Source organism: Aurantimonas sp. A3-2-R12, from assembly GCF_036016755.1.
GTDB classification, from domain to species: Bacteria; Pseudomonadota; Alphaproteobacteria; order Rhizobiales; family Rhizobiaceae; genus Aurantimonas; species Aurantimonas coralicida_A.
In genome coordinates, this window is record NZ_JAYXIH010000020.1 from 1 (window position 1) to 55,347 (window position 55,347).

Sequence of the window (55,347 nt, forward strand, 5' to 3'; positions counted from 1 at the left end):
CCCAAAGCTCCAGCGTCGTCTCGATCGATGCGCCCATCATCCATGACCTCCGAATCATGGTCGCCCATGGATTCAGAACTCGTCGAAAGACGCAACTGTAATGCTAGGCCGCCGAACGTCCGGATCCCAGCTGCGCCGGATGGGTTTCGGGACGAATGGTTAATGCGGTGCTATCTGCACGCTCCAAAGCTTCAAGGCGACGGCAATCTTCCTTGTGCAGGATCACAGGGTGCAGATTAAGGCGACCGGGGCACAGGCCATCCACGGCTTCCCCGTCGCGCCATGTCCTGCGGGCGCGCGGCGGGGACCATGGATCACGAAGCCGCAGGCCGCGTCAGCCGCAATTTTCAGCTTAACTGCTACGATACCCGCTTTGGAACGCATCCCGGCGGATCGCGACAAGGATGAGGGTCATGAAGGAAAAGATCGACAGGATCATCCACTCGTTCAGGAGGACACCGTGGAACGATCCGAAGGTGACGACCAGAAAGACGAAGGCATAGGAGGTCTCCGGCACGAGATGGCCGGGCGAACATCGCGTGACGCGGACGAGAAAGACCGCGAAGATCGACATGAGCAGCGCCAGCCCGACCAGACCGTTCGAGGTCGCCTCATCGACGAACAGATTATGCAGATGCGTGAAGCCGGCGACATAGGATGCGTTCATCGGCGAAACCGCTGCGGCGACCGCGTCCATTCGTTCCATCCCGCCGACGCCGGCGATCGGGTGCTTGGAAACAAGGTCAAAGGCTCCCGCCCACATGACGAGGCGGACGTCCATCGATCCCGTGGCGACGCCGGTCTCGTTCAGTCTCTGCAACTCCGCCACGCCCGCGTCGATACGCTGCATGACGATCGAACTCACCGGCACGGCGGCCGCTATCAAAACAGCCGCGATCGGCAGCAGCATCCATCGCAAGCGAACCGGCGTCTGCCGCCTCTGCCGGATGAGATGGACCGCGTCGAACAGCGCAACCAGCAGATAGACGAGCCACGCCGCCCGGGTGCCCGATAGCAGGACCGGTACGAAGGAGAGATAGAACCAGAGTCGGCTGTTGGGAAGAAGAGAGGCTGGGCGTCGGGCGTCCAGCCGGGCGGCAAGACCGGCCGTCGCAGCCAGAAAGGCGACGATCGCGGCGTTGCCGCCAAGATCGATCCGGCCCCCGATGACCATCGGGTCGAAGGGAATCAAAGCCAGGACGGCGAGAATGGCCGCGCGCGAGCCGAGGATCAGCGCATCCATCGGTTCTCGCACCAGGCTGATCGATAGCGGCAGAAAGACAAAGCCGAGCATGATGAGGCTGTAGGAGAACATCCGGTTGCCGTCTACGGGTTCGTTCCGGAATACCATGAGCCCGATCGACCAACTCGCATAGGCGATGATCGCAGCGCAAAAGGCCGTGTCGGCATAGCGCCAGGTCCGATGCCGGGCAAAGCCCAAATTGACGCCGATCAGGCCGAAGAAGAGAAAGGCTCCCTTGGCGATGGGATTGCCGATGGCCAGCAGGGCGATCGCCAAGGCAATGAGCGGCGCATCGAAGGAGCGCCGCGCCAGGAGCCAGCGTTTGATCATCGTTCGGTGCGCGCGCTGAGGCCGAAGCGGGCCCGCCGCACCACTTCCGCCGTCCGGAAGAGCAAGGTCGTCAGACGCCGCCACGGCGCCAGCCGCATCGCCGCGTACTTCTTGCGTCCGCCGATCAGGCTCTGCTGGGTGAGCGGATTGCCGGAAACCAGGTCCGGTTCGACGTGGCGCACCCTGACGCCGAGCGCCCAGCCGCGTTCCAGCGCCACATCGTAGGGAAGCTGCATCGGAACGAGCCGCTGCCGCAGGGTTTTCGCGCCCTGCCGATTGACCAGGTAGGCGGCCGAGCTACCGGTCGGACCGAACAGCGACGTCCCCAGCCGGTGACCACCGCCGATCGAACGGTGCGCGCGGAACGCCGGCAGGCGATGGTGCATCAGTTTCACGACGTCCCAATCGTCCACGGCAACGATCCGATCGAGTACCGGCAGGAGCGCGGGCGTCAGTCGCACATCGTCCTCGAAGATCACCGCGATGTCGGCATCGCTGGCCAGGAAGGCATCGAACACGTCGATATGGCTTTGATAACAGCCATATTCCCCGTCCATCGGGATCTTGCCGTGCAGGCGGCGAAACCCGCTCTCGTCCAGGATATCACGCGCCTGAGGCGGCACGGTCTTCCCATCGACCGCCTGCACTCGTATCAGGTCGATGCCGATCGCGGCAGCGTCTGCGCTGATCGCCGCAAGGCGCTCCGGAGACCGATCCAGATTGATGACGTAGTAATTGATCTTCAAGACAACACTTTCACAGACGGGCCGGTCCCCGTTTCGAGTGTCGATTGCGCGAACATCAGGCAATGTCAAGGCAAGCTCAGTCGCCCCGGAAAGCACCACAGTTGCGCATGCCAGCGTGCTGTCCGGTGTGCGAGGGCTGCGGTGGCTTGATGGCTTCTTCGCCATCGCCGCCACGCCCATACGAAGCTGTCGGGTGGCGGTCTCGTTATAACGAGGCGGGCGAGAAGCCGGCGGATCTCGGGCGGGGTCAGCAGACCGGCCAGCGCGATGGACATACGACTTGGTCCGCGTGTGCGGGCGGGCTCGTTTTGTTCGCCGGGGGGCGGCTGAAGTTCCAAGCACGCCCCCGAGATGATAGGGGCTACAGCACGCTTCTATCGCTGCGATGCAGGAAGGCAGCTTAACGACAAACTTCACAACACCGTCGCGACGAAGCCGCCGCCGCAAGACGGTAGCACCGGTCTCGTCGAGCCCGACGGGGTTGCATACGTTCTTGCCAAGATCACTTCCACGCATCAATATCGACATCGGTCCGCGGATTGCACCCCTGTAAGTGGCTGCTGCTTACGGGGGAAAGCAGCGGGAGATGCGGATGCATGACGGGAAAATGAAAGACTGGTTGCGCTTCCTGCCGGGAGGGAGAAGCCGTGTCGAACGGCTGTTCACCGATGCCGAACGCGGTATTTTTCGCGCCTGTTTTGCGGGATAAAGATAGGAACAATGCAGATCCTCATGACCGGCGCCGGCGGCTTCGTCGGACGACATGTCGCGGCGAGACTGAACGAACAGGGACATCGCGTGCTGGCGCTGTCGCGCGGCATTGCGCCCGAGGACCGGACGGACGCGGTGATGGGTCCGGCTGTTCTCGCCGAGATCGAGGCATGGAAAGAATGGCCAGAAGGCACCGACGCCGTCATCCATCTGGGGGCACTCAACCCGTCACGAAGCGAACCGCAAAGCGGCGACCTTGCCGCCCTCCGTCGCGCCAATGTCGAGGCGACCGCTGCTCTGGCGCGGCGGGCCGCGCGCGAGCGCGTCCGCCGCATGATCTTCATCAGCAGCGCCAACGTCCATGGGCCCACGGCAGACAAGAGCGTCTCGGCATCGGATCCACTCGCTCCGGGCAGTCCCTACGCCATCTCCAAGGCGGAGGCGGAGGCCGCCTTCTGGAGCAGCTTGTCCGGCACCGAAACGGAAGGATGCGTGCTCCGACCAGCCCCCGTCTACGGGGCTGGCGGGAGGGGCAACGTTGCGGTTCTGGTCAAGCTCGCAAGAATGGCCGGTGCCTCTGCCGCTAGAGGGGCTGGGTGGGCCGCGCAGCTTGGTGGCCGTCGATCATCTGGCACAGGTGATCGCCGCATCTCTTGATGTCCCCGCCGCAGCCGGAACGACGCTCCTGGTCGCCGACGAGGAACCTATCACGCCAGCAGGAATCGTGCGCGCGCTCCGCACCGGCTGGGGCTGCGCGCCGCTTCTTCTTCCGGCGCCGGTGGGCGTTCTGCAACGATGGATAGGCGCGATGGGAAAGGACACGGTCTGGCGTGCCGCAACGGCGCCGTTTGTGCTGGAAACGCAACCGCTGAAAGACATCCTTGGCTGGAGTTCGCCGCTGACGACGCAGGAGAAGCTGCGTCGGCTCGCCGCCGACGGGGTTCTCTGATCCATCCCCCCACAAACGAATGGAATCGCGGCGGCCCTCTCGGGCGCGACCCTCGCGCCGGGCCTCATGACTTGGCACGACGTCCGGCGTCGCCCTCGAGCGGGGTCGCCCTCTCTTGACCGTGCGCGGCGAGTGGAGGAGATTGACGGGGGTAAGCCTAGCATTACAGTTGCGCTTTTGATTTGAGGTGTGATTGTCGAGCGGCGGCCTGATGGGCTCGTCGCCAGAGCGACCATGCGATGACATGGGCGGGCTGGATTTTTCGTCGAGCAAGGCGGGTGGCGATGCGTCGGATTTCCTGGATCGACCACCGGATCAGCGGCGGGGCGCGCGCTTTATCCGGCGTATTGTTTTTTGGGGCGCGGCGTTGGCGTGATGGCGGATCGCGGCCATCATGGCGAAGGCGAGCATGACGAGCGAGACGTGGCGATGCCAGCCATGCCAGGAACGGGTCTCGTTGTGGTCGAGGCCGAGCTCGTTCTTGGCCGTCTCGAAGCCGTCCTCGATGGCCCAGCGATGGCCTTCGACCTTGACCAGCGTTTCGATGGAGGCGCCGGCGGGGCACCATGTGGAGAAGAAGGCGAGATCCTCGTCGGCGATGTTGCGGCGGACCAAAAGACCGCGTGTCCAGATGCCGGGGAACGCGGCATCGAAATCGCCGGCGTCGAGATCGGCCAGTTCGAGATAGGCCCAGTCATGCAGCCTCTCGCCCTTGGTCCCATTGCCCGCCGACAGACGCCGCCATGCATCGTCTGGCAGGCTTTCGGCGATGTCTTTTGCCGGTCCGGCGATCGCCTGCGGCTTTGCCCACGAGCGGAAGGGGTGGTTGGCGTTGACGCCCAGCACATAGCCCTTGCCGGCGCGCCGCAGCGCCGTTTCGATGTCGCCGACGCCGTAGACGCTGTCGGCAGCCACCCAACTGAACGGCACGTTCGCGGCAGTGGCCCGCTCGATCATGGCGAGCGCGAGCGCCGGCTTGGTGGCAAAACCGATATCGTCCGGAACATGCGCCCTGGCCATGCGCGCCGGATCGTCCGTCCACGCCTTCGGCAGATAGAGCGCCCGGTCGATGAAGGCATGGCCGTGTCGGGAGACATAAGCCGCGAACACGCCGATCTGGCAATTGGCGATCTTGCCGGCCGAACCCGTATATTGCCGCGCAACGCCGCATGAGGCCTTGCCCTGCTTCAGGAAGCCGGTCTCATCCAGAACAAGCACCGCATCCGAGTCGGCCAAGGTCTCCAGCGCATAGTCGCGCACGATGGCGCGCAGCGCATCGGCGTCCCATCGGCCCCGACCCAGGATCGCCTGTTGACGCCACGGACCGGGATCGCCGGCGGCCTCCGCCCGCATCCAGCCTGTCTTGCGACGCTCCTCCCCAAGCAGCCCGTCCAGGAACAAGCCAGCTGAAGCCGCCAGTTCCCGGCGAAACAGCGGCTGCATCCGCGCCTTCACGTCCCGCAACGATGACGCCCAAAGTTCCAGCGTCGCCTCGACCGATATCCCAGACATCCATGACCTCCGAATCAGGGAAACCCATGGATTCAGACGTTCTCGAAATGCGCAACTGTAATGCTAGGCTCAAGCCGAGCGAGATCATCCCAGGTCACCTCGACAACGTAGGTGTCACAACCTGCTGATATCGCTCAGCTACTTTTCGCCCACCCTCTCAGAGGCGCCACCGATGGGGATCCCCAGATGCGGATCTGCGGCGTTTGGGCCGCCGCCAAGCAGCCGACTGCTCAAACATGGAAATCGTCGCTCTCCGGCTGGCCGAAAAGTTGGCGACGGCCGGCTCAAGTCAGTGAGCACCACTGTCGACCGTTTGCAACCGCGCCACCACGGGAACCGCGGGGTCAACGCGTTCGGCGCATTCAATCCTCTCAGGGGAAACAAAGGAACGTCTGCGACGTTTCCTCTCATCGAAGCAATCAGAGAAGCAATCCGGCGCCCCGCCGGACCAAGGGAGATCGACATGGCGACCAACACCGGCGAAGGCTATCGCAAGGGCTCCGTTACGGGCCGTACGCAGATGGAGCGCGACGACGGCACCCATCAAAAACGGGACGAGCGAACCGGCGAGTTCATGGAGGTCAAGCAGTCGGAGGGCAAGTTCAAGGGCGTCGCCAAGGAGCCGGACGGCCGCGACACCGAGAATTCCTGACGCTGCCACCCTCAGATCGCAATGACATTGGATCGCTTCGATCCGATGTCATTGACCATGGTCGTTTCCAGCAAGTGAGCGCGAAATGCAGGTGGATAACCGGTTCCCGCTTTTCTTCATTCCGTATCAAGGGCTCTTGCCTGGCGCACAATCCTCCGGCACCATTCTGTATATGACGCAACGGAAGATTGCTCGGTGAAAGCCTCTCTTGCCGTCGTCCTGCTCCTGGCGCTTATGACTTCGGCGGACGCCCGTTCCAAGGCTGCCGCCTATCTGGTCGAGGAACAGATCGCCCGCGCCTGCGAGGATGGTCGCGGCTCGATCGACCCGGCCGGCGTCATCGAACGGGATCTCGACGGCGACGGGCGCGACGATCTGATCATCGCCCATGAGGCGATTTCCTGCACGAGCGGCGGCCAGTTCGGGCGCAGCATGTTTTGCGGGATGCAGGTCCGTTCGGTGATGTTCTACCTCGCCGCGGCCCGCTGCTACAACTCGCCCATGAAATGCTCGGCGGCGGCGTCACGGTCGGCGGAGGCCGTGTCCCGGCGGTTTCGATGAACGCCCATGACGGCAACCGCGGTTCGGTCCAATGGAACGGCCGGATCTTCGACTGAGGCTCCCTCGCCCCGATGGCGCCAGCCGCCGAAAACAGAGCCCTCGCCGTTCATCCCTTCTCCGTCTAATTGTTGACAATCGACAATATGGCTTGATAGCAAAGGTGAGAATAGAATGCCGGTGAGGCACCGCGCCGGTGCGATCGAGCGCTCGGGCCATGCTGGCGACATCGCGCCACACCACGGCGCCGGCGCTTCCCACGAACGAAGGTTCTGCCATGGAACAGCGCACGCCCACCCACTTCACGCCGCAGAACGATCCGTCCGTCGGCGAAGGGCTGACGGCCGAGGTCGCGGCCTTCGTTCTGGATACCGGCTTCGATGACATTCCCTCGCAGGTCGTCGACCTAGCCAAGAAGTCGATCCTCGACGGGTTCGGCCTGGCGCTGTCGGGGTCCGTCGCGGCGTCCGGACGCTATGTGCAGCGGCATCTCAAGGACGTCGCCGGCGCCGGTTCGGCCATTGTAATCGGGACCGATATCCAGGTGCCGTCGCGCTTCGCCGCCTTCGCCAACGGGGTCGGCATTCACGCCGACGATTACGACGACACCCAGCTCGCCGTCGCCGACGATCGCGTCTACGGCCTGCTTACCCATCCGACCGCGCCGTGCCTGCCTGCCGCCTTCGCCGAGACCGAGACCCGTTCGCTGAGAGGGCGCGATCTGCTAGCCGCCTATCTCGTCGGGGTGGATGTCGAGTGCAAGATCGCCGAGGCGATCTCGCCCCGGCACTATCAGCACGGCTTTCACGCGACCGCCACCTGCGGAACCTTCGCCGCCGCCTCGGCCACCGGCAAGCTCAGGGGCTTCGACCAGGAAACGCTGCAGCGGGCGCTGTCCATCGCCGGCAGCCAGAGCGCCGGGCTGCGCGAGAATTTCGGCACGATGACCAAGCCCTTTCATGCCGGCCGCTCGTCGGAATCCGGCGTCGTCGCCTGCGATTTCGCCGAGATGGGATGGAGCGCGACGGACAAGATCCTCGAGGCGCCGCGCGGCTTCTTCCAGGCCCATGGCGGCGGCTATGATCTCAACGCCATTCGCGGCAAACTCGGCGCGCCCTGGAGCTTCGCCGATCCGGGAATCTCGATCAAACCGCACCCGTCGGGCTCCCTCACCCATCCCGGCATGACCGAGATGCTGGCGTTGATTGCCGCGCACGGCATCAAGGCCGAGGACGTCGAACGGGTCGACGTTGGCACCAACCACAACATGCAGAACGCCCTCATTCACCGCCGGCCCCGGAATGAACTCCAGGCAAAATTCTCGATGGAATTCTGCATGGCGATCCTGCTTCTCGACGGGCGGGCAAACCTGCCCGAATTCACCGACGAGACGGTGTTGCGCGATGATGTGCGGGCGCTGATCGAACGGGTTCATTTCGCCGTGCATCCGGAGGCCGAAGCGGCGGGCTACGCCAAGATGACGACGCTCATCGATATCCACATGAAGGATGGGCGGACGATTTCCGGCCGGGCCGATTTCGGCAAGGGATCGCCGGCCAATCCGATGAGCTACGACGAGGTGGCCGACAAATTCCGTGGCTGCGCCGAATTCGCCGGGTGGCCGAAGGAGAAGAGCGAGGCGATCATCGACCTTGTCGCGACCCTCGACACCGCCGCCGGCGTCGAGGGCCTCACGGCCGCTCTGAGCGCCTGACCGGATGGAGCGCGCGGAAGGGGCGTCGCGCGCCGGCTCCGTCGATTTGCGCGATAATGCCGTCCGCAAACGTTTCGGCGGCCGAAGACCCGGCCGCCGAAACAATGATGTAAGCTTGTCTGTCCCGATGGGAAATCAGACCACGGTCACCTTGAGATCGCCGATCCCGTCGATGTGGCCTTCGAGCACGTCGCCGCGACTGACGGCACCGACGCCGGCCGGCGTGCCGGTCATGATGACGTCGCCGGGCGCCAGCCGGAACAGGCCGGAGAGGTAGGAGATCGACTCGGCCACCTTCCAGATCATCTGGTTGAGGTCGCCGCTCTGGCGCGTCTCGCCATTGACCTTCAGCCAGATCGCGCCCGCATCCGGATGGCCGATCTCGGAGGCCGGCGCCACCGGAGAGACCGGCGCGGAGTCCTCGAACGCCTTACCAACTTCCCATGGCCGGCCCAGCTTCTTGGCCACGCCCTGCAAGTCGCGCCGGGTCATGTCGAGACCGACCGCGTAGCCATACACGTGCGACAGCGCGTCCTCGACCGGGATCTCCTCGCCGCCCTTGCCGAGACAGACGACGAGTTCGATCTCGTGATGCACGTCGGAGCTCTTGCCGGGATAGGGGAAGGTATCGCCAGTGGTCAGGTTGTCAGGATTTTTCTGGAAGAAGAATGGCTCTTCCTTGTTGGGGTCATGCCCCATCTCGATCGCATGGTCGGCGTAGTTGCGGCCGACGCAATAGACCCGCCGGACAGGAAACGTATCGGCGGAGCCGCGGACCGGAAGCGCCGGGATCGCGGCGGGCGTGAAGACGTGGGACATGGGCGATTTTCCTTGATTGAGGTGGATTGGGGTTAGCCGCGGCTGGCGGCATAGAAGTCGACGCGCCGCTCCAGCCAGGCGAGGCTTTCCGCCAGGATGAAGGCGAGCGCAAACAGGACCAGCAGCGCGGCCCAGAAATGCTCCATCAGGAAGCGCGAGCCGTATAGCTTGAACAGCGCGCCGAAGCCGACGATCGAGACCAGGAGTTGACCGATGATGACGCCCTTGACGGCGCGGATCACGCCGAGACGAATGCCGGCGAGGATTTCCGGCAGCGCCGCCCAGATGTAGATGCGCCGGAACGCCTGCCAGCGGCTGGCGCCGAAGACATGCGCCATCTCGACGAGCGACGGCGAGATAGACCGCACGCCTGCCCGCGAATCGAGGACGATGATCCAGATCGCGAACAAGACGACGGTGAGGATGATGGTCGTCTGGCCGAGACCGAACAGCACCATGATCACCGGCACCAGCGCGGTCAGCGGCGCCGACAGGAAGAGGTTGACCCAGGGCAGAAAGATCCGGTCGGCGATCACCGACCGGCCCATCAGGATGCCGAGCGGCACGCCGACCACGATCGCGATCACATTGCCGACGACGAAGGCATAGGCGGTCACGCCGAGCGCCGACATGAAGGTCCGGGTCGGCACGATCTCGACGAGTGTGACGAGGACGGCCGATAGCGGCGGCAGCAGAATGGTGACCTCGAGCTGGCCGACGATTTCCCACAGGATGGCCCAGAGGATGAGGGAGCCGACCATGGGGATGCGATGTCCGAAGATGATCATGCCGCGCCTCAGTCCAGATAGGTCTTGAGCGACTGCCAGATGGCGTCGACCGTATCGAGATAGACCGGATGCCGGCGGATCGCGTCGGCATCGCCGTCGCGATTGATGTCCGGCTCGATGATCTCGGCGATCCGGCCCGGCCGCGGCGACAACAGCACGATGCGATCGGAGACGTAGACCGCCTCCTCGATCGAATGGGTGACAAAGATGAAGGTCTTCTTCTCGTTTGCGACGAGGGTCAGTAGGTCTTCCTGGAACTTGCGGCGGTTCTGTTCATCGACCGCCGAGAACGGCTCGTCCATCATCAGGACGTCGGCGTCGACCGACAGCGCCCGGGCGAGACCGACCCGCTGGCGCATGCCGCCGGACAGCTCATGCGGATAGCGCTCCTCGAAGCCGCCGAGACCCACCTGGGCGATGTATTTGCGGGATATCTCCTCGCGCTCGGCCTTCGGCGTGCCGCGCAGTTCCAGCCCGAATGCGACGTTCCGCAGCACCGTCGCCCAAGGCATCAGCGCGAAGTCCTGGAACACGAAGGCGCGCTCGGGACCGGGTCCGGCGACCGGCTTGCCGTTGACCAGCACTTCGCCCGAGGTCGCCGGCAGCAGGCCGGCGATGATCTTCAAAAGCGTGGTTTTGCCGCAGCCGGACGGGCCAAGCAGCGAGGTCAACTGGCCGCGCGGAAAATCGACACTGACGTTTTCGAGCGCCTGAACACCGCCAGGATAGAGTTTGCTGACATTGCGGACAGCGACGACGGAATCGGTGACAGGCGACGGAGCGGCGAAGGCAAGGGGAGCGATGGCGTTCACGAAATGGCTCGCTTCTCGGGTCTGAAGATCGTGACCTCGACGCGCTCGATCAGTTCGATGAACAGCACGGAAAACACGATGATGGACAGGATCGCGGCGTACATGCCGGGATAGTTCGCGATGGAGCGGTTGTAGGTGATCAGATCGCCGACCCCGGTTGGCGTGATCAGCAGTTCGGCGAGGATCGCGCCAATGAAGCCCGAGGCGGCACCGAGCCGAAGCCCGGCGAAGATGACAGGGCTGGCCGCCGGCAGGATGATCCGCGTGATCACCTTCCACCGGGGCGCGAGAAACGAGCGCCCCATCTCGACGAGCGATGCGGGCGTATGACGGACCGCGGCGTAGGAGTTCAGTACGATCACCGGCATCGCCATGATGCAGACGACGATGGTCTTCGACGTCAGTCCGATGCCGTAGGAGAACACGATCAGCGGGATGAGCGCGGCGAGCGGCGCGGCCTGCGCGACAATAAAGATCGGTGAGGCCACCCACTCGGCCTTGGAATTGAGGCCCATGGCGACCCCGATCGCAACGCCGAAGATGGCCGAAATGACAAGACCGAGGATCAGCGGCTGCAGGGTGATCGAGAAGGCCACGATCAGCGAACCGTCGGCCAGCATCTCCCACAGCGCGGCCATCGTTTCGGTAAAGGTCGGAAAAGCCGGGCTGATCGGCACCAGGCCGGCCCATTGCCAGGCGACACAGAACACGATCACCGAGAGGACCCGCAGGGTTAGCGGATGGGTCAGGAACGTGAATGCCGCATTGGGCTGCCGGTCACGGAGGGCGGACGGCTGCCCGCCCATTCCGTAGGGCAGGAACCGGGAGAGGCGGAGCCCGGCAGGCTCCGCCTCCATGTCGTGATGCTCAGCCACCGAGCTTCTGCTCCGCCCGCTGCAGCGGGCCAAGGTCCCAGAAATCCTCGACCTTCAGTGTGTCGGCTGGGCCATCGAGCTGGCCGGCCTTGGTGTAGAAGTCGAAATCGGCCTTGGCCGTGTCCATGCCGCCCTTGGGGTCGAACAGCTCGTTTTCGACGCCCTCAGTATAGAATGGCGTAACTTCGTCGAGAATTTCCTGCGGCTGATCGGAGAGCAGGTCGCGCTTGGCCCGCTCGGTTTCGATGATCGAAGGATCCTCGTTCATCTCCTTCCAAAGGCCCAGCAACTCCTCGACCAGGAGGTCAGCCTGTTCCGGATTGGCGGTGAGCCATTCCTGCGAGGCGAAGATCAGTTCGTCACTCGGCTTGGCGTCGAGGCCCGGCAGTACCTGGAACTTGTCGCCGGCCTTTGCCATCAGGATGTTCTTGTTGGCGAGATCGACGATGGTGGCGTTGATCGTACCGTTCATCATCGCGATGATGCGGTTTTCCGACCCGGGCACGTAATTGCGCTGGCCGAATTCGATCCCTTCCCGCTCGGCGATGATGTTGCCGATCGCCTCGGTGCCGGTGCCGCGCGCATGAAAGGTGAACGGCTGGCCGTCGAGATCCTTCCAGCTCTTGTATTCATTCGACGCGACCGGGAAGAATACCAGCCGCGACATCTGGAAGACGGCGCGCAGCGGCACCTTGGCCTTCTGGATGATCGTGTAGGGCGTGCCGACGCCGATATCGGCCTGACCGCTGACCAGTGCCTGGATCGCCAACTCCTCCTCGGCGAAAGACGTCAGCTCGTAGTCGAGGCCCTTTTCCTTGGCCCGGTCGAGCGCAACGAGAAATGCCAGCGTTTCCACCGACACCACATCGCCGAGCGCGACGCGGACCTTTTCCTGGGCGCTGACCGCCGGAATGCCGAAACCGATCGTCGCGGCGACGACGCCTGCGGCGAGCGTGCCTGTCATCTTAGTCCAAATTCGCATTGTATCCTCCCAATTGGCTTGTTTTGGTTGCTGCCGATAATGTGCCGCACCGGCCACTGACGGGCCAATCCCTTGCCAATACCCGATTGGTTAAGGCATAAGGGCCGGATGATCAAGCTGAACCATGCTGACCAAATGCGGAATCTGACGAAAGCCGAGATCGCCGGGCCGGGCGACGTCGACCGGGACCGGATCGACCGCAATGGCGGCGAGAGCGCCCTGGTGCAGCTTCGCGCCTATCTCGCGCAGAAGGAGTTCGCGCTGAACACCCGGCTGCCGCCGGAGCGCGAACTGGCGGAAATGATCGGCGTGTCACGCGGCGACCTCCGCAAGGCGCTTGCGGTGCTGGAGGAACACGGCGAGCTCTGGCGCCATGTCGGCAAGGGCACCTTCGTCGGTGCGCGCCCGGTCGCCGAGCTGGCCTCCGTCGCAATGATCGCCGATCAGACCAGCCCCGCCGAAGTGATGCGGGCGCGCCTGGTGATCGAACCGGAACTGGCGCGCGAGGCGGCGTTGCACGCCACCATCGACGACATCCGGGCGCTGCGGCTCTGCGTTTCCAGCGCCCGCCAGGCAGAGACCTGGCGGCAATATGAAAACTGGGACAACCGGCTTCACCGCACCATCGCGGAGGCCGGCAAGAATGCCCTGCTTCTTGCGATTTTCGACACGATCAACGCCGTCCGGCGCACCGTCGTCTGGGGCCGGTTGCGAACCGAGCTGCCACAGCCGCCAGTCGATCATCACAGCTTCGAAGAACATGATCTGATCGTCGATGCGATCGAGGAGCGCAATCTCGGCGCCGCGGCCACGCGAATGCGTTTGCACCTCCAGCAGGTCCAGACCCATCTGATCGCCCGCCACCAGTCGGCGGCGGAATAGTTGCGAGAAGCGGCGAACTCCGAGGCGGATTTGTTCTGCACTGCGAAAACCAATCCGGCATTGGTTATGCCCCCCCCCTGGAGAATTGTCTCGCGAGCAACAGCCGAAAAACACATCGTATCTGCTCCGATGACGGCGCCTACCCTCCCCCGCCGATGCTTCTGAGGACGGTCGACGACACCGGGGAACGCGGACCGTGCAGGAAAACCCAAGCCGGTGGCTCGCGAAACGGCAGGGCCGCGGCATGTCGCTCGGCCAACCGGGCATAGGCAAAGGCCTGCGCCATGGGGGCCGACAGAACCGATAATGTCGATCCTGGCCGGTCGACCACCGCGATGGGAAACGTCGCGACGATTCGCCGCCAATCCTGCCAGCGATGGAAGGAGGCGAGGCTATCTGCGCCCATGATCCAGACGAAGTGAATGCCCGGGCGTTTTCGACGCAAGAGCGCCAGCGTATCGGCGGTGTAACGGATGCGATGCGCCGCCTCGAAGGCGGTGACATCGTCGCGCGGTCCGCTGGCGAGCGCCTTGACGGTCCCCAGCCTTTCGCGGAGCGGGCGCAGATGGCCATTGTCCTTGAGCGGATTGCCGGGTGTAACCATCCACCAGATGCGATCAAGACGCAGTCGCCGCCGGGCGATCTCGGCGACCAGACGATGGCCCTGATGCGGCGGATTGAACGAGCCGCCGAACAACCCGACGACCATGCCTGGCTCTGTGTGGGGCATGGCGAGCGCCGCCGGATCGATACCGTCGGGCCAGCCGGCTTTCATGTCGGACTGCGTCACGTGCGGGTCTGGCCGGTCCCGCGGACGCGGTAGTTGAAGCTCGTCAGCTGCTCGACGCCGACCGGCCCGCGCGCATGCATCTTGCCGGTGGCGATGCCGATTTCCGCGCCCATGCCGAATTCGCCGCCATCGGCGAACTGGGTCGAGGCGTTGTGCAGGAGGATGGCGGAATCGATGCCGGCGAAGAACGTCGCCGCCACAGCCTCGTCGGCGGTCACGATCGCCTCGGTGTGGTGGGACGAATGCCGCTCGATATGGGCAATGGCCCCGTCGACGCCGTCGACCAGTGCGACCGAGATGATTGCATCCAGATATTCGGTGTCGAAATCCTCCTCGCTCGCGGGCTCGGCGGTCGGATAGCGCTGACGCACCTCGTCGGTCGCCCGGATTTCGCAGCCCGCAGTCCGCAACGCCTCGAGGATCGGCAGGAGCTGGGTGCTCGCCGCCGCGCGGTCGACCAGCAGCGTTTCGGCCGACCCGCAGATGCCGGTGCGCCGCATCTTCGAATTGACGACGACATTGACGGCCATGTCGAGATCGACGGCTGCGTCGACATAGACGTGACAGATACCTTCCAGATGGGCGAAGACCGGCACCCGCGCCTCGTCCTGGACGCGGGCGACGAGCGAACGCCCACCACGCGGCACGATGACGTCAATGGCACCGTCAAGGCCCTTCAGCATCGCACCGACGGCAGCCCGGTCGGTCGAGGGTACGATCTGGATCGCGTCCTCCGGCAGGCCGGCCTGGGCGAGCCCGGCGGCCAGCGCGGCATGGATCGCGGCCGAGGACCTGGCCGAGTCCGAACCGCCGCGCAGGATGACCGCATTGCCAGATTTCAGACACAGGGCTCCCGCGTCGGCGGTGACGTTCGGCCGGCTCTCATAGATGACGCCGACGACGCCGAGCGGTGTCCGCACCCGCTCGATCTGGAGACCGTTGGGCCGCTCCCACGCGGCGATGGTCGCACCGACGGGGTCCGGCAGCGCGGCGACGGCGCGGATACCGTCGGCGATCGCGCCGATGCGCGCCGCGTCCAGTGTCAGCCGGTCGATGAAGGACGCGGCCATGCCGCTTTGCTTCGCCCGCTCGATATCGGCACGGTTTTCAGCGAGGATCGTCTCTCCCGCTTGCAGGATCGCATCCGCCATCGCCTCCAGCGCGGCGTTCTTCGCCTCCGCCGGTGCCAGGGCAAGGCTCCGCGCGGCACGGCGCGCGCGCTGGCCGATCGCGGCCATCAGCGCCTCGATCGAGCCGGCCTCCGTTGCACTGTCGAGCATCTCCACCTCTCCGCTTTCCGTCCTGCTCACGCGATGCGCAGGGATTCATCGGCCGGTTCCGCCGCCGCTTCCATCACCAAATCGTCGCGATGGATCATCGCCGTGCGCCCCTCGTAGCCGAGCACTGCCGCCACCTCCGCCGACCGCAACCCGGCTATCCGCCGCGCGTCCACGGCATCGTAGGCGACAAGGCCGCGCGCGATCCTGCGGCCGTCAGGTCCGGTGACCGCTATCGTGTCGCCGCGCCGGAACTCGCCATCGACGGAAACGATTCCGGCCGGCAGCAGGCTCTTGCCGGCGCACAGCGCCTTGACCGCGCCAGCATCCACGACGAGCCCGCCAGCGGAGCCGAGATGCCCGGCGATCCAGCGCTTGCGCGCCGTAACCGGATTGCCTGCGGCGCGAAACAGCGTCGCGCGTTCGCCGCGCTCGATGGCGCTGAGCGGAAACAGCCGGTCTCCCGCCGTGATGATCATCGCGGCGCCCGATCCGGTGGCGATCTTGCCTGCATCGATCTTGGTCTTCATGCCGCCGCGCGACAGCTCCGACCCGGCCGCGCCCGCCATCGCCTCGATGTCCGGCGTAATCCGCTCGACCAACGGGATATGCCGCGCCGCCGGATCGAGGGCGGGCGGCGCCGTGTAAAGACCATCGACGTCGGAGAGGAGAATCAGCAGATCGGCGCCCATCATCGTCGCGACGCGGGCCGCCAGACGGTCATTGTCGCCATAGCGGATTTCGGATGTGGCGACGGTGTCGTTCTCGTTGATGACCGGCAGCGCGCCGAAGCCGAGCAATGTCGAGATCGTCGCGCGGGCGTTGAGATAGCGCCGGCGTTCCTCGGTGTCGCCGAGGGTCAGCAGGATCTGCCCGGTCTCGATGCCGTGGCGGCCGAGAATCTCCGAATAAGTCCGCGACAGGGCGATCTGCCCGACGGCCGCGGCCGCCTGGCTTTCCTCGAGCCGCAGCGGTCCGGCGGGCATCTTCAGGAGCTTGCGGCCGAGCGCGATGGCGCCGGAGGAGACGACGAGGATCTGACGCCCCTCGCCGCTCAGTCGGGCGATATCCTCGCCGAGCGATTCCAGCCAAGTCCGCTTCAACCCGCTTTGAGGATCAACCAGAAGCGAGGAGCCGATCTTGACGACGATGCGGGCGTAGCCATCGAGCAGGTCCGTCATCACTCCTCCCTGGCGGCCTGTGCCTCGGCGAAACGATCCGGCTCGTCCTCATCGGTAGCGGCGGCGAGGCTGGCGATGCGGCTCTTCATCTGGCGAAGCGCCTCGGTCATGCCCTCGCGGCTCACCGCCGACAGCGCCAGCGGAGGGGATTTGGTCACCGCCGCCAGCTCGGCGAGCTTTTCCGCCCGCGTCTCCTCGGTCAGGGTGTCGACCTTGGAGAGCGCCACGATCTCGGGCTTTTCCGCCAAGCCATGCTCATAGGCCTCCAACTCGTGCCGCACGGTCGTATAGGCGCCCGCGACGTCTTCCTCGGTGGCGGAGACCAGATGCAACAGGACGCTGGTGCGTTCGATATGGCCAAGGAAGCGATCGCCGATGCCGACGCCGTCATGAGCGCCCTCGATCAGGCCGGGAATGTCGGCGATGACGAACTCGGCGTCGTCGATCTTGGCGACGCCAAGGCCAGGATGCAGCGTCGTGAACGGATAGTCGGCAATCTTAGGCCGGGCACGCGTCACCGAAGCCAGGAAAGTGGACTTGCCGGCGTTGGGAAGCCCGACCAATCCCGCGTCGGCGATCAGCTTCAGCCGCAGCCAGATCGTCAGCTCCTCGCCCTCGAGACCCGGATTGGCGCGGCGCGGCGCCTGGTTCACCGAGGTCTTGAAATACGCGTTGCCAAAGCCGCCATTGCCGCCGGCAGCCAGACGATGGCGCTCGCCGATATAGGTCAGATCGCAGAGCAGGGTCTCGTTGTCCTCGGCGAAGACCTGGGTTCCCGCAGGCACTTTCAACGTCACGTCGGGGCTTTTGGCGCCGGTGCGGTTGCGGCCCATGCCGTGCCCGCCGGTCTTGGCCTTGAAATGCTGCTGGTAGCGATAGTCGATCAGGGTGTTCAGGCCGGCCACCGCCTCGATGACGATGTCGCCGCCCCTACCGCCGTCGCCGCCGTCCGGGCCGCCGAATTCGATGAACTTCTCGCGGCGGAACGAGACCGAGCCGGCACCGCCATCACCGGAGCGGATGTAGACCTTGGCCTGGTCGAGAAACTTCATGATGTGCGTTCTTTCGTCTTCTTTTGGTGGCCGCTAGTGGTCCGATTTCGACATTTGCATCCCGCTTGGAGCACCCTGGCAAGCAAATGTCGAAATCAAAGGACCACTAGCAATTTTATGACTCTCGTGGACTTTTCAAATTTGATATTTGATCTTGAGTCCGCCGCACATGGGTATCAAATGTCAAATTCAATCCACTAGTCCAGCTCGCCTGTCATAGCGGTCCGGGCCGCCGATGGAAACGACCCCGTGTTATCGGTTCAATATGGTGCGAGCGCAGCCCGGCTCTTGGCGAAGGTCACATCCGAGGTAGCGAGCGGAATCCCGAACTTCGAGACAATGACGTGGTTGGCGACCGTACCGTCGGGACGGCCGGTCATCTCGTGGCGAAAATGCAGAAGCGTGCCCCCGCCGCCGGGCGCATAGCCGTCATAGTCGAGGACCGCGCCATTCTTCGTCTGGACGCCGACCACCGGCATGGGCGGCGCGAGGTCTCCTGTCTTCAGCTCCGTGGCGACGGTTCCGCCATAAAGACCCGGCGCGGTGCGCACCAAATCCCAGCGCTGCAGACGCTTGCCATCGGCAAAGGCAAAGCGCTCGTCGAGCTGGAACCGGTCGCCCGTCTGCTTGCCGTCGAATTCGGCGGTGAAAGCCTCGGTGAAAACCAAGGCCGTCGTCACCGTGCCCTTCGAGACCGACTTGCCCGCGAAGAAATCCGGCAGCGACAGGCCGTTTGGATCGGGCTGTGGAAGACGGGGCGGCGCGGCGAACCAAGCCAGGCCCGCGAGCAAAATAACAGCGCCACCCGCAACGGCCGTCGGCCAAAGCCAACTCCGACGCCCGTCGAGCTTTTCCATCATTGCCGTCCCCATGCCTTGAGCGACGTCCAGCAGCTGCGATCCATCACGAAATGTTCGCTGGCGACCCGGCCTGAGGACACCGATTCGATCATACCGCTACCGCAGAAGTGGAAGCCGCATTTCCGGATCACCCGTCGGGACGCCTCGTTGACAACACGGCAGCTGACGTCGATGGCGTCGAGCCGCAGCCGCGTAAAGCCGTAGTCGATAACCGCCTGGGCGCCCTCGGTCGCGATGCCGCGTCCCCAATAGGCCCGACCGACCCAATAGCCGAGTTCCGCCCGCCCTTTCCTGCCCGAGGGCTTTAATCCGCAACAGCCGACGAACCGATCCTCCTCCTTCAGGCACAGGGCGAAGACGATCTCCGAGCCATGATCGGCGATGAAGGCGCGCGCGTCTGAAAGACGGTACGGGTGCGGAATGCGCGCGAGCATCGCCGCGAGGTGGCGGTCATTGGCGAGATTGGTCAGGGGCTGCGCGTCTTTCACCGCCAAGGGCCGCAGCCGGAGCCGTCCTGATTCGATCGTGACGCCGCCCCGTTCGGCGGTAAAATCCTCGGTCATCGCATCGTCCTTCCTCAGACGCGAAAAGGGGAGATGGCGGTCCATCTCCCCTTTTCGCTCTGAAGTCCGATGCGTTTCGGAAGGATCAGAGGGCCGGTTCGTTGGAACGCCGGCGCTCTGAAGCTCCGGTCACTCGGCGGCTTCTGCTTTCGGCAGTACGGCTACGTAGGTTCGCCCGTTCGCCTTGTGCTGGAACGCGACGTTGCCCGCGGCCTTGGCGAACAGCGTGTGATCCTTGCCGATGCCGACATTCGTGCCCGGATGCCAGCGCGTGCCGCGCTGCCGGATGAGAATGTTGCCTGGAATCACAGCTTCGCCGCCGAACTTCTTCACGCCAAGGCGTTTGGATTCGGAATCGCGACCATTGCGGGAAGAACCGCCTGCTTTCTTATGTGCCATCGTCTGTCTCCTTGCCTGTCAGGCTACCGGATCGGGTTCGCGGGGGAAATCCGCCCCGGACCTATTTCTTCGCCAGCTCTTTAGCCTGCTCGCGCCAATCTTCGATCTGGGCGGCGCTGAACGGCATATGTTCGTCGATCCGCGCCACGTCCTTGTCGCTCAGCTTGGCGATCTGGGCAAAGGTGGTGATGCCCTGCTCGTTGAGCTGCTTCTCGGCGACCGGGCCGATGCCCTTGATCGTAGTCAGCTTGTCGGCATCGCCCTTCGGCGCGGTGAACAGGCTCGCCGGCGCCGATGCTGCCGCCTGCTTTGGCTCTACCGCCTTTTCGGCGGGCTTCGCCGGCTTCGCGGCTTTCCCGGCCGCCTTGGCCGGTTGTGCCTTTTCGTCCTCGACGGGCTTCGCGACCTTGACGGGCTTGGTCCGGGCCGCCGAGGTCATCGACGGCGCCTTGCCGTCGGTCAGGATTTCGGCGACGCGGATCAGCGTCAGATCCTGGCGATGGCCGCGCGAACGCTTGGAGTTCTGCCGCCGACGCTTCTTGAAGGAGATGACCTTCTTGCCGCGCGTCTGGCCGATGATCTCGGCGGTGACGGAGGCGCCCGCGACGAACGGCGCGCCGATGGTCGAGCCGACCATCAGCACTTCCTTGAAGGTCAGAAGATCGCCGGCCTCGCCGGGCAGACGCTCGATGGTGAACTGGTCTTCAGGGACAACGCGGTACTGCTTGCCACCGGTCTTAATGACTGCGAACATTTTATCTCCGTTCGTTCGATCGGCTCTCGCGCCGTAAAGGCCCGGGCCATCTTCTTGTCAGTCGGTTGCGAATAGGGCGAAAACAAACGGGCGCGGTCAAGCCACGCCCCAATTTGATGCCCGTCACTAGCGGGCCGGGTCCTCAAGGTCAAGTCAACTTTGGAGACCCGATGCCGATCGGTTGCTTGCCTCCCGCTCGCCGGATATGGGGTCGACGGTGGCGGTCATGAACCTGCCACCGTGGCACATGCGGCATTGTCGCAATCTGTCGTGCCGCGTGGAAAGCATGAGGACAGGATCCGATCATGGCGATACTCGTCACCGGCGGCGCCGGCTATATCGGCAGCCACATGGCCTGGGAACTCCTGGATCGCGGCGAGACGGTCGTCGTCCTCGACCGGTTGTCCACCGGCTTCGACTGGGCGGTGCCGCCCGAGGCGACGCTGGTGGTCGGCGATGTCGGCGATGCCGATCTCCTCGATCGCACCATCACGGGCCATGATGTCGATGCCATCATCCATTTTGCCGGCTCGATCATCGTGCCGGAATCCGTTGCCGATCCGCTCGGCTATTACGAAAACAACACGGTCAAGTCGCGCGCCCTGATCGCGGCAGCGGTCCGGAACGGCGTCAAGCATTTCATCTTTTCCTCGACCGCGGCCGTCTACGGCTCTCCCGCCACGATCCCGGTCACCGAGGCGGCCGCGACGCTGCCGGAATCGCCCTACGGCTCGTCCAAGCTGATGACCGAGATGATGCTCCGGGACACGGCGTTTGCCCATGATTTCCGCTCCACTGCGCTGCGCTACTTCAATGTCGCGGGCGCCGACCCGCTCGGGCGCACCGGCGAATCGACCAGGGGCGCAACGCATCTGATCAAGGTCGCGTCCGAAACCGCCCTCGGCAGACGCGCCTTCCTCGAACTCTACGGCACCGATTATCCGACCGCCGACGGCACCTGCGTGCGCGACTACATCCATGTCACCGACCTCGTCAAAGCCCACTACCTTGCGCTCGAACGGCTACGCGGCGGCGGGTCCAGCATGGTCGCCAATTGCGGCTACGGGCGCGGCTATTCGGTTTTGGAGGTGCTGAGCGCGGTCAAGGATGTCGTCGGCAAAGACTTCGATATCCGCATAAAGGGCCGCAGGCCCGGCGACCCCGCGGCCATCGTCGCCGACCCGTCCCTGGCCCGCCGGGAGCTCGGCTGGCGCGCCGAATACGACGATCTGCGGCAGATCGTCGGCCATGCCCTCGACTGGGAACGCGCCCTCGCCCGCCGCAATCATCGCTGATCACGGCCGGCAACGTGGCGTCGGCAAGGACGGCGGATGTCAGGCGTGGGCGCTGGGATTGAGATCGGGGCCGGCGCCGAGCCGCTTGCCGGGATTGATCGCTTCCAGCCAGCGCAGATAGGCCGCGTGGTCGTGACGACCCATCTCCATCTCCTTGGCGAGGGCATGGAAAGCGTCGCGCGCCTTTTCGGTCAGCGGCAGGGTCAACCCCGCCTCCCGCGCCACTTCGAGAGCGTTCTCCAGATCCTTCAACTGCAGTTCGAGCGGGCCGCCGGGAACCCAGTTGCGCTCGGTCATCCGCTCGCCGTGGAGGTCGAGGATGCGCGAGGTGGCAAAGCCGCCCATCAGCGCGTCGCGCAGTGCGGCGGGATCGCAGCCGCCTTCCTGGGCAAGCAGCATCGCCTCGGCGACGGCACCGATGGTGACGGCGACGATGGCCTGGTTGGCGAGCTTGGCGACCTGCCCGGCGCCATGAACGCCGACATGAGTCGGCCGCCCCATCGCCTTCAAAACCGGTTCCGCCTCGGCGAAGTCCTCCGCGCGGCCGCCGGCCATGATCGCGAGCGTCGCCTCGATCGCGCCCTTCTCGCCGCCCGACACCGGCGCATCGATATGGCGCCGGCCGGCCTTCTCGACCGCGCCGGCGTGATCGCGCGCAACGCTCGGCTGGATCGACGACATGTCGATGAACAGCGCGTTTGCCGGCGCCGCCTCGATCACACCGAGCTCGCCGAAATAGATTTCCGTCACGATCGGCGAATTGTCGACCATGGTGATGACGGCGTCGGCCTCGGCCACGGCCTCACGCGGATCGGCGGCGACGGTCGCGACATCGGCGAGCGCCTCGGCTTTCGCGCGCGTCCGATTCCAGACGGTGACGCGGAAGCCGGCCCTAGCGATGTTCCGCACCATCGGCGCACCCATGATGCCGGTGCCGATCAGGGTGATGTTGTCGAGGCTCATGGGCGGCTCCTTTAAGAAGATGAAACGCGGCGCCAGGCGCTCGGTCGGCCGCGAAGAGAAAACAGAAGCTAAAGGCCCTTGGCCTCGCCCGCCGAAAGGTTGCCGGACTGGCTGCGCAGGAGATCGAGCGCCTGCCGATCGGCGCGATCGCGATGCTCCTGGTGCAGGCGCCTGGTTTCGGCCTCGTCGCCGCTCAGAATCGCGGCGATGATCGCCCGGTGCTCGTCATCCGATTGCGTCGGGCGCGGGCGGAGCGGCATGATCGCCATACGGGCGCGATATTGCTGATCCCAATATTGCCGAAGCGTCGCCTGCAGTCTGGCATTGCCGCAGAACGAGACGATCTCGGCATGAAAGATGTCGTCCAGCCGCGACCATTGCTCGATGTCGTCGCGCTGCGTCGCGCGCTCCAACTGTCCCATGAGCGCGCGCAAGCGATCGGCCTCGGATTTTGAAAGACCGCGGCGGGCGGCCAATTGCGCAGCCTTGACCTCGAGGGTGGAAAAGACCTCGTAGATATCGGCCAGATCGTCGAGCGACTGGGCCTTCACGGTAATGCCATGGCGCGGCCGCACCGCGACGAGGCCCTCCTCCTCCAGCCGGATCAGCGCCTCGCGGATTGGCGTGCGACTGAGCGACAGAAGATTGGCCACCTCGGTCTCCAGCAGCGTAGTGCCGGGTGGCAGGCGGCCTTCGAGGATCCGGAACTTCAGTTCGTGATAGGCCCGCTCGCGCGCCGGCATCTTGCCGACGCCCTGGAGCGTCGGCCGTGGCCGCGAACCGCCCGGCGTGGTGACCGTGGCCGTCTTTCTGCGACCGCTGTCGCTGGTGGTGTCCGGTTTGGTCAGTGCGAGCCTCCCTGCTTCCGGCGCATCAGCGTTCGCGGTCCTCCGCTCATTCTTTCGAGCCCTTTGCGGCTCCGATGCCGTTCAATTCCGCCACCACGTCGGAGAGCATCGGCAGGTAATCGTCACCCCGGCCGATGGCCTCGGCCGTCGCCAGGCCGTTCTTCACGCTCGACGAGACATGCGAGGCGATGCCGCTTTCATTGGCCATCGAGACGACGTAGCGCATGTCCTTATGGGCATTGCGCAAGGTGAACTTGTGGGCATCGCGGTCGCGCTGGACCACATACTGCATGAAGGTCTGGTAGAAGCCGCAATCCATCCGGCCGCCGCTGATGACGCCATGAAATGTCTTGGCGTCAATGCCGTTCTTCGCACCGATCGCCAGCGCTTCGGAATAAAGCGACGCATAGCCGAGCGAGAGAAAATTGTTGAGCAGCTTCATCGTGTGGCCGGCGCCGGTATCGCCGACGCGCACGACCTTGCCGGCCCAGCATTCGAAGATGGGGCGCACGCGCTCGAAATCCTCGGCCGAGGCGCCGACCATGGTGTCGAGCGTGCCTTCCCAGGCTTCCTTTGGCGTTCGCGACAACGGCGCGTCGATCAGCGTCACGCCGGCTTGGCGGCAACGCTCCGCCACGGCACGCGTGGAAACCGGATTGCTGGTGGAGCTGTCGATGATGGTCCTGGTCGCGCCGTTGGCGTCGAGAATTTCGCCAACGGTTGCCTCGACCTCGGGACTGCCCGGCAGGCAAAGGAAGACGATGTCCGACTTTTCGGCAATGTCGGCGACGCTTGCCCCCTCCTCGGCTCCCCGCGACATCAGATCGTCGACCGGCTTGCGGTTGCGGTGCGCGAGAACCGTCAGCGGGTAGCCGCCTTCGAGGATGTTCTTGGCCATGCCGTGGCCCATCAGGCCGACGCCGATGAAGCCGATGCGCGGACGATCCGTCATGGTGTGTTCCTCTTCGAGTGCAGGCCGGTCACTTGGCGCCCTGGCGGGCGGCCTCGTCGGCGATGTGGGCGCGAATGATCGCGACGAAATCGGTGTCGGCCACGAAACCGGCCTCGATGGCCCGGTCCGCCTTGAAGTCGCGCGGCCAGCCCGAGACGATCTTCTCGATGGTGGCGTCCGGCTCGCGCCGGATGCGGCCGGCCACCTCGTCGCCGGCAACCTCACGCAACGCGGCGATCATCTCGCGGATGGTGATCGACAGCCCCGGCATCGACAAGGAGCGGCGAGCGCCGAGTATCTCGGTGTCCATCGTCGCCGCATGGATGAGGAAACCGACGGCCGCGGCCGGGCTCGCGACCCAGTGACGCACTTCGTCGTCCACCGGCAAATTCGCTTCGTGGCCGGCCAGCGGTTCGCGGATGATGCCGGAGAAGAACCCCGACGCCGCCTTGTTCGGCTTGCCGGGGCGCACGACGATCGTCGGCAGGCGGATGCCGACGCCGTCGACGAAACCCTTGCGGGTATAGTCGGCCAGCAGCAATTCGCAGATCGCCTTCTGGGTGCCGTAGCTGGTCAGCGGCGCCTGCTGGAAGGTGTCGGAGATCTGATCCTCGAAGGGCGCGCCGAAGACGGCGATCGAGGAGGTGAAGACCAGACGGGGACGATAGGCGTCACCCTGCGCGCGGATCGCCTCCAGGAGATGATGCATCCCGTCGAGATTGATCCGGTAGCCTTTCTCGAAATCGGCCTCCGCCTCGCCCGATACGATCGCCGCCAGATGGAAGATCATTTCCGGCCGCTTGGCGACCAGCGCCGCGACCGTGGCGGAATCGGCGATGTCTCCCGCGCTCGATTCGATCGCTATGGTGCCGGACGCCTTGTCGAAGCTGGGCTCCACGACATCGAAGGCGTGGATCGCCTCGATCGGCTGGCCGGCGAAGTTGCCATCGGCGAGAAGCTTGTCGACGAGCCGCCGGCCGACCATGCCGCCGGCACCCAGAATCAGAATTCGCATCAATCAGTCTCCCTACGGACGGGTCAGAGCGACCAGCCGCCGTCGATCAGTTGGGTGGTGCCGGTGGTGAAGCGGCTTTCGTCCGAGGCGAGATAGACGGCGAGGTGAGCGATCTCCTCGGGCGTGCCGAGACGGCCCATTGGCTGGCGCTCGATGAACATCGTCTTGGCCTTCTCGGTGCCGCCAACGGTCTTGCCCAGATCCTCGATCCGGCCTTCCAGCGACGGCGATTCGATTGTGCCGGGGCAGATCGCGTTGCAGCGGATGCCGCTTTTGATGAAGTCGATCGCCACCGAGCGGGTCAGGCCGATCACCGCCGCCTTGGTCGCCATGTAGACGTAGCGGTTCGGCGCAGCTTTGATCGACGAGGCGGCCGAGGCCATGTTGATGATCGAGCCGCCGCCGGCCTCCACCATGCGCGGCAACAGGCCTGAGATCGTGCGGTGCATCGCCTTGACGTTGAGGTCGAAGGAAAAGTCCCAGGCATCCTCGTCGCAGTCGAGCACCGTGCCGTGATGGACGAAGCCGGCGCAGTTGAACAGGATGTCCGGCGTGTCGATCCGCTTGAGATAGGCGGCGACAGCCGCGGAATCGGTGACGTCCAGCGCCGCCGTATCGACAATGCCGAAGGACTTCAGCCCGTCCAGCTTCGCCGCGTCGCGGTCGGATGCGTAGACCTTGGCGCCGGCTTCGAGAAACGCTTCGGCGACCTTGCGGCCGATCCCCTGACCGGCGGCCGTACAGACGGCCACCTTGCCGTCGAGACGCTTCGTCATGCTCACTCCCTGCTCCTGTCCGCCTTCGGACGGTTAGTTCAATGATTGTCGCGTGGCACGCGAGCGCCGGTGCCGTCGACCCCGCCCTGGGCCAGGCGCCGATAGGAGACGGCCGGCTCGAGCACCATGCCGGTCTCCAACTGCGAGATCATGCCGCGCTGGATTTCCTGCCAGGGCGTCTGATGTGCCGGATAGGCATAACCGCCGGCTTCGGCAAGGGCGGCGAAACGCGCCTGGAGCTCGTCGTCCGCAATGAGGATGTTGGCGCTGCCCAGCCCCATATCGATCCGCACGCGGTCGCCGGTGACCAGCACCGCCAGTCCGCCGCCGGCCGCGGCCTCTGGCGAAGCGTTGAGGATCGAGGGGCTGCCGGACGTGCCCGACTGGCGCCCGTCGCCGACGCATGGCAGCGAATGGATGCCGCGCTTCAACAGATAGTCGGGCGCCCGCATGTTGACCACTTCGGCCCCGCCCGGATAGCCGATCGGACCGGCGCCACGCATGAACAGGATGCAATGTTCGTCGATGCCGAGCGCCGGATCGTCGATCCGAGCGTGATAGTCCTCCGGGCCATCGAAGACCACCGCCCTGCCCTCGAACGCCATCGGATCATCCGGGTTCGACAGATAGCGGTCGCGGAATTCCGGCGAGATCACCGACAGCTTCATGATCGCCGAATCGAACAGATTGCCCTTGAGCACCCGGAAGCCGGCATGTTGCAGCAACGGCCGGTCGATCGGCCAGATGACATTCTCGTCCTCGATGACCGCGCCACGGCAATTGTCGCCGATCGTCCGACCATTCACCGTCATCGCGTCCTCGGCGATGAGGCCCTTGCTCATCAACTGATTGACCACCGCGGGCACGCCGCCGGCATGGTAATAGTCCTCGCCGAGATATTCGCCGGCCGGCTGGAGGTTGACCAGCAACGGGATCTCTTCGCCATAGGTCTGCCAGTCGTCGATCGACAGCTCGACGCCGAGATGGCGCGCGAGGCCGTTCAAATGGATCGGCGCGTTGGTCGAACCGCCGATTGCCGAGTTGACGCGGATCGCGTTGATGAAGGCGTCGCGCGTCATGATGTCGGTAGGTTTCAGATCCTCATGCACCATCTCAACGATGCGCTTGCCGGTGAGATACGAAATCTCCTGCCGGTCGCGATAGGGCGCCGGGATCGCCGCCGACCCCGGCAATTGCATGCCGAGCACTTCGGCCAGCGAGTTCATCGTCGTCGCCGTGCCCATGGTGTTGCAATAGCCGGTGGAGGGCGCCGACGAGGCGACCAGCTTGACGAAACCGGCATAGTCGATCTCGCCGGCGGCCATCATCTCCCGCGCCTTCCAGACGATCGTGCCGGAACCGGTGCGCTCGCCGCGGAACCAGCCGTTGAGCATCGGACCGACCGACAGAGCGATCGCCGGAAGGTTCACGGTCGCCGCTGCCATCAGGCAGGCAGGCGTGGTCTTGTCGCAGCCGATGGTGAGCACCACCCCGTCGAGCGGGTAGCCGTAGAGCACCTCGACCAGTCCGAGATAGGCCAGATTGCGGTCGAGCGCCGCAGTGGGACGCTTGCCGGTTTCCTGAATCGGATGGACCGGAAATTCGATGGCGATGCCGCCGGCCTCGCGAATGCCCTCGCGCACCCGCTTGGCGAGTTCGAGATGATGCCGGTTGCAGGGGCTGAGGTCCGAGCCGGTCTGGGCAATGCCGATGATCGGCTTGCCCGACTGCAGCTCTTCCTGGCTGAGGCCGAAATTGAGATAGCGTTCGAGATAAAGCGCCGTCATGTCCGGATTTGACGGATTGTCGAACCACGCGCGGGAGCGTAGCTGGCCGGCCTTGAGGTCATTTGTCATCGGGTCTCCGGATGCATCCCTATGCGCCGCCGTCGCACCTTCGCAACGATACGCTGCATAACGTATACATTAGTCCGCTCGGCATTCAAACTCTTATCCCGCCTTCCGGTGAGAGGCGAGAGCGATCGGAACGGGAAAGGGGAAATCCGTGGTTCGGTCAGTTACCGTTCGCGGCGATGAGATCGGCCACGGTCATCGGCGCAAGGCCTACGCTGTGGGTGGCTGGCGCAGCGATACGATGAGACACCGACGGAGGCCTCACATAGCGTGGTTCCTCGGCGATGCGGATCAAACGCGGTTCGGACTGCACCGTCCGCGATGCCGGATTGCGAAACGGCGGATCGCCGATTCGGCGGGCATTCTTGCGCTTTTCGTAGAACACGTTGCCGCCCGCTTCGACCAGATAATGCATGTTGGTGTAGGGGAAGGTCATCCCGGCCGTGTGGAAGAACATCGCCTTGCTGACGCTTGGGTGACGTTCGCCCCTGAGAACCCGCGTGGCCATCTTGGCGGCGAGGTCGCGGCCCTTGTTCATTGGCTTCGAAAGTACGCCTGGGGCGAACTGGTTCTTCTGGCCAACGACCCCACAGACCGATTTCGGATAGAGGCCGCTCTGGAGCCGGTTCATCACCACCGTGCCGACAGCCAGCATCCCGTCGGGGCTCGAGCGATTCGATTCGAAATACATCACCCGTGTCATGCATTCGTGCGCGGTCATCGGGCGCAGGCGCGGTCCGCTGGCGCAGGCTCCGAAAACAGTGAGCACCGCAAGAAGCATCGCGTTGCGGCGGAGAATCGTCGGTTTCGGCACAGCCATCGCAGGGTCTCGAGCGTCGGAACGTCTGTCACGTTCAAATGCGATCAGCCTGCGGAATAAGACTTAACGGGTGGTGCGCTCCCGCTCGACGAGCGCCGAAAAGGTCGAACACCGTTAAGGATCGACTAAAATTTTCAGGGAAACGGCCAGCCGGCCAAGCAGCGCCCGCGCGGCGCCGCGTAAACGCCAGCTTTCGCGCGTGGGCTCAGACGGCAGAATCCGCGCGGGCGTAAACGTCCTCGATGCGCACGATGTCGTCTTCGCCGGTGTAGCTGCCGACCTGAACCTCGATCAGCTTGAGGTCGATCTTGCCCGGATTGTGCAGACGGTGGACGCAGCCGATCGGCAGATAGGCCGCTTCGTTCTCGTGGAACAGCGAGACCGTGCCGTCGATCGTCACCTCGGCCGTGCCATGGACCACGACCCAATGTTCGGCGCGATGGTGGTGGCGCTGCAGGCTCAACAGCCCGCCGGGCTTGACGCAGATATGCTTGACCTGAAAGCGCTCGCCGATATCGATGCGCTGATACCAGCCCCATGGCCGGTAGATTCTCAGATGCTCGCTCGCCTCGCGCCGCCCGTCGCGCTTCATATCGGCGACCAGATCCTTGACGCGGCCGGCCTCGCTCTTGGCGGCGACCAAGACCGCGTCCTGCGTCGCCACGACGATCACGCCGTCGAGGCCGACCGCGGCCGTCAGCATGTCCTCGCTGCGGATAAAGCTGTTCGTCGTGTCGAGCACGGCGACAGGGCCTTCGAGACGATTGCCGTTGTCGTCCTTGGCCTTGAGATCGTGGATCGCGTCCCAGGCGCCGATGTCCGACCAGTCGAACGATGCCGCGAGCACCCCCGCCCGCTCGGTCTTCTCCATCAACGCATGATCGATCGAAATTCTCGGTGCGTTGGCAAATTCATTCGCATCGAGGCGAAGGAAATCGAGATCGCGTACCGCCCTTGCGACGGCTTTGCGCGCGGCGCTCAGAACCTCGGGGCAATGACGCTCCATCTCCTCCAGGATCGTGCCGATGGAAAAGATGAAATTGCCGCTGTTCCACAGATAGCCTTCGGCAACGTAGCGCTCCGCCACTTCGCGCACCGGCTTTTCCACGAATCTTGCAAGACCGTGCGCCCGCTCGCCGAGAATGTCGTCCGACCGCTCGATGTAGCCATAGGCGGTGGACGGGCAATCGGGCTCGATGCCGATGGTCATGATCGGCCCGCCGGCGGCGACCGTTGCGGCCAGCAGGCAGTCGTTTACGAAAGCGTCGGCGTTCTCGATGGCGTGATCGGCGGCGACGACAATGCAGATGCTGTCAGGTGCGCGATCGGCCGCGAGCACCGCTCCGACGGCCACGGCCGCGGCGGAATCGCGGCGTTCCGGCTCCAGGACGATATCCCCCGTTATTCCAAGGGTCGCCATCTGCTCGGCCACGATGAACCGGAATTCGTGATTGGTGACGACGATCGGTTCGCCGAACGCCTCGTCCTTGAAGCGCAGAAGCGTCGCCTGGAAGGTCGACATCCCCTCATCGAGCAGCGCGATGAACTGTTTCGGCATGGAATCGCGCGAGACCGGCCAGAGGCGTGTGCCCGCGCCGCCGGCCATGATGATCGGAACCAGAGGATGATCCTGCACGCCGCCAACGCCTCCCAAAGCTCGCCCCATCGCCTATCGGCCTTGCGTAGCCGATCGATCTGTCGCTGTCCATTTGCGCGGCACCACAAGCCCGATCGCCGGCCAGCTCCGCGGCTTCATGAAGACGAACTCGCTTGCGCGCCAACTTCTGCCGGTTGAAACCATGACAATCTGGCGCACGTTACGAGCTGACTGTCTAAGAAAAATGAAACCGATGGGCGATAATGTCGGTATCAACCCTTCGCTATCAGGGACCACCGCGTGAGTACGAATTGTTCCAAGCAGACCGGGAGGACGAAGCCATGACACCTTCAAGTCCCGTCTTCCTGCTCATGGGGGTATCCGGGGCAGGGAAAAGCACGGTCGGACAAGCGCTCGCCCATCGTCTCAATGGCATCTTTCTCGATGCCAATGACTTTCATCTCGCCAAGCATATCAACGGCATGTCCTGCGGTATCCCGATCAACGATTTCATCCGGAAGGGCTGGCTGCGGCGCGTCTGCGGCGCCGTGGAGCGAACCCGCCTGGAGCAGCAACGGCCGGTCTTCCTGGCCTGCTCCGCGCTCAGGAAGAGCAATCGGGACTTCCTGCGCCGGGAGATCGATGCGCTATGCGTCATTCACCTGGCCGGCGCGCGCGGCCTGATCCATGGCCGCATGCTGGCGCGCCGCGACCATTTCGCGCCCGCCGCATTGCTCGATAGTCAACTCCTCGATCTGGAAGCACCGGTCCCGCTCGAGGAGGACGCTCATGTGATCGACGTTTCTCCGAGCCTCGATGACGTCGTTGCCGAGGTCCTCACGCTTGTGGAGACTGTTATGCAACGGACAGGTCGGAATCCGGGCGCCGTCCCCGCCTGAGTGCGCGACCCCGCCTTCTCGCCCCCGCCGGATGACGCGCGGGTCCTGTTCCGGCAATCAGGGTCGCGCTCCCGCCTCTACATCGTCGCGCCGATCTGCCAGGGCACGAACTCGTAATCCCCCAGCCCCTGCGCCTCGGATTTCGACGTCTCGCCGGAGGCGACCCGCAGCAGCATGTCGTAGATCTCGCGGCCGAGTTCCTCGATCGAGCGGCCTTCCGAGACGATCCGGCCAGCATCGACGTCCATGTCCTCGGTCATCCGCCGGTACATCTCGGTGTTGGTCGCGATCTTGATCGAGGGTGACGGCTTGAAGCCTGCCGCCGAGCCGCGGCCCGTCGTGAAGGCGACGAGGTTGCAGCCCGATGCGATCTGTCCGGTGACCGAGGCGGGATCGTAACCGGGCGAGTCCATGAACACGAAACCGCGCTCGCGGATCGGCTCGCCGTATTTGTAGACGCCCATCAGCGGCGTGGTCCCGCCCTTGGCGGCGGCGCCGAGCGACTTTTCCAGGATCGTGGTCAGGCCGCCCTTCTTGTTGCCGGGGCTGGGATTGTTGTCCATCGAGCCCTTGTTGCGGGCGGTATAGTCCTCCCACCACTCGATCAGCTTGACGAGTTTCTCACCGGTCTTCACGTCCTTCGCCCGGCGCGTCAAAAGGTGCTCGGCCCCGTAGATCTCCGGGGTTTCGGCGAGAACGCCGGTTCCGCCCTGCGCGACGAGGAGATCGCACGCATAGCCGAGCGCCGGGTTCGCCGTGATCCCCGACCAGGCGTCCGAACCGCCGCATTGCAACGCGACGGTCAACTCGGAGGCCGGGCACGGCTCGCGGCGAGCCTGATCGGCGATTGGTAGCATCGCCCGAACCTTCTCGACGCCCATTTCGATGGTGCGCCGTAGGCCGGCGACATCCTGGATGTTCATCGCCTGAAACATCGGTCCCTTTTCGATACCGTAGGCCTCAAGCAGCCAGTCGATCTGGTTGACCTCGCAGCCGAGTCCCACCATCAGGACGCCGGCCACATTGGGATGGCGGGCATAGCCCCACATCACCCGCTGCAGCGCGTCGAACCCTTCGCCATCGCCGCCCATGCCACAACCGGTGCCGTGTACGAACGCCGTGACCCCGTCGACATTCGGATAGGCGGCGAGTTCCTCCTGCCCGAACGCTTCGGCGATCTTGCGGGCCGCCGTCGCCGAGCAATTGACCGACGTCAGAATCGCGATGGTGTTGCGCGTGCCGACCCGCCCGTCGGCGCGGCGATAGCCCATGAAGCTGTCGCGTTTGTCCGACGCAACCGGGGCAACGGGGCGCAGATCGGTCGAAAATTCGTAGTCATGCGCAGTGCCGCGGAATTCGACATTCTGGGTGTGGACGTGAGCGCCCGCCGCGATCGGCTCGCCGGCGTAGCCGATCACCTGCGCATACTTTATGATCGGCTCGCCCTTGGGGATCGCCCGCGTGGCGATCTTGTGGCCGCGCGGGATCATCGTCAGCGTCCGGACGTCTTCCACCTCCGCGCCGGCTTCGAGCGCCCGCAGCGCCGTCACCACATTGTCGGAGGAGTCGAGGCGAACCGTATTGGTCGACATTGTCTGGTTGTCCCTGGAACCGAGGCCGCCGAAACACATGAGCATGACGGCGCCGTCGCGGTGGAAATTCGTCGATGGCGGCAAAGCGCGCGGCGCATTCATCCTAACGCAAAGAATGTTGCTCCGGCCATTGCACTAGAAGGCGCAGTGAATATGATGCCGCCGGGAGTCAGCGTATACATTAGGGAGGAATAATATGAAATATCTAAAGCAGTGCCTGGCCATGTCGGCGGCAATGGGCGTCGCTCTATCCGCGCAGGCGGCAGCGGCCGAGACCGTCCTCAAATTCGCGCATGTCTATGAAGAGAGCGAGCCTTATCACACTTGCGCCGTGGCCGCGTCGGACAAGCTGAAGGCCGCGACCGAAGACCGGTATTCGATCGAAGTGTTCCCGGCCTCCTCGCTCGGCAAGGAAGTCGACATCAACGAAGGCCTTGGGCTCGGAACGGTGGATATCATCTACACGGGCCAGCTCTTTGCCGGACGCGCCTACGGGCCGATCGCCATCGGCGGCGCACCGTTCATGTTCCGCGATTACGATCACTGGGACAAATACCGCAATTCCGACCTGTTCAAGGAACTCGCCGAGGGCTATCGAGAGGCGAGCGGCAATCATGTCGTCGCGACGACCTATTACGGCCAGCGGCACGTCACGTCGAACAAGCCGATCCTGAAGCCGGAAGACATGGCCGGCATGAAGATCCGCGTGCCGAACGCCCCGCTCTACATGATGTTTCCCAAGGCCGTCGGCGCCAACCCGACGCCGATCGCCTTCGCCGAGGTCTATCTCGCTCTGCAGCAGGGCACGGTCGACGGGCAGGAAAATCCGCTGCCGACCATCCAAGCGAAGAAGTTCTACGAGGTCCAGTCGAACATCAACCTGACCGGACACATCAACGACGCGCTGTTGACCATCGTCGGTGGCCCGACCTGGGACCAAATGGACGAGGCCGACCAGACCGCCCTCACCCAGGTTCTGACGGAAACCGCCGACTGCGCCACCGCGCAGGTGCGCGAGAAGGAAGCCGAGCTCGCGGCATGGTTCGAGGAGCAGGGTGTGACGGTCAACAAGGTCGACATCACGCCGTTCCGCGAAGCCACGATGAAGCTTCACAATGGCGAGGACGCCACCTGGGACCAGGAGACCTACGACAAGCTCCAGGCGATCAAGTAAGCCCTGACACTCAGGCAGCTATGTCGGGCGGCCCCGTTGCCGCCCGGCCTTTGTGCGATTCCCGGAGACCGTCATGGCATCCATGCCCACAGACAATGATCCGAGCCCGGCAATCCGGGCCGAAGCGCCGAGCCCGCTCACCGATCAGCCGATCGACCTGTCGGACATTCGCTGGAGCGACGGGCTGATCCTGTTCGTCTTCTGGCTGCTGGCCTTCGTCGTTTTTCTGCAGTTCTTCACGCGCTACGTGCTCAACGACTCCCTCGGCTGGACCGAAGAGATCGCCCGGTTCCTGCTGATCGCCGTGACCTTCATCGGCTCGGTCATGGCCGCGCGCAAGCAGAGCCATATCGCCGTCGAACTGATCTACCGCTATCTGGCGCGGCCCGTTCGCTTCGCGCTGCAGATCTTCGTCGATTGCGTCAGTCTTGCCTTCTATGTGGCGATGGGCTGGTTCTGCACGCAGCTCGCCCAGAAAACCCAGCAGATGATGGTGTCGATCGACGTGCCGAAATCGCTGGTCTACTGGGGCGTCGCCATCTGCTTCGGCTTCATGGCGATCTACGCCCTTGTGGCGCTGGTGGGGCATCTCAAGACCGGAACCAGCCGGCTGATCGATCCGGAGCGTTTTGCTCCAACGACCGCGGGCCTTTGACGCCGGTGCCGAACGCACCTTCTCTCCTCATCCTCTCCGCGACCGCAGCCGGCACCTGCCGGCGATTTGGGGTCGCGCATCCTGGAACCGGTCCGTCCCGATGCTGCTGATCTCCCTCTTCGTCCTTGTGCTGGTCCTGATCATGGTGGGCGTGCCGGTGGCGATCGCGCTCGCCGGCTCCTCGGCGATGTTCATCCTGATCGAAGGGCGCGTGCCCGACGTGGTGGTCATCCACCGCATGATCAACGGCGTCGATTCCTTTCCGCTGCTCGCCATCCCCTTCTTCATCCTGGCCGGCAATCTGATGAACACCTCCGGCATCACCGAGCGGATCTTCGATTTCGCTAAAGCCATCTTCGGCTGGATGCGCGGCGGCCTCGGCCACGTCAATGTCGGCGCCTCGGTGATCTTCGCCGGCATGTCCGGCGCGGCAGTCGCCGACGCCGGCGGCCTCGGCGCCATCGAGATCAAGGCAATGCGCGACGCCAATTACGATCCCGGCTTTGCCGTCGGCATTACCGCCGCCTCCTCGACGATCGGGCCGATCATCCCGCCGTCGCTGCCGATGGTCATCTACGGCGTCGTCGCCGGCGCCTCGATCGGCCAGCTCTTCGCCGCCGGTTTCGTGCCCGGCCTGCTGATGGCCGTGTCGCTGATGGTGATGATCGCGCTCTATGCGCGCTGGCGGAAATATCCGATCGACCAAGCCTTCAGTTTCACGGTCCTCTGGTCCACCTTCAAACGCGCCTTCCTGTCGCTACTGACCCCGCTGATCATCGTCGGCGGCATCCTGTCGGGCGCCTTCACGCCGACCGAGGCGGCGATCGCCGCCTGTGCCTGGGCGATGATCCTCGGCCTGTTCGTCTACCGGACGCTGACGCTGAAACGCTTCCTGCGGGTCTCCTTCGACACGATCGAGACGACGTCGGTGGTGCTGTTCATTGTCGCCGCCGCGTCGATCTTCGCCTGGATTCTCACCTCGAACCGGGCGCCGGAGCAGTTTGCCGCGTTGATCCTGACGATCTCCGACAATCCGTGGATCGTGCTGCTGCTGATCAACCTGATCCTGCTTGTCGTCGGCTGTTTCCTGGAGACGGTGGCGGCGATCACTATCCTGACGCCGGTGCTCTTGCCGATCGCCATCAAGATGGGCATCGACCCAGTGCATTTCGGCGTAATCATGGTGCTCAATCTGATGATCGGGCTGCTGACGCCGCCGATCGGCATGGTTCTCTATGTGCTGTCACGGGTTTCCGGCGTTCCGTTCGAGCGTTGCGTGACCGCGACCGCACCCTTTCTCATACCGCTGTTCGCCGTCTTGCTTCTGATCACTTTCGTGCCGGCGCTGACCATGTGGCTGCCGACGCTGATCTATCGCTGACGATCTGTAGCGCTGGCCGTTCGCACCGCCAGACGGCGCGGACGGTATCGATGAAGGCCTGGGCGATGTCGCTGGTGCGCCGGTTCTTCGGTGAGAGCAGTTCGAAGGCGCAAACATAACCGATCTCGGCCGGGCGGACGGGACGCAGTTCGCCGGCCTCAACCTCCTGGCGGACATAGTGATCCGGCAACAGGCCGATGAAGCGGCCGGAGCGGATCAGGATCAGCTGCGGCTCGATCTGATACACCGTTGCCTCGACTCGCCAGTCGATCTGCCGCAATGAGTCCTCGTCACGCCAATAGCCCCGATGCACGAACGGCAGAGCGGCGAGCCGCGCGTCAGTCAGTTCGGCATCCGGCGTGCCGAAATCGGGATGGCTTCGGCCGCAATAGAGGCTGTGCCGCTCCTCGTAGAGGCGATCATATTCGATCCCCTCGATGCGGCTGCGATAGCTGCCGATGGCGCAATGGTAGAGTCCGTCGGCCACCTTCTGCTGCATGTCCTGCGGCCGCTCCTGGACCAGAACGAGTTTCACCTGCGGCGCCACGCGGCCGAATTCGGCGACCACGTCGGCGAGGCGGTTGGCCGGGTCGCTGGCGATGGCGTCGAGGATGCCGATGCGCAGTTCGCCCTTCAGCTCGCCCCGCACCGAGGCAACGTCGGCGGTGAAATCCTGTAGGGCCTTTTCGAGCAGTCGCGCGGACTCATAGGCGGCGCGCCCCTTTTCCGTTAGCCGAAAGCCGCCACGGCCGCGTTGGCAGAGCGTGAAGCCGAGCCGTTGCTCGAGCGCCGTCATGTGGTTGCTGATGGTCGACTGGCTGATGTTTAGCTCGGTCTCTGCCGCCGCGAAACCGCCATTGCGGACGACCGCGTCGAAGACCTTGAGCAATCGCAGGTCACTCCCAGAAACACGCATACCCACCCGTCTCACATTGATTTTTACCAATGTCAGGATTGATAGTGCGTTATGTCATGGCACGTCCAGCCCCCTTCAAATGTCCGGGGAGAAGGCGAAGGGCCATAGTGAGCAAACTATGGGCAACCGGGGGAGGATCCGACGCTGGCTGAGCATGAAGACGGTTTCGCGTCGCCACGATCGAATCCGCTGCTTGCCGCCGTCACCGCGCCACCGATCGCGCGGGCCGGCCGTTGGATCGAATCCTACGACGGCGCCCATGGCGCCATGATCGATTGCAGCCAGGCGGTTCCCGATCACGCGCCACCGGCCGAATTCGCCGACCGCCTCGCCGTCGCGGCCGCTTCCCCAACGGCGGCATGCTATGGCGACATCCTCGGCGACCAAGCATTACGAGCGGCCTATGCCGTACATGTCTCGCGCCTTTACGACAGCGAGATAGCCGCATCCCGCATTGCCATCACCGCCGGCTGCAACCAGGCCTTCTTCGCGGCGATGCTGGGCGTCGCCCAGGCCGGCGATGCCGTGATCCTGCCGGCGCCCTGGTACTTCAATCACAAGATGACGCTGGAGATGCTCGGCATCGAGGCACGCGCGCTGCCGTTGCAAGCGGAAACCGGCTTTCTGCCATGCCCAAACGAGGTCGAGGCGCTGATCGACGGCCGCTGCCGCGCCCTCGTTCTCGTCTCCCCCAACAATCCGGCCGGCGCGGTCTATCCGCCCGAGCTGTTGACCGAACTGTTGGGCGTCTGCGTCCGCCGTGGACTCACGCTGGTGCTCGACGAGACCTATCGCGATTTCCTGGCGCCCGAGACCGGCGCGCCGCATCGCCTGTTCGACAGGACCGCCGCGCGCGAGCATCTCGTCAGCCTCTATTCCTTCTCCAAATCCTACGCGATTCCCGGTCACCGGGTCGGTGCGATGATCGCCGGACCCAGCTTCATCGACCAGATGGAAAAGGTCATCGACTGCGTGCAGATCTGCGCGCCACGGCCGGCGCAAGCGGCCCTGCCCTGGGCAATCCCCGCGCTCGCCGGCTGGCGGGACGACAACCGCCACGAGATCGCGAAACGTGCTGATGTTTTCCGGGCCGAGATCGGCCGGCTCGATGGCTGGACGCTCGAACAGATCGGCGCCTATTTCGCCTATGTCCGGCATCCCTATCGCGGCCTGTCGGGGGAATCGGTCGCCGAGGCGCTGATGCGTAATCTCGGCGTGCTGGTGCTGCCGGGCAGCTTCTTCGGCCCTTCCCAGGAAGACCATCTGCGGATTGCCTTCGCCAATGTCCCGGTGGACCGGATCCGCGAATTGGCGCGCCGGCTGGCGCTCGGTCTTGCCGGGGGCTTGCGGGCGGACGACCCAACCCATGCGACGAGGACAGCCCATGGATAGCGAAAAACTCGACGCGCTGCGCCAGCGCTTTGCCGGCGATAACGAGCGGACGATCCACGACGCCGGCTTCGCGGCCGTCGCGGCCAAGTTGTTCGACCCGAAAGGCACGCGCGTCGCGCCCTATGCCGGCCTGCCGACGCTGCTCGACATGCCGTTCCGCGCCGTCAACTGGTCGGCACCGGATCTTGCCGGCCTCGACGTCGCGTTGATCGGCGTGCCGATGGATCTCGGCGTCACCAACCGCAACGGCAGCCGCTTCGGCCCACGGGTGATGCGCGCTATGGAACGGGTCGGCCCCTACAATCATGTGCTGAAGACCATGCCGGGCGCCGATCTCACGGTTGCGGATATCGGCGACGTGCCGTTTCGGAGCCGCTTCGATCTCGCGACATCACACGCTGACATCGAGGGGACCATCGCTGCGATCGTCGCCGCCGGAGTCGTGCCCCTCTCCGTCGGCGGCGATCATTCGATCACCCTGCCGATCCTGCGCGCCATCGGCCGCGGCAAACCGGTCGGCATGATCCATATCGACGCCCATTGCGACACCTCGGGGCCGTTCGACGGCTGCAAGTTCCACCATGGCGGCCCGTTCCGGCAGGCCGTCCTGGAGGGCGTACTCGACCCCGAACGCACCATCCAGATCGGCATCAGGGGCTCGTCGGAATATCTGTGGGAGTTCTCCTTCGAGTCCGGCATGACCGTCATCCACGCCGAGGAGATCCCCGCGATGGGCATCGATGCCGTGATCGCCAAGGCGCGCGCGGTCGCCGGCGACGGACCGGTCTATGTCTCCTTCGACATCGACAGTCTCGACCCCGCTTTCGCGCCGGGAACCGGAACGCCGGAGATCGGCGGACTGACCACCCGCGAGGCGCAGGCGATCCTGCGCGGTCTCGCCGGGATCGACATGGTCGGCGGCGACGTGGTCGAGGTCGCGCCGCAATATGACGCGACGACCAACACCGCCCATGCCGGGGCGCAGATGCTGTTCGAGCTTCTGAGCCTCGCGCCCTTTAACCCCGGTCGCCGCTTCATCACGACTGGCAGAACCAACCAAGGAGACAGAACATGACGACGCGATCCCCGTTCCTCATCAACCGTCGCACGCTCCTCGCCGGAGCGACGATGGCCGGCGCGAGTCTGGCCATGCCCTCCATTCTTCGGGCGCAGGACAAGTCCTTGAAGATCGGCGTTTACGGCGGTTACTTCAAAGATTCCTTCGACAAGAACATTTTCCCGGCCTTCACCGAAAAGACCGGCATCGCGGTCGAGAGCATCGCCGAGCCGACCGGCGAAGCCTGGCTCGTCCAGCTCGAACAGGCGGCGCGCGCCGGCGCAGCCCCCGCCGACGTCTCGATGATGTCCCAGGTGTCGATGCGCAAGGGACTGTCGACCGAGCTGTGGGCGCCCCTCGACACCGCCAAGATCACCAACTCAGATGCCGTGCTGCCCCCCTTCATTGTGGAGTACCCGGACGGCCGGGTCGCCGGCATCGGGGCGGTGGCCTGGTACATCACCCTCGTCACCAACACCGAGTCCTATCAGGATGCGCCGGAAAGCTGGGAAGCGTTCTGGGATCCGGCCAACAAGGAAAAGCTCGGGTTGCTGGCGCTGGTCTCCAACTCCTTCCTGCTGGAGGTGACGGCGAAGACCTTCTTCGGCGGCACCGATATCCTCGACACCGAGGAAGGCATCCTGAAGGTCATGGACAAGCTCGCCGAGCTGAAGCCGAACGTCCAGCTCTGGTACCGCGACGAGGCGCAGTTCGAGCAGGCGCTGAAGTCGGGCGAAATCCCGATGGGCCAGTATTATCATGATGTTACGGGGCTTGCCGCCGCCGACGGATTTCCGGTCCGATCCACCTTCCCGAAAGAGGGCGGCATTTCCGATTCCGGCTGCTGGGCGGTGACCAAGGCGTCCGAGAAACTCGATCTCGCCCATGAGTTCATCGACTACATGACGCAGCCGGAGATCCAGGCGCTGCTTGCCCGCAAGGTCGGCACCGCCCCGGTGATCAAGCGGGAACTGCTCGACCTCACCGACGAGGAGTTCGCCGCCGTCTCCTCCGAGATCGACCCGATCGTGCCCCGCTACGATCTCTATGTCGACAAGGCCGACTGGCTGAACCAGAAATGGACCGAGCTGATCGTCGGCTGAGCCCCCGCCCTCGCGAAATCGGCCGGTCGTCCTGGCGAGGACCGGCCCCATGACCGGACACATGCGATGAGCGGCCTCGAACTCGTCAATGTCACCAAGCGCTATGGCTCCATCGTCGCCGTCGACGACGCCATGCTGAACGTGCCGGCCGGCAGCTTCGTCTGCCTGCTCGGCCCGTCCGGCTGCGGCAAGACCACGCTGATGCGGATCGTCGCCGGACTGGAAACGCCGAGCGCCGGCGACGTGCGCTTCGACGGCGAGGCGATCGGCGACCGGCCCGTGCACAAGCGCGACTTCGGCATGGTGTTCCAGTCGCTGGCGCTGTTTCCGCATCTGACCGTCGGCGAGAACATCGCCTACCCGCTCAAGATCCGCCACCGGGGCAAGGCGGAACGCGAGGCGCGGGTGGCCGAGCTCCTCGACATGGTGCGACTTCCCGGCGTCGCCGATCGGGCAGTGTCGCAGCTCTCCGGCGGCCAGCGCCAGCGCGTTGCGATCGCCCGCGCGCTCGCCGTATCGCCGAAGCTGTTCCTGCTCGACGAGCCCTTGTCGGCGCTCGACGCCAAGCTGCGCGAGGCGATGCAAGTGGAACTGCGCCAGCTCCAGCAACGCCTCGGCGTCACCACCATCGTCGTCACCCACGACCAGCGCGAGGCGATGACCATGGCCGACAAGATCGTCGTCATGAAGGGCGGGCGCATCCTGCAGATGGACCGGCCAATCGACATCTACCGCCGGCCGGTCGATCCCTTCGTGGCCGATTTCCTAGGCCAGACCAACCTTCTGACCGCCTCGGTCGAGGCGGGGACGGTGCATGTCGCCGGCGCGCCGATCCCCGGCCTCGCGGTGCCGGCCGGCCGGCGCACGGCAGAGATCTCCGTGCGGCCCGAAGACGTCTCGGTGCGGCCCGAAGGCGAGGCGCCGATCGCGGCGACGGTCGAATTCATCCGCGACATGGGCTCGGCGGTCGGCGACAAGGTCTCGCTCGGGCTCGACCCTCGGTCCATCGTCGTCTTTGCCGAAGGTGGGCGCGCATGAGCGCGGCGGTGATCGCCGGCAGACGCACGCGCGATCAGCTGCCGCTGGTCTTTCCGGCGCTGATGCTGTTCGCCTTCTTCGTCGTGCCCTTCGGGCTGATGATCGCGGTGTCGTTTTTCGAGCGGGTCCAGGGCGGGTTCTACGTGCCGGTCTTCACCACCGCGAATTACGCCCGCTTCCTCAGCCTGTTCTTCGGCGAGATCCTCCTGTTTTCGCTCGGCCTGTCGGCGCTGGTCTCGGGTATCTGCCTGACCGTCGGCGCCCCGTTCACCTATCTTCTGACCAGGCTGTCCCGACGCCGGCAGGTGCCGTGGCTGGTGGCGATGCTCGCCGTCCTGTCGCTGTCTGAGGTGATCATCGGTTTCGCCTGGTCGACGCTGCTCAGCCGCACGGCGGGAGTATCAAATCTCTTCGCGGCGATTGGGCTGATGGATGGACCGGACGCCTGGAGCCCGAGTTTCGGCGCCGTCCTCGCCGGCATGGTCTATCAGGCGCTGCCCTATGCTGTGCTCGTACTCTACCCGTCCTTCTCCCGGCTCGATCCTTCGCTCGCCGAAGCCGCGCGCACCCTCGGCGCCTCGCCGATCCGTTCGTTTCTGACCGTCATCCTGCCGGCGATGCGCACGACGTTGATCGCCACCTTCATCATCGTCTTCGTCTTCGCCCTCGGCGCCTATCTGCTGCCGCAGCTGCTCGGCCGGCCGCAGCACTGGACGCTGTCGGTGCTGATCACCGACCAGGCGATCTATCAGTCCAACATGCCATTTGCCGCGGCGATGGCGGTGTTCCTCGTCATCGCCAGCCTGCTGCTCGTCCTGTTGACGACCGTGCTCGGCCACAAGGGGAAGACGGCATGAGCGAGCGGCTTTTTACCCGGCTTTTCCTCAGCCTCGTCGCGCTGTTCCTCGCCGGCCCCTTGGTCGTCATCGCCGGTGTGTCGGTCAACGAAAAGCGCAGCCTGACCTTTCCGCCCGAAGGCTTCTCGTTTCACTGGTATGCCCAGATCTTCACCGATGCCGGCTGGCGCGGCGCGCTGACGACGTCGGTGCTGATCGCGCTCGGCGCGGCGACGCTCGCCGTCCTGATCGCCCTGCCGATCGCCTATGTTCTGTGGAAGCGCGTCAGCATCGTCGGCCGGCTGATCCAGACGCTCGGCATCTCGCCCTTCGTGCTGCCGCCGGTGATCATCGCGCTTGGCGCGTTGAGCTTCTGGGCGACGGTCGGCTCCTACGGCGCCTGGTATAGCGTCGTCATCTCCCACGCGATCTTCTTCACCGGCCTGCCGCTGGTGACGCTGTCGCTGGGCTTTTCGACCATCGACCGGGGAGTGACCGAGGCGGCGCGCACCATGGGCGCCGACGAGCGCATCATCCTGTCGACGATCGTGCTGCCGATGATCGCGCCCTACATCGTCTCCGGTTTCGCCTTCGCCTTCGTCCTGTCGCTGAACGAATATATCGTCGCCTACATGACCGTGGGCTTCACGATGGAGACGGTGCCGATCAAGATCTTCAACGCGCTGCGCTATGGCTACACGCCGACTATGGCCAGCGTCTCGATCCTGTTCGTCGGGGTCGCGGTGGCGGTCTTCGGCCTCGTCGCGCGCTTCGGCGATCTGCCGCGATTGCTCGGCGCCTGGAGCGCGGGCGACGAGACATGAAGGTCGCGGCATTCCAACTCGCGGCTGGCGGCGAGACATCCGCCGCCCGGCTCGCGGCGATCACGGCCCATATCGCCGACGCGAAACGGGCGGGCGCGACGCTGGCAGTGTTTCCCGAACTCGCCATTCCCGGTTACGGCGCCGGCGACGCGATCAAGGACGCGGCCAGAGAGCGCGGCGACGAACAGCTGACGGCCCTCGCCCGACTGGCCGACCAAAGCGGCGTCGCCATCGTCGCCGGCATCGCGCTTGAACGCCAAGGCGCGATCATCAACGCCGCCGCGCTGCTCCGCCCCGGAGAGCAACCCGCCGTCTACGCCAAACGTCAACTCTATGGCGATTATGAAAAGGCGCTGTTTCGCGCCGGCGAGACGCCTCCCCCCATCATTGAACTCGGTGGGCTGAAGGCCGGCCTGCTGATCTGTTTCGACGTCGAGTTTCCCGAGCATGTCCGCGATCTCGCCAAGCGCGGCGCCGACATCGTGCTGGTGCCGACGGCGCTGCCGCGGAGCCCGGCGGCGCGCTTCATCGCGCGGAACGTGATCCCGGTGCGCGCCTTCGAGAACCAGGTCTTCGTCGTCTATACGGATTGGTGCGGCGTGGACGCGCGCTTTGCTTATCAGGGCCTGTCCTCGATCGCCGCGCCCGACGGCAGCCGCCTCGCCGCTGCAAGCGAGAGCGAGCCGGCGATGCTCCTCGCCGACATCGATCCCGGTGCCTTCAGCGCCAGCAAAGAGCAAAATCCTTATCTCGACGAGTTGCGGGCGGATTGAGACAAAGGCCGCGCGCACCTACCAGGCGCAGATCTTCGTCTCCGTCTCGGCATTAGCCCAGCAAGCGGGATCGTCCCGCTCGCGCACATAGGTTCCGGCAAGCGAAATGTTGCGATTGCCCAGATTGACGAAACCGGAGGCGTAGCCGGGGCTGTCGACGAGGAGGATATAGGTGACCCCCGGTCCCTCGATGGTGAAGCTTCCGGCCGCGTCCGTCATCTCAAAATCGCAGTCGAAATAGCCGTCGTCGCTGGCGAAGCACTTCGCCGGCTTGGCCTCGGCACCCGTAGCGAAAACGACGAGGGCGAGCGCCGCAAGGCCGCCCGCCCTTTTCAATGCCTTATTCGACACCATGACCGCCTCCCAGCGAACCGGCCACGTCATGTGGCCGTATCGTGCGAGATTAGCACGGCGCGCGTGCCGCAGGGAGAGGCTTGCAAGCAAATGCGCGCCTCTCGCGACGGCCGAAACAGGCCGCCGTTCCCTTGCGATCTAGCGCGTCAGGCGCTTGTAGGTCGGGCGTTTGGGGTTGACCGATTCCGGGCCGAGGCGGCGGATCTTGTCCTGCTCGTAATCCTCGAAATTGCCCTCGAACCATTCGACGTGGCTGTCGCCCTCGAAGGCGAGAATGTGCGTCGCCAGCCGGTCGAGGAACATGCGATCATGGCTGATCACCACTGCGCAGCCGGCATATTCCTCCAGCGCGTCCTCGAGCGCGGTCAGCGTCTCGGTGTCGAGATCGTTGGTCGGCTCATCGAGCAGGATGACGTTGGCGCCCGACTTCAGCATCTTGGCGAGATGCACCCGATTGCGCTGGCCGCCCGAGAGGGTGCCGACCTTCTGCTGCTGGTCGCTGCCCTTGAAGTTGAAGTTACCGACATAGGCCCGCGAGTTCATCTCGTATTTGCCGAGCTTCATGATGTCGACGCCGCCCGACACCTCTTCCCAGACCGTCTTGTTCGGTGCGAGATCGTCGCGGCTCTGGTCGACATAACCGAGGTCCACCGTTTCGCCGACATCGACCTTGCCGCTGTCGGGCTGTTCCTGGCCGGTGATCATCTTGAACAAGGTCGACTTGCCGGCGCCGTTCGGGCCGATGATGCCGACGATGCCGCCGGCCGGCAGCTTGAACGACAGGTCTTCGATCAGCACCCGGTCGCCATAGCTCTTGGTCAGGTTCTCGACCTCGATCACCCGGTTGCCGAGCCGCTCGCCGGTCGGGATGACGATCCTGCCGTCGGCCGGTTTGCGGTTTTCGGCGATCTCGACCAGCTCGTTATAGGCCTTGATGCGCGCCTTCGACTTGGTCTGCCGAGCCTTGGCACCCTGCTGAATCCATTCGCGCTCGCGGGTGAGTGCCCGCATGCGGGCGTCGTCCTCGCGGCCCTCTTGCTTCATGCGCTTGGCCTTCTTCTCCAGGTAGCTGGAGTAGTTGCCCTCGTAAGGCATGCCGCGGCCGCGATCGAGCTCAAGGATCCAGCCGGTGACGTTGTCGAGGAAGTAGCGATCATGGGTGACCATCAGCACCGAGCCCTCGTACTCCCTGAGGTGCTTTTCGAGCCACAGGATGGTCTCGGCGTCGAGATGGTTGGTCGGTTCATCGAGCAAGAGGATGTCCGGCTTCGACAGGAGCAGCTGGCAAAGCGCCACTCGGCGCTTTTCGCCCCCGGACAGTGGCGCGATCAGCGCGTCGGCCGGCGGACAGCGCAGCGCGTCCATCGCCATCTCGACCTGGGATTCGAGATCCCACAAATTCTGGGCGTCGATCAGATCCTGGAGCTTCGCCCCCTCCTCCGCCGTCTCCTCGGAGTAGTTCATCATCAGTTCGTTGTAGCGATCGAGGATCGCCTGTTTGTCGGAAACGCCCAGCATGACGTTCTCGAAGACCGTTTTGGTTTCGTCGAGATGCGGCTCCTGCGGCAGATAGCCGACCGTGGCGCCTTCGGCCGCCCAGGCCTCGCCGGTGAATTCCGTGTCGTTGCCTGCCATGATCTTCAGCAGCGTCGACTTACCCGAGCCGTTGGGGCCGAGAATGCCGATCTTGGCGTCCGGATAGAAAGACAGATGGATGTTCTCCAGGACCTTCTTGTTGCCGTAGGCCTTGGTAAGTCCGGACATGTGATAGATGAACTGGCGTGCCATGGCGCGCTGCCGCTCCGTGTGAATGATGGGAAAAGAGAAGTTGCGCCGTACCTAAGCCATCAGGCGCGCCGGGGCAACGGGCGCGGGCGGCATCATCGTCACAGCGACACACCGTTTGCTCGCCCCACCGTCATGCCGACCTATCCTTCTCGCCACGCCCCGCCACGCCCCGCCTGCAGCCGCAACTAGCAGTTCAGCGCTACGTTCGCCCGCTGCGAAATCTCAACGAGCACCCGCTCGGCAGCGACGAGATCCTCAGGCGAAAGACCTTCCGTCACCTTTGCGACTGTTGCCGCGACATCCGCGCGCAGCGGATCGAACAATTCCCTGCCCGATGCACTCAACCGATAGAAGGACTCGTTTGTTGTACAATCCTGCGTGATCTCGAGCAAATACCTCGCAGTCAGAGCATCTATCGCTGCCTCAACTTCCAGACCCGTCGAGACGACATGACCTCGGATCATCGCGTGGGTAAGCTGCTGTTTGGACAGCGATGCAGTTCCCTGCGCGAAGACCAGAACTGTCCACTGCGGGAAGGAGATTCCCGTCCCTTCTAGCTTGCGTTCAAGCAACGCCCGCATCGCTCGCTCGGCGCCTCCAAGAAAGCGGCTGATGTTTGCTGCAGACATCGAACTCTCCTGATTGGAATGAATGCTCGGGTCGGCCCGAACCGCGTGCGGCGGCGACGCTTAACACCGTCCCTCACGGTCACAACCATCCCATCAGACTCTCCGAAAACTGACAATATGCTGTCAAATATAACGTTGGCAACATGCTGTCAATATGCCATCTTCAACGGATGGCTGAAACACCTGCAAAGATCGAAGAGACCGGACAATTGATCTTTGAAATTCTGCGATTGCACGGTCGCCTCGTTGGCGCCGGCGACGCGCTGGTGAGTTCGCTCGGGCTCACCAGCGCAAGGTGGCAACTGCTCGGCACGATCGTTGGCGGCGGTCGCGCCCTCACCGTTTCCGACATTGCCCGCTCGCTCGGCCAATCGCGGCAATCAGTGCAGCGACTGGTGAACGAGCTGGTTTCCGAAGGTATCGTTCAGATGGCCCCGAACCCCGGACATCGTCGGGCACCCCTCTTGTCGCTGACACGACAGGGTGCAGAGATATATGAGCGCGCGGAGGCATCTCGCCTGCCTTGGACGGCCAAACTTTCAGAAGCTCTTGAGGCTTTTGATATTGGTGCCGCAGCGAAGACACTCGCCACGCTACGAGCTGCGCTGGAACGCTGATCGTCATCACCGGCGATCAGAAGGTGCTGATCGCCGGATTAAATGTCGCCTCCCGGACGGATCGCCGGATCTGGACTCTGGGTTTCTCGCGCGCTGCGACGCTCCGACAGAGATCCGCGACGGACCAGCCCGATCAGCCGCCCGTCGATGGCTGCGAGACCCAGGCCGATCAGCCCCATTCCGAGAAAGTGGCGAGGATCGAGGCGTTCCCCCAAGACCAGGGAGCCGAGGATGATGGCGCTGACCGGAATCAAGAAGGTCACGAGCAAGAGGTTGGTCGCGCCGGCCGTCGCCAGAATGCGGAAGTAGAGAACATAGGCGAGCGCCGTCGACAGAGCCGCGATGCCGAGGATCGCGCCGACGGTCGGCAAGCTCGGCATCGCCAACGTCCAGGGCCGATCCACGACGAGCGCCAGCGGCAGCAGCAGCAGCGTCGACGCAGTCACCTGTCCGGTGGCCGTCGCCAGCGGCGCGACGCCCATGCGCTTGAACCGCCGGCCGAAGATGCCGGCGAGCGCGTAGGAGAACGCCGCCGCGAGACAGGCCAACTGCGCCACCACGCCCAGGCCGAAACCCTCCAGCGCCGCCGGCCCGATCATCACCGCGACACCGCTGAGACCGGCGACGATACCGACCAACCGCTTGCCGGTCAGCTTCTCGTCATCGGTCAGGACATGCGCCACGAGCACGGCGAACAGCGGCGTCGTGGCGTTGAGGATGGCTGCGAGGCCCGACGCGATCTGGGTCTGGCCCCAGACGAGCAGGCTGAACGGCACGGCGTTGTTGATGAGGCCCATGATAAGGAAGGCAGCCCAGACGCGCCACTCCCTCGGCATCCTGACGCCCAGCAACCCAAGCGCGGCGAACAGAATCATGCTGGCCAGGCCGACCCGCAGCACAACGATAGTGAAGGGCGGCAGCTCCTTCACCGCCACCTCGGTGAAGAAGAAGGAACCGCCCCACAATACCGAGAGGGTGAGCAACATGCCCCATTCGCCAAGGGTCATCGAACGATTGATCGTCGGCGCGGACAATGAGGTGTCGGTCTGGCGGCGCATGGTCGAATCGGCTCCCGAGCTGTCGAACCTCGGACCCTATGGAACCTTGCCGACGATCACGACCCGATTTCCGGACCGTCCGGCTATTGCCATCCCGCCGCGTCGACGACGCCGCCCCGGCAGCCGCCGCGCACCTTGTTCGCGGCCATGACGAGATCGCCGAAATCGGTTTGCGGCGTGATCGTTCCGGCCAAATTGATGCGCAGCTCCGCGATCAACCGGCGACCGCCGTCGCGGGCGCAGTCGACCAGCACGCGCTGTCCGGCGCCGCGCCCGAAGGCCTTGTCGAAGGCGGCGCGGACAACCGTTGCGTCGAGATGTGTGCCGACGTTGGTCGCGAACATCTGGCCGACCGGCGACGCGTTGAGCTTGCCGATCAGCGCGACCGCGTCGGAGAAATATTCCGAGGCGTCGGTGCCGTAGCAGCTGCCATGCTTGATCCATTGATGCCGGTCGAGATTCGCCTTGGTCCCCGGCATGACGGCATCGAGAGCCCGCCGCGTCTCTCGGCCCAGCTCAGGCTCCGGCAACGCGCTCCAGTCGCCGGTTTTGTCAGAGGCAACCGTGCTTGCCGCCACGCCGCAATACTCGTTCCCGCGCGGCTGCGGCCACAGGCCATGCAGGCTAAAGCCGCCATCCTCGCCGCCGTCCCGGCAGTCCCTTGCTCTTGGCTTGGTCTCGCAGAAGGCGGCGTGCCAACTCGCCGCAAGCACATAGGCACCAGAACCGGAACGCTGGTCGCCGGATGGCGGCGTCCCTCGATCATCTGTCCGGCGTTTCGCGCGTCCCTGCCCCAACGCTTTCGCCAATGCGTCGATGCCCCGTTCTAAAGCGCTACGGCTGCTCGGATCTTCGCGTACAGCGGCCGAGACGCCATCCTCGGCCGCGACGCGGCCACAGCCCACCGCGACCCAGCGGCGCGGCGGCTCGGCGTCCGGAATCACGACATAGTAATGCGTCGCTGCCTGGGCGTTGCGGCCGATCAGCACGTATTCCGTCCCCGGCTCCGTCGCGACGCCGCCCGAATTGGTCTGTTTGCGGATCGATTGCAGCGCCGGACAGCGCGCCTCGGCGACGAAGCGGCCGGTCATCGGCAGCTGCGCGAAGGCGGATGGGGCGGCGAGCAGGAGCGCGGCAAGCAGACAAAAGCGTTTCATGGGCTTTCGATACGTCAGAGCGGCGGCGGGCGAAAGACCGCCGGGCGATCGGGTCAAGCAGAGGGCCATTTCAAGGGGTTTGGGCCGGTGCCTCTTCGCGCTATACCGATGCTCGGTGCGCGTGGAAGAACGTCACCCGGCCCGGCCATCCCGTTGGCCGCCACGGACGAGGATGCGCCGTTGTTCGATCACCGAGAAACCATCGACAGCCGTTCCGGCGCGGCGGTTCACGTCTACAGCCGCAAGGCACAGGGACTTGCGCGCGGCATCGTTCTGATCAACCACGGTCTTGCCGAACATGCAGGCCGCTACGGCCGCTTTGCCGCCGAACTGGCCGGGTTCGGCTTCCACGTCGTCGCCCATGATCACCGTGGCCACGGCTCGACCAGCGCGTCCGACGCGCCCTTCCGAAGATTCGCCCGCCGCCACGGCGCCGACAGGGTGCTCACCGACTGCCGGGCGGTCCATACCCATGCCCTTGGCCGTTATCCCGGCCTGCCGGTGGTGGTCTTCGGCCATTCGATGGGCGGGCTGATCGCCCTGAACTATGCGGAAACCCACGGCCGCGACCTCGCCGGCGCCGCGGTGTGGAACGCCAATTTCCAGACCGGGCTGCAGGAACGCGTCGGCCGGCTGGCGCTCAAGGCCGAAAAGGCGCTGAAGGGATCGGACGTGCCGAGCGCGCTGCTCCAGCGCGCCACCTTCGACGCTTGGGGCAAGGCGATCGAGCCGCGCCGCACCATGTTCGACTGGCTGTCGCATGATGACGCCGCAGTCGATGCCTATATCGCCGACCCGCTCTGCGGCTTTTCGCCGACCTTGTCGATGATGGAGGATGTGATGACCCTAATCTTCCAAGGCGGCTCGCAGGCCGGGCTCGACATGCTGCCGCCCGCGCTGCCGCTTCACCTCCTCGGCGGCACCGCCGACCCGGTGACCGACAAGGGCGAGGCGATCCGGTGGCTGGCCGGCCATCTGCGCCATGCCGGCTCGCGCGACGTCATGGTCGAGATCATCGAGGGCGCCCGGCACGAGACGCTGCACGAATTACCGGCCTATCGCGAGCCCGCCGTCGCCAGTCTCACAGCCTGGCTCCAGCGGATCGTCCCGGCGAGTTGAGGCGTTCGCCTTATTCGACCCCACGCGTCCTGTCGACGCGCCGCAACCCGCTACAGATCTTGCGCTTCGTTCAAGATCGGAGACAGTAAGTTGGCCATGGAGCAATTCCTCGATCCAGAGACACTCGGCACCGCCGCCCGGCAAGCCGGTCGGCTGATCGTCGCGGCTCTGTTCACCGGCGCGATCGGCTATGAACGGGAACGCAAGGATCAACCCGCCGGATTGCGGACGCACATGCTGGTGGGAATCGGCGCCTGCCTGTTCACCCTCCTGATGACGCTGCTGATCGGCCGGTTCGACAGCGGCGACGTGCGCGCCGACCCGATCCGCGTCGTCGGGGCAATCACCAGCGGCGTGGCATTTCTCGCCGCCGGCGTGATCATCCAGGCGCGCGGTCGCGTGCACGGGCTGACCACCGGCGCTTCGCTCTGGCTGGCAGGCGCCATCGGTCTGGGTGCCGGGTTGGGCGAGTACCTTCTATCCTTTATTGCGGTGGTGCTGACGCTCGTCGTGCTGCGGGTGGTCAAGGCATTCGAGTAGCGACCAGGTCCCGCGCGATCCTCCAGATTTGCATGGCTTCGTCATAGCGCAATGGGGCGTGCCGGCTGCGCTTTTCGCGCGAATCTTTTGAAATGGCTGGATTCACGAATCATCCGCCATGCACAGAAAGCATGGCTGACATGCCAAAACCTCTCTGGTTTTGGATGCGAGAATCCCTATGTAGAGAGTACGTTAGTTGCGGGCGATACCTCCTCCCTTCGTTCCGCTCTGACTGTTTCCTCCCAGGATTTTCCAATGGAAGATCCTTCTTTCAGCCGGGTTCTCGCGAACCCGGCTTTTTTTTGCGCCGATCGTCGCCCCCCGCCTGAACTCGTCATCCGTCGGTGATATTCAGCCGGTGATCTTCAGCGGATGCCATTTCCCCGCCTTGACCCGCTTTTGGACGTGCTGTCGGTAGGTCTCGGGCGGTTGGGCGCGCCGCCTTTTATGCCGTGTTTGATTGCAGAATTTACACGCCGCTNCCCCGCCTTGACCCGCTTTTGGACGTGCTGTCGGTAGGTCTCGGGCGGTTGGGCGCGCCGCCTTTTATGCCGTGTTTGATTGCAGAATTTACACGCCGCTACGATATTCTCGCGGATGTCTTTCCCGCCATTTTGTTTGGGCTGCAAATGTTCCGCCGTGCATTGGAAGCGGTTGAGCAAGCCATTTGGCACATGATGACGCTGTAAAAACACCGTGGGATTACCATCCCACATCAAAAAATTACAGTAGTGGCATAGCCAATTCTGCTTCTGTGCACGAGCAGTTCTGATTTTCCTCAGTCTTTCTGGGCTTCCCATTTTACACATCCATTGGCTTCATTGAAATGAAGCGGATGTGCAGCAACCACTCATGGATTGCCCTTAATTCGGAAGGGAATACCCTCGCACGAGACGACACTAGAGAGTGCCACTCCGCAGTATAATCGGTAGATGCAGATCAGAAATCCGCATCAATACAGGAGCCGAGTTGGCTTCCAGACGATCTAAAGTCCGTCTCCGTCGTTCTCCAATATCGCAATATGTGGCGGCCATCAAGTAGCGGTCCGCCTGAGGGATATCTTGATCGCCTGCCACCTTGAGATCGAGCGGAAAGCTCTGGAGGAGATTCCTACCAATGCCGAATGCGCCCTTGCCACCTGCAGGGCAAGGTTCAGCTGATCAACTCGAACGAGTGCACAGACACTGCCCATCGTTGAAAAGCGGTCACCAGACTAACATGACCTCAATGGCGCCAGCGGCAGTTTCCATTTTGCCTCAGCCGTCGAGGCTGGCGCAAAACCGCTGAATGCGTGAACAGGCCTCTTCGAGCAACGCTTCCGACGTCGCGTAGGAAATCCGGAAGTTCGGCCCGAGACCGAAAGCCGCACCGTGAACCACCGCGACGCCTTCCGCTTCCAGCAGCTCGGAAACGAAGTCCTCGTCGCTCGCGATCACCTTGCCGGCCCCGGTCTTCTTGCCGATCAGCCCGGCGCAGGACGGATAGACGTAGAAGGCGCCCTCCGGCGAGGGACAGGCGATGCCGTTCGCCTGGTTCAGCATCGAGACCACCAGATCACGGCGGCCTTCGAAGACGGCGCGGTTGGTATCGATGAAATCCTGCGGACCGTTCAGCGCCTCGACCGCCGCCCATTGGGCGATCGAGCAGGCGCCCGAGGTCTGCTGGCCCTGGATCATGTCCATCGCCTTGATCAGTTGCAACGGTCCGCCGGCATAGCCGATGCGCCAGCCGGTCATCGCATAGGCCTTGGAAACGCCGTTGATGGTCAGCGTACGGTCGTAAAGACCGGGTTCCACCTCGGCCGGGGTCGTGAAGGTGAAGTCACCGTAGACGAGATGCTCATACATGTCGTCGGTCATCACCCAGACATGGGGATGGCACATCAATACGTCGGTCAGCGCCTTCAATTCGGCCCGCGTATAGGCCGCGCCCGACGGATTCGACGGCGAGTTGAACAGGAACCACTTGGTCTTCGGCGTGATCGCCTTTTCGAGCGCGTCAGGCGTCAGCTTGAAATTCGTCTCGATGCCGGCCTCGACGAACACCGAGGTGCCGCCGCAGATCGCCACCATCTCGGGATAGCTCACCCAATAGGGCGCCGGGATGACCACCTCGTCACCGGGATTCAGCGTCGCCATGAAAGCGTTGAACAGGATCTGCTTGCCACCGGTCCCGACGATGGTCTGCTCCGGCTTGTAGTCGAGATTGTTCTCGCGCTTGAATTTCCTGGCGATCGCCTGGCGCAGTTCGGGGATGCCGGAGACCGGCGTATATTTCGTCTCGCCGCGGTTGATGGCCGCGATCGCCGCCTGCTTGATGTTGTGGGGCGTATCGAAGTCCGGCTCGCCGGCGCCCAACCCGATCACATCGCGCCCGGCGGCTTTCAGCTCACGCGCCTTCTGCGCGACAGCGATGGTCGCGGACGGTTTGACGCGATCGAGGGCGGCGGCGAGGAAGGCCATGGGAGGGACTCCGGTCAGAACGTCGGGAAGGCTCCAGCGGGAGCGCGCGGACCCTAATCGCAGACGTTTTGCATCGCAAGCCGGCAGTCAAGCGCCGCGCGAAACAAGCAGCCGCCGTATTTGTTGGGGAAAGCCCACGGGTGCGGCCCGATACGGCTACCGCAGCGGCATTTGAAAGGTAAAGCGGGTCTCTGTCGTGTCGGAGGATACTTCTAGCGTTCCGCCGTGGGCCCGTGCGATCTCCGACGCAATATAGAGACCGAGGCCGAGGCCTTGCTGGCTCGGTCGCGTTGCCGCGCGGAAGAACGGCTGAAACAAGTCGGCAAGTGCTTCTTTCGGGATCGGCTCGCCGGAGTTCGACACCCACAGTCGAAAGTGATCCGCGTCGCTCGACGCTCCCACCCGCACCGCTCCACCGTCGGCCCCATGGGTCAGCGCGTTGCCCAGCAAGTTCGACAGAAGCTGAGAAAGACGTCCGCGATCACACCGGACAGGATCGGCGAAGCCGAAATCCGTTTCGATCGGCGTATCGGGGTAGCTCGAACGAAGCTCCTCGACGACTTGCACGAAAATCGGTTCCAGAGATCCGCACTCGTCCCACTCAAGCTTGAGCCCACCACCCAGGCGGCCCCGAGCGAAATCGAGAAGATTGTCGATCAAGCCCTGCATTCTATGTACACTGCCTTGAATCAGCGCCACGATGTGCGACGCCTTGGCATCGAGCGGCGTCCGTAGCAGCAGCTTTGCTCCGGCGTCGATCGAGGCAACCGGGTTGCGCAAATCGTGACCGAGTACCGCGATGAACTGTTCCCGCAGTTCCGAAATCTTGCGTTCGCTCATCAAGCTGGCCTCGCTGGCGGCCAGGCGCTCGCCGGCATCCAAATGAAAGGCGATGAGCTCCGCGAACAGCTTGAACATGCCGATGGTTTCGGGATTCTTGAGCCGCGCCGGCCGAGGGTCGATCGCGCACAGCGTGCCGAAAAATTCGCCGTTCTCCAGGATAATTGGCATCGAGATATAACTGCGGAAACCGTACATGGCCGGAGTTGGATGCCCGCAATAGGCCCCGTCGCGCGGTACGTCGTCGATGACGACAGGTTCCCGGCTTTCCTCGATCTCATGGCAGATCGTGGTTTCCACCTGCAACTCGCTGCCTGGCTCAAGCCCGAACTCTATGTGGTCGAGGGCTGTACAGGTGATCCAGCGATCCTTGGTGACCCGTGCCACCACCGCGAATCCCATGCCGGTCGTCCGGCAAATCACATCAAGGATTGTCGGCACCGCGTTGATGCGGCCGACAGAATCGATATCGGCTTGAAAATCGTGGCTCAACAGCCCTTTGATCCTTGCGGTGAGGCGTCAGACGCAACTGTTTCAGTCAGACCTGATCGTAAGGCAGCATGTCAAGCCAGAGC

General features: G+C 64.3%; 55 protein-coding genes and 1 pseudogene. 21 read left to right on the top strand and 35 right to left on the bottom strand.

Annotated elements, in window-relative coordinates; translation table 11 throughout:
• Nucleotides 1-352: 352 nt before the first annotated feature.
• Together VSX60_RS11900 and VSX60_RS11905 are read right to left on the bottom strand one after the other, a co-directional pair.
• The gene (locus tag VSX60_RS11900; RefSeq protein ID WP_327624410.1) at nucleotides 353-1,573 is read right to left on the bottom strand and encodes an O-antigen ligase family protein; all 1,221 of its coding nucleotides are present in this window, start codon (nucleotides 1,571-1,573) and stop codon (nucleotides 353-355) included.
• Entirely contained in the window at nucleotides 1,570-2,484 is a 915-nt protein-coding gene (locus VSX60_RS11905; RefSeq protein WP_327624411.1) for a glycosyltransferase family 25 protein, read from the bottom strand. The genes VSX60_RS11900 and VSX60_RS11905 overlap by 4 nt, the downstream gene beginning before the upstream one ends.
• Before the next feature lie 555 nt (nucleotides 2,485-3,039).
• Here VSX60_RS11905 and VSX60_RS11910 point away from each other — a divergent pair.
• Together VSX60_RS11910 and VSX60_RS11915 are read left to right on the top strand one after the other, a co-directional pair.
• Entirely contained in the window at nucleotides 3,040-3,687 is a 648-nt protein-coding gene (locus tag VSX60_RS11910; protein WP_327624413.1) for an NAD-dependent epimerase/dehydratase family protein, read from the top strand.
• Nucleotides 3,641-3,979 carry a hypothetical protein gene (locus VSX60_RS11915; RefSeq protein WP_327624414.1) on the top strand — a complete coding sequence of 113 codons (339 nt, stop codon included), beginning with the start codon at nucleotides 3,641-3,643 and terminating at the stop codon, nucleotides 3,977-3,979. The genes VSX60_RS11910 and VSX60_RS11915 overlap by 47 nt, the downstream gene beginning before the upstream one ends.
• A 315-nt stretch (nucleotides 3,980-4,294) precedes the next feature.
• Here the strand turns inward: VSX60_RS11915 and VSX60_RS11920 are convergent, their stop codons facing one another.
• Nucleotides 4,295-5,491 carry an IS701 family transposase gene (locus tag VSX60_RS11920; RefSeq protein ID WP_327624415.1) on the bottom strand — a complete coding sequence of 399 codons (1,197 nt, stop codon included), beginning with the start codon at nucleotides 5,489-5,491 and terminating at the stop codon, nucleotides 4,295-4,297.
• A 463-nt stretch (nucleotides 5,492-5,954) separates the two neighbouring features.
• Here VSX60_RS11920 and VSX60_RS11925 point away from each other — a divergent pair, with 463 nt between their 5' ends.
• From VSX60_RS11925 to VSX60_RS11935, 3 genes are all read left to right on the top strand, one after another.
• A complete protein-coding gene (locus VSX60_RS11925) occupies nucleotides 5,955-6,143 on the top strand; it encodes a hypothetical protein (RefSeq protein ID WP_327624416.1) in 189 nt (62 codons plus the stop codon).
• A gap of 195 nt (nucleotides 6,144-6,338) precedes the next feature.
• Nucleotides 6,339-6,704: a hypothetical protein gene (locus VSX60_RS11930; protein WP_327624417.1), complete on the top strand. Its 366-nt coding sequence runs from the start codon at nucleotides 6,339-6,341 to the stop codon at nucleotides 6,702-6,704.
• Nucleotides 6,705-6,978: 274 nt separating this feature from the next.
• Nucleotides 6,979-8,415, top strand: a complete 1,437-nt coding sequence (locus VSX60_RS11935; RefSeq protein ID WP_327624418.1) for an MmgE/PrpD family protein — start codon at nucleotides 6,979-6,981, stop codon at nucleotides 8,413-8,415.
• Between the two features lie 135 nt (nucleotides 8,416-8,550).
• Here the strand turns inward: VSX60_RS11935 and VSX60_RS11940 are convergent, their stop codons facing one another.
• The 5 genes from VSX60_RS11940 to VSX60_RS11960 are packed head-to-tail and all read right to left on the bottom strand — an operon-like array spanning nucleotide 8,551 to nucleotide 12,691.
• Nucleotides 8,551-9,234 (bottom strand): fumarylacetoacetate hydrolase family protein, encoded by a 684-nt coding sequence (locus VSX60_RS11940; protein ID WP_327624419.1) that lies wholly within the window; start codon nucleotides 9,232-9,234, stop codon nucleotides 8,551-8,553.
• Between the two features lie 32 nt (nucleotides 9,235-9,266).
• Nucleotides 9,267-10,022 carry an ABC transporter permease gene (locus tag VSX60_RS11945; protein ID WP_327624420.1) on the bottom strand — a complete coding sequence of 252 codons (756 nt, stop codon included), beginning with the start codon at nucleotides 10,020-10,022 and terminating at the stop codon, nucleotides 9,267-9,269.
• Between the two features lie 8 nt (nucleotides 10,023-10,030).
• Complete coding sequence (locus VSX60_RS11950; protein WP_327624421.1) at nucleotides 10,031-10,834, bottom strand: ABC transporter ATP-binding protein; 804 nt, start codon at nucleotides 10,832-10,834, stop codon at nucleotides 10,031-10,033.
• Nucleotides 10,831-11,709, bottom strand: coding sequence for an ABC transporter permease (locus VSX60_RS11955; protein ID WP_327624423.1), 879 nt, complete (start codon nucleotides 11,707-11,709; stop codon nucleotides 10,831-10,833). Before VSX60_RS11955 ends, VSX60_RS11950 begins: the two co-directional genes overlap by 4 nt.
• On the bottom strand, nucleotides 11,702-12,691 hold the full coding sequence (locus VSX60_RS11960; protein WP_327624425.1) for an ABC transporter substrate-binding protein: 990 nt from the start codon (nucleotides 12,689-12,691) through the stop codon (nucleotides 11,702-11,704). Before VSX60_RS11960 ends, VSX60_RS11955 begins: the two co-directional genes overlap by 8 nt.
• Before the next feature lie 108 nt (nucleotides 12,692-12,799).
• On the opposite strand from VSX60_RS11960, the gene VSX60_RS11965 reads away from it, so the two are divergent.
• Nucleotides 12,800-13,573 (top strand): FadR/GntR family transcriptional regulator, encoded by a 774-nt coding sequence (locus VSX60_RS11965; protein WP_327624426.1) that lies wholly within the window; start codon nucleotides 12,800-12,802, stop codon nucleotides 13,571-13,573.
• Nucleotides 13,574-13,712: 139 nt separating this feature from the next.
• On the opposite strand, the gene VSX60_RS11970 is transcribed toward VSX60_RS11965, so the two are convergent.
• The 8 genes from VSX60_RS11970 to VSX60_RS12005 all read right to left on the bottom strand — a co-directional run bounded on the left by VSX60_RS11970 (nucleotide 13,713) and on the right by VSX60_RS12005 (nucleotide 20,449).
• The gene (locus VSX60_RS11970) at nucleotides 13,713-14,348 is read right to left on the bottom strand and encodes a nicotinate-nucleotide adenylyltransferase (RefSeq protein ID WP_327624494.1); all 636 of its coding nucleotides are present in this window, start codon (nucleotides 14,346-14,348) and stop codon (nucleotides 13,713-13,715) included.
• An 11-nt stretch (nucleotides 14,349-14,359) separates the two neighbouring features.
• Nucleotides 14,360-15,643, bottom strand: coding sequence for a glutamate-5-semialdehyde dehydrogenase (locus VSX60_RS11975; RefSeq protein ID WP_327624428.1), 1,284 nt, complete (start codon nucleotides 15,641-15,643; stop codon nucleotides 14,360-14,362).
• A gap of 26 nt (nucleotides 15,644-15,669) precedes the next feature.
• Nucleotides 15,670-16,821: a glutamate 5-kinase gene (proB, locus tag VSX60_RS11980; protein ID WP_327624429.1), complete on the bottom strand. Its 1,152-nt coding sequence runs from the start codon at nucleotides 16,819-16,821 to the stop codon at nucleotides 15,670-15,672.
• Nucleotides 16,821-17,873, bottom strand: a complete 1,053-nt coding sequence (gene obgE / locus VSX60_RS11985; RefSeq protein ID WP_327624430.1) for a GTPase ObgE — start codon at nucleotides 17,871-17,873, stop codon at nucleotides 16,821-16,823. Before obgE ends, proB begins: the two co-directional genes overlap by 1 nt.
• Nucleotides 17,874-18,133: 260 nt before the next feature.
• The gene (locus VSX60_RS11990) at nucleotides 18,134-18,730 is read right to left on the bottom strand and encodes a DUF3833 family protein (RefSeq protein WP_327624431.1); all 597 of its coding nucleotides are present in this window, start codon (nucleotides 18,728-18,730) and stop codon (nucleotides 18,134-18,136) included.
• Entirely contained in the window at nucleotides 18,730-19,341 is a 612-nt protein-coding gene (locus tag VSX60_RS11995; RefSeq protein WP_327624432.1) for a GNAT family N-acetyltransferase, read from the bottom strand. The genes VSX60_RS11990 and VSX60_RS11995 overlap by 1 nt, the downstream gene beginning before the upstream one ends.
• A gap of 84 nt (nucleotides 19,342-19,425) precedes the next feature.
• Entirely contained in the window at nucleotides 19,426-19,695 is a 270-nt protein-coding gene (gene rpmA, locus VSX60_RS12000; RefSeq protein ID WP_327624433.1) for a 50S ribosomal protein L27, read from the bottom strand.
• A gap of 61 nt (nucleotides 19,696-19,756) precedes the next feature.
• Nucleotides 19,757-20,449: a 50S ribosomal protein L21 gene (locus VSX60_RS12005; RefSeq protein WP_327624434.1), complete on the bottom strand. Its 693-nt coding sequence runs from the start codon at nucleotides 20,447-20,449 to the stop codon at nucleotides 19,757-19,759.
• 305 nt (nucleotides 20,450-20,754) lie between these two features.
• Here VSX60_RS12005 and galE point away from each other — a divergent pair, with 305 nt between their 5' ends.
• Nucleotides 20,755-21,744: a UDP-glucose 4-epimerase GalE gene (galE, locus tag VSX60_RS12010; protein WP_327624435.1), complete on the top strand. Its 990-nt coding sequence runs from the start codon at nucleotides 20,755-20,757 to the stop codon at nucleotides 21,742-21,744.
• Between the two features lie 39 nt (nucleotides 21,745-21,783).
• Here galE and VSX60_RS12015 read toward each other — a convergent pair whose 3' ends face one another.
• The 8 genes from VSX60_RS12015 to VSX60_RS12050 form a co-directional block, all read right to left on the bottom strand.
• Nucleotides 21,784-22,707, bottom strand: a complete 924-nt coding sequence (locus VSX60_RS12015; protein ID WP_327624436.1) for an NAD(P)-dependent oxidoreductase — start codon at nucleotides 22,705-22,707, stop codon at nucleotides 21,784-21,786.
• Nucleotides 22,708-22,775: 68 nt separating this feature from the next.
• Nucleotides 22,776-23,450 (bottom strand): GntR family transcriptional regulator, encoded by a 675-nt coding sequence (locus tag VSX60_RS12020; protein ID WP_327624437.1) that lies wholly within the window; start codon nucleotides 23,448-23,450, stop codon nucleotides 22,776-22,778.
• Nucleotides 23,451-23,601: 151 nt separating this feature from the next.
• Nucleotides 23,602-24,507 (bottom strand): NAD(P)-dependent oxidoreductase, encoded by a 906-nt coding sequence (locus VSX60_RS12025; protein ID WP_327624438.1) that lies wholly within the window; start codon nucleotides 24,505-24,507, stop codon nucleotides 23,602-23,604.
• A gap of 28 nt (nucleotides 24,508-24,535) precedes the next feature.
• Nucleotides 24,536-25,522: a D-erythronate dehydrogenase gene (gene denD / locus VSX60_RS12030; protein ID WP_327624439.1), complete on the bottom strand. Its 987-nt coding sequence runs from the start codon at nucleotides 25,520-25,522 to the stop codon at nucleotides 24,536-24,538.
• 23 nt (nucleotides 25,523-25,545) lie between these two features.
• Nucleotides 25,546-26,298 carry an SDR family oxidoreductase gene (locus tag VSX60_RS12035; RefSeq protein WP_327624440.1) on the bottom strand — a complete coding sequence of 251 codons (753 nt, stop codon included), beginning with the start codon at nucleotides 26,296-26,298 and terminating at the stop codon, nucleotides 25,546-25,548.
• A 38-nt stretch (nucleotides 26,299-26,336) separates the two neighbouring features.
• Complete coding sequence (locus VSX60_RS12040; protein WP_327624441.1) at nucleotides 26,337-28,154, bottom strand: IlvD/Edd family dehydratase; 1,818 nt, start codon at nucleotides 28,152-28,154, stop codon at nucleotides 26,337-26,339.
• Between the two features lie 157 nt (nucleotides 28,155-28,311).
• Nucleotides 28,312-28,971 carry a cell wall hydrolase gene (locus VSX60_RS22575; protein ID WP_442872894.1) on the bottom strand — a complete coding sequence of 220 codons (660 nt, stop codon included), beginning with the start codon at nucleotides 28,969-28,971 and terminating at the stop codon, nucleotides 28,312-28,314.
• Between the two features lie 205 nt (nucleotides 28,972-29,176).
• The gene (locus VSX60_RS12050) at nucleotides 29,177-30,607 is read right to left on the bottom strand and encodes a mannose-1-phosphate guanylyltransferase/mannose-6-phosphate isomerase (protein ID WP_327624442.1); all 1,431 of its coding nucleotides are present in this window, start codon (nucleotides 30,605-30,607) and stop codon (nucleotides 29,177-29,179) included.
• A 302-nt stretch (nucleotides 30,608-30,909) separates the two neighbouring features.
• Between VSX60_RS12050 and VSX60_RS12055 the strand changes: the two genes are divergently transcribed.
• Nucleotides 30,910-31,467 (top strand): gluconokinase, encoded by a 558-nt coding sequence (locus VSX60_RS12055; protein WP_327624443.1) that lies wholly within the window; start codon nucleotides 30,910-30,912, stop codon nucleotides 31,465-31,467.
• Between the two features lie 77 nt (nucleotides 31,468-31,544).
• Here the strand turns inward: VSX60_RS12055 and VSX60_RS12060 are convergent, their stop codons facing one another.
• Nucleotides 31,545-33,059 (bottom strand): UxaA family hydrolase, encoded by a 1,515-nt coding sequence (locus VSX60_RS12060; protein WP_327624444.1) that lies wholly within the window; start codon nucleotides 33,057-33,059, stop codon nucleotides 31,545-31,547.
• A 196-nt stretch (nucleotides 33,060-33,255) separates the two neighbouring features.
• On the opposite strand from VSX60_RS12060, the gene VSX60_RS12065 reads away from it, so the two are divergent.
• From VSX60_RS12065 to VSX60_RS12075, 3 genes are all read left to right on the top strand, one after another.
• On the top strand, nucleotides 33,256-34,233 hold the full coding sequence (locus VSX60_RS12065) for a sialic acid TRAP transporter substrate-binding protein SiaP (RefSeq protein ID WP_327624445.1): 978 nt from the start codon (nucleotides 33,256-33,258) through the stop codon (nucleotides 34,231-34,233).
• A gap of 73 nt (nucleotides 34,234-34,306) precedes the next feature.
• Nucleotides 34,307-34,888, top strand: coding sequence for a TRAP transporter small permease (locus VSX60_RS12070; protein WP_327624447.1), 582 nt, complete (start codon nucleotides 34,307-34,309; stop codon nucleotides 34,886-34,888).
• A gap of 100 nt (nucleotides 34,889-34,988) precedes the next feature.
• Nucleotides 34,989-36,269, top strand: a complete 1,281-nt coding sequence (locus VSX60_RS12075) for a TRAP transporter large permease (RefSeq protein ID WP_327624448.1) — start codon at nucleotides 34,989-34,991, stop codon at nucleotides 36,267-36,269.
• On the opposite strand, the gene VSX60_RS12080 is transcribed toward VSX60_RS12075, so the two are convergent.
• The gene (locus VSX60_RS12080; protein WP_327624449.1) at nucleotides 36,217-37,158 is read right to left on the bottom strand and encodes a LysR family transcriptional regulator; all 942 of its coding nucleotides are present in this window, start codon (nucleotides 37,156-37,158) and stop codon (nucleotides 36,217-36,219) included. The two genes, VSX60_RS12075 and VSX60_RS12080, sit on opposite strands and share 53 nt — an antisense overlap.
• Nucleotides 37,159-37,374: 216 nt before the next feature.
• On the opposite strand from VSX60_RS12080, the gene VSX60_RS12085 reads away from it, so the two are divergent.
• The 7 genes from VSX60_RS12085 to VSX60_RS12115 all read left to right on the top strand — a co-directional run bounded on the left by VSX60_RS12085 (nucleotide 37,375) and on the right by VSX60_RS12115 (nucleotide 44,208).
• On the top strand, nucleotides 37,375-38,577 hold the full coding sequence (locus VSX60_RS12085; RefSeq protein ID WP_327624495.1) for an aminotransferase: 1,203 nt from the start codon (nucleotides 37,375-37,377) through the stop codon (nucleotides 38,575-38,577).
• Complete coding sequence (gene speB / locus VSX60_RS12090) at nucleotides 38,570-39,652, top strand: agmatinase (protein WP_327624450.1); 1,083 nt, start codon at nucleotides 38,570-38,572, stop codon at nucleotides 39,650-39,652. Before VSX60_RS12085 ends, speB begins: the two co-directional genes overlap by 8 nt.
• A complete protein-coding gene (locus VSX60_RS12095) occupies nucleotides 39,649-40,737 on the top strand; it encodes an ABC transporter substrate-binding protein (protein WP_327624451.1) in 1,089 nt (362 codons plus the stop codon). Before speB ends, VSX60_RS12095 begins: the two co-directional genes overlap by 4 nt.
• A gap of 66 nt (nucleotides 40,738-40,803) precedes the next feature.
• Nucleotides 40,804-41,775, top strand: a complete 972-nt coding sequence (locus VSX60_RS12100; RefSeq protein WP_327624452.1) for an ABC transporter ATP-binding protein — start codon at nucleotides 40,804-40,806, stop codon at nucleotides 41,773-41,775.
• Nucleotides 41,772-42,632 carry an ABC transporter permease gene (locus tag VSX60_RS12105; RefSeq protein WP_327624453.1) on the top strand — a complete coding sequence of 287 codons (861 nt, stop codon included), beginning with the start codon at nucleotides 41,772-41,774 and terminating at the stop codon, nucleotides 42,630-42,632. Before VSX60_RS12100 ends, VSX60_RS12105 begins: the two co-directional genes overlap by 4 nt.
• A complete protein-coding gene (locus tag VSX60_RS12110; RefSeq protein ID WP_327624454.1) occupies nucleotides 42,629-43,435 on the top strand; it encodes an ABC transporter permease in 807 nt (268 codons plus the stop codon). Before VSX60_RS12105 ends, VSX60_RS12110 begins: the two co-directional genes overlap by 4 nt.
• Nucleotides 43,432-44,208: a carbon-nitrogen hydrolase family protein gene (locus VSX60_RS12115; RefSeq protein ID WP_327624455.1), complete on the top strand. Its 777-nt coding sequence runs from the start codon at nucleotides 43,432-43,434 to the stop codon at nucleotides 44,206-44,208. The genes VSX60_RS12110 and VSX60_RS12115 overlap by 4 nt, the downstream gene beginning before the upstream one ends.
• Nucleotides 44,209-44,226: 18 nt before the next feature.
• On the opposite strand, the gene VSX60_RS12120 is transcribed toward VSX60_RS12115, so the two are convergent.
• The 3 genes from VSX60_RS12120 to VSX60_RS12130 form a co-directional block, all read right to left on the bottom strand.
• A complete protein-coding gene (locus VSX60_RS12120; RefSeq protein WP_327624457.1) occupies nucleotides 44,227-44,592 on the bottom strand; it encodes a hypothetical protein in 366 nt (121 codons plus the stop codon).
• Between the two features lie 108 nt (nucleotides 44,593-44,700).
• On the bottom strand, nucleotides 44,701-46,350 hold the full coding sequence (ettA, locus tag VSX60_RS12125) for an energy-dependent translational throttle protein EttA (RefSeq protein WP_327624458.1): 1,650 nt from the start codon (nucleotides 46,348-46,350) through the stop codon (nucleotides 44,701-44,703).
• Between the two features lie 185 nt (nucleotides 46,351-46,535).
• Nucleotides 46,536-46,979, bottom strand: a complete 444-nt coding sequence (locus VSX60_RS12130) for a MarR family winged helix-turn-helix transcriptional regulator (RefSeq protein ID WP_327624459.1) — start codon at nucleotides 46,977-46,979, stop codon at nucleotides 46,536-46,538.
• A 170-nt stretch (nucleotides 46,980-47,149) separates the two neighbouring features.
• On the opposite strand from VSX60_RS12130, the gene VSX60_RS12135 reads away from it, so the two are divergent.
• Complete coding sequence (locus VSX60_RS12135; RefSeq protein WP_327624460.1) at nucleotides 47,150-47,596, top strand: MarR family winged helix-turn-helix transcriptional regulator; 447 nt, start codon at nucleotides 47,150-47,152, stop codon at nucleotides 47,594-47,596.
• Nucleotides 47,597-47,634: 38 nt separating this feature from the next.
• Here VSX60_RS12135 and VSX60_RS12140 read toward each other — a convergent pair whose 3' ends face one another.
• Together VSX60_RS12140 and VSX60_RS12145 are read right to left on the bottom strand one after the other, a co-directional pair.
• Nucleotides 47,635-48,654 (bottom strand): DMT family transporter, encoded by a 1,020-nt coding sequence (locus VSX60_RS12140; RefSeq protein ID WP_442873089.1) that lies wholly within the window; start codon nucleotides 48,652-48,654, stop codon nucleotides 47,635-47,637.
• 83 nt (nucleotides 48,655-48,737) lie between these two features.
• Nucleotides 48,738-49,811 carry a ribonuclease T2 family protein gene (locus VSX60_RS12145; protein WP_327624461.1) on the bottom strand — a complete coding sequence of 358 codons (1,074 nt, stop codon included), beginning with the start codon at nucleotides 49,809-49,811 and terminating at the stop codon, nucleotides 48,738-48,740.
• A 180-nt stretch (nucleotides 49,812-49,991) separates the two neighbouring features.
• Between VSX60_RS12145 and VSX60_RS12150 the strand changes: the two genes are divergently transcribed.
• On the top strand, nucleotides 49,992-50,930 hold the full coding sequence (locus VSX60_RS12150; RefSeq protein WP_327624462.1) for an alpha/beta hydrolase: 939 nt from the start codon (nucleotides 49,992-49,994) through the stop codon (nucleotides 50,928-50,930).
• Nucleotides 50,931-51,026: 96 nt separating this feature from the next.
• Nucleotides 51,027-51,470 carry an MgtC/SapB family protein gene (locus VSX60_RS12155; RefSeq protein WP_327624497.1) on the top strand — a complete coding sequence of 148 codons (444 nt, stop codon included), beginning with the start codon at nucleotides 51,027-51,029 and terminating at the stop codon, nucleotides 51,468-51,470.
• 365 nt (nucleotides 51,471-51,835) lie between these two features.
• On the opposite strand, the gene VSX60_RS22580 is transcribed toward VSX60_RS12155, so the two are convergent.
• The 4 genes and pseudogenes from VSX60_RS22580 to VSX60_RS12175 form a co-directional block, all read right to left on the bottom strand.
• Entirely contained in the window at nucleotides 51,836-52,279 is a 444-nt protein-coding gene (locus VSX60_RS22580) for an HNH endonuclease (protein ID WP_442873090.1), read from the bottom strand.
• 447 nt (nucleotides 52,280-52,726) lie between these two features.
• On the bottom strand, nucleotides 52,727-53,932 hold the full coding sequence (locus VSX60_RS12165) for a pyridoxal phosphate-dependent aminotransferase (RefSeq protein WP_327624464.1): 1,206 nt from the start codon (nucleotides 53,930-53,932) through the stop codon (nucleotides 52,727-52,729).
• A 156-nt stretch (nucleotides 53,933-54,088) separates the two neighbouring features.
• The gene (locus VSX60_RS12170; protein WP_327624498.1) at nucleotides 54,089-54,850 is read right to left on the bottom strand and encodes a sensor histidine kinase; all 762 of its coding nucleotides are present in this window, start codon (nucleotides 54,848-54,850) and stop codon (nucleotides 54,089-54,091) included.
• An 18-nt stretch (nucleotides 54,851-54,868) separates the two neighbouring features.
• A pseudogene (locus VSX60_RS12175) lies at nucleotides 54,869-55,174 on the bottom strand (GAF domain-containing protein); the annotation flags it as partial.
• Nucleotides 55,175-55,347: the final 173 nt, after the last annotated feature.

Excerpts from the sequence above, each read along its gene's own strand:
- VSX60_RS11900 (WP_327624410.1), bottom strand. The coding sequence starts at position 1,573 with ATGATCAAACGCTGGCTCCTGGCGCGGCGCTCCTTCGATGCGCCGCTC.
- VSX60_RS11905 (WP_327624411.1), bottom strand. The coding sequence starts at position 2,484 with ATGGCGAAGAAGCCATCAAGCCACCGCAGCCCTCGCACACCGGACAGC.
- VSX60_RS11910 (WP_327624413.1), top strand. The coding sequence starts at position 3,040 with ATGCAGATCCTCATGACCGGCGCCGGCGGCTTCGTCGGACGACATGTC.
- VSX60_RS11920 (WP_327624415.1), bottom strand. The coding sequence starts at position 5,491 with ATGTCTGGGATATCGGTCGAGGCGACGCTGGAACTTTGGGCGTCATCG.
- VSX60_RS11925 (WP_327624416.1), top strand. The coding sequence starts at position 5,955 with ATGGCGACCAACACCGGCGAAGGCTATCGCAAGGGCTCCGTTACGGGC.
- VSX60_RS11935 (WP_327624418.1), top strand. The coding sequence starts at position 6,979 with ATGGAACAGCGCACGCCCACCCACTTCACGCCGCAGAACGATCCGTCC.
- VSX60_RS11940 (WP_327624419.1), bottom strand. The coding sequence starts at position 9,234 with ATGTCCCACGTCTTCACGCCCGCCGCGATCCCGGCGCTTCCGGTCCGC.
- VSX60_RS11945 (WP_327624420.1), bottom strand. The coding sequence starts at position 10,022 with ATGATCATCTTCGGACATCGCATCCCCATGGTCGGCTCCCTCATCCTC.
- VSX60_RS11960 (WP_327624425.1), bottom strand. The coding sequence starts at position 12,691 with ATGCGAATTTGGACTAAGATGACAGGCACGCTCGCCGCAGGCGTCGTC.
- VSX60_RS11965 (WP_327624426.1), top strand. The coding sequence starts at position 12,800 with ATGATCAAGCTGAACCATGCTGACCAAATGCGGAATCTGACGAAAGCC.
- VSX60_RS11970 (WP_327624494.1), bottom strand. The coding sequence starts at position 14,348 with ATGAAAGCCGGCTGGCCCGACGGTATCGATCCGGCGGCGCTCGCCATG.
- VSX60_RS11975 (WP_327624428.1), bottom strand. The coding sequence starts at position 15,643 with ATGCTCGACAGTGCAACGGAGGCCGGCTCGATCGAGGCGCTGATGGCC.
- proB (WP_327624429.1), bottom strand. The coding sequence starts at position 16,821 with ATGACGGACCTGCTCGATGGCTACGCCCGCATCGTCGTCAAGATCGGC.
- obgE (WP_327624430.1), bottom strand. The coding sequence starts at position 17,873 with ATGAAGTTTCTCGACCAGGCCAAGGTCTACATCCGCTCCGGTGATGGC.
- VSX60_RS11990 (WP_327624431.1), bottom strand. The coding sequence starts at position 18,730 with ATGGAAAAGCTCGACGGGCGTCGGAGTTGGCTTTGGCCGACGGCCGTT.
- VSX60_RS11995 (WP_327624432.1), bottom strand. The coding sequence starts at position 19,341 with ATGGACCGCCATCTCCCCTTTTCGCGTCTGAGGAAGGACGATGCGATG.
- rpmA (WP_327624433.1), bottom strand. The coding sequence starts at position 19,695 with ATGGCACATAAGAAAGCAGGCGGTTCTTCCCGCAATGGTCGCGATTCC.
- VSX60_RS12005 (WP_327624434.1), bottom strand. The coding sequence starts at position 20,449 with ATGTTCGCAGTCATTAAGACCGGTGGCAAGCAGTACCGCGTTGTCCCT.
- galE (WP_327624435.1), top strand. The coding sequence starts at position 20,755 with ATGGCGATACTCGTCACCGGCGGCGCCGGCTATATCGGCAGCCACATG.
- VSX60_RS12015 (WP_327624436.1), bottom strand. The coding sequence starts at position 22,707 with ATGAGCCTCGACAACATCACCCTGATCGGCACCGGCATCATGGGTGCG.
- VSX60_RS12020 (WP_327624437.1), bottom strand. The coding sequence starts at position 23,450 with ATGCCGGCGCGCGAGCGGGCCTATCACGAACTGAAGTTCCGGATCCTC.
- VSX60_RS12025 (WP_327624438.1), bottom strand. The coding sequence starts at position 24,507 with ATGACGGATCGTCCGCGCATCGGCTTCATCGGCGTCGGCCTGATGGGC.
- denD (WP_327624439.1), bottom strand. The coding sequence starts at position 25,522 with ATGCGAATTCTGATTCTGGGTGCCGGCGGCATGGTCGGCCGGCGGCTC.
- VSX60_RS12035 (WP_327624440.1), bottom strand. The coding sequence starts at position 26,298 with ATGACGAAGCGTCTCGACGGCAAGGTGGCCGTCTGTACGGCCGCCGGT.
- VSX60_RS12040 (WP_327624441.1), bottom strand. The coding sequence starts at position 28,154 with ATGACAAATGACCTCAAGGCCGGCCAGCTACGCTCCCGCGCGTGGTTC.
- VSX60_RS22575 (WP_442872894.1), bottom strand. The coding sequence starts at position 28,971 with ATGGCTGTGCCGAAACCGACGATTCTCCGCCGCAACGCGATGCTTCTT.
- VSX60_RS12055 (WP_327624443.1), top strand. The coding sequence starts at position 30,910 with ATGACACCTTCAAGTCCCGTCTTCCTGCTCATGGGGGTATCCGGGGCA.
- VSX60_RS12060 (WP_327624444.1), bottom strand. The coding sequence starts at position 33,059 with ATGTCGACCAATACGGTTCGCCTCGACTCCTCCGACAATGTGGTGACG.
- VSX60_RS12065 (WP_327624445.1), top strand. The coding sequence starts at position 33,256 with ATGAAATATCTAAAGCAGTGCCTGGCCATGTCGGCGGCAATGGGCGTC.
- VSX60_RS12070 (WP_327624447.1), top strand. The coding sequence starts at position 34,307 with ATGGCATCCATGCCCACAGACAATGATCCGAGCCCGGCAATCCGGGCC.
- VSX60_RS12075 (WP_327624448.1), top strand. The coding sequence starts at position 34,989 with ATGCTGCTGATCTCCCTCTTCGTCCTTGTGCTGGTCCTGATCATGGTG.
- speB (WP_327624450.1), top strand. The coding sequence starts at position 38,570 with ATGGATAGCGAAAAACTCGACGCGCTGCGCCAGCGCTTTGCCGGCGAT.
- VSX60_RS12095 (WP_327624451.1), top strand. The coding sequence starts at position 39,649 with ATGACGACGCGATCCCCGTTCCTCATCAACCGTCGCACGCTCCTCGCC.
- VSX60_RS12100 (WP_327624452.1), top strand. The coding sequence starts at position 40,804 with ATGAGCGGCCTCGAACTCGTCAATGTCACCAAGCGCTATGGCTCCATC.
- VSX60_RS12105 (WP_327624453.1), top strand. The coding sequence starts at position 41,772 with ATGAGCGCGGCGGTGATCGCCGGCAGACGCACGCGCGATCAGCTGCCG.
- VSX60_RS12110 (WP_327624454.1), top strand. The coding sequence starts at position 42,629 with ATGAGCGAGCGGCTTTTTACCCGGCTTTTCCTCAGCCTCGTCGCGCTG.
- VSX60_RS12115 (WP_327624455.1), top strand. The coding sequence starts at position 43,432 with ATGAAGGTCGCGGCATTCCAACTCGCGGCTGGCGGCGAGACATCCGCC.
- VSX60_RS12120 (WP_327624457.1), bottom strand. The coding sequence starts at position 44,592 with ATGACGTGGCCGGTTCGCTGGGAGGCGGTCATGGTGTCGAATAAGGCA.
- ettA (WP_327624458.1), bottom strand. The coding sequence starts at position 46,350 with ATGGCACGCCAGTTCATCTATCACATGTCCGGACTTACCAAGGCCTAC.
- VSX60_RS12130 (WP_327624459.1), bottom strand. The coding sequence starts at position 46,979 with ATGTCTGCAGCAAACATCAGCCGCTTTCTTGGAGGCGCCGAGCGAGCG.
- VSX60_RS12135 (WP_327624460.1), top strand. The coding sequence starts at position 47,150 with ATGGCTGAAACACCTGCAAAGATCGAAGAGACCGGACAATTGATCTTT.
- VSX60_RS12140 (WP_442873089.1), bottom strand. The coding sequence starts at position 48,654 with ATGCGCCGCCAGACCGACACCTCATTGTCCGCGCCGACGATCAATCGT.
- VSX60_RS12145 (WP_327624461.1), bottom strand. The coding sequence starts at position 49,811 with ATGAAACGCTTTTGTCTGCTTGCCGCGCTCCTGCTCGCCGCCCCATCC.
- VSX60_RS12155 (WP_327624497.1), top strand. The coding sequence starts at position 51,027 with ATGGAGCAATTCCTCGATCCAGAGACACTCGGCACCGCCGCCCGGCAA.
- VSX60_RS12165 (WP_327624464.1), bottom strand. The coding sequence starts at position 53,932 with ATGGCCTTCCTCGCCGCCGCCCTCGATCGCGTCAAACCGTCCGCGACC.
- VSX60_RS12170 (WP_327624498.1), bottom strand. The coding sequence starts at position 54,850 with ATGTTCAAGCTGTTCGCGGAGCTCATCGCCTTTCATTTGGATGCCGGC.